This is a genomic window from Bordetella pertussis 18323, assembly GCF_000306945.1.
GTDB lineage: Bacteria > Pseudomonadota > Gammaproteobacteria > Burkholderiales > Burkholderiaceae_B > Bordetella > Bordetella pertussis.
In genome coordinates, this window is sequence record NC_018518.1 from 2,159,828 (window position 1) to 2,214,622 (window position 54,795).

Here is a 54,795-nt window from a genome sequence, read left to right on the forward strand (position 1 = left end):
CCGGCCCCTCGCCGCGCAATTGCCGCGCGCCCTCGATCAGGGCGAAAATGCCGCGCTTCCCAGGATGGTTGGAGGAAAGGCCGCCACCGTCCGTATTGCAGGGCAGCGCGCCGCCCAGCGTCAGTTGGCCGTCGGCGGCGAAAGCGCCGCTTTCGCCGCGCTTGCAGAATCCCAGGTCTTCCAGCGCCAGCAGCGGCGTAATGGTGAAAGCGTCGTAGAGCTGCGCGACATCGATGTCGGCCGGCGCCAGGCCCGCCATCGCGAAGGCCCGCAGCCCCGACAGCGTCGCCGGTGTCGAGAGGTCCGGCGCGATCTGCGAGAGCTGCGTGCGCGCCGTCGCCGCGCCGAAACCGGACAGCAGCACCGGCTTCTGGCGCAAGTCCTGCGCGCGCTCGGCACTGGTCATCACCACGGCGCCGCCGCCGTCGGTCACGACGCAGCAATCCAGCTTGTGCAGCGGCGAGGCGATCATGGGCGAAGCCAGCACGTCGTCCACCGTGATCGGCGTGCGCAGCCTGGCATGAGGATTGGCGGCCGCATGGGCCCGGAAGGTCACCGCCACGCTGGCCAGTTGTTCGGCCGTCGTGCCGTATCGCGCCATGTGGCGCTGCGCATACAGCCCGTAGGCCGAGATCAGGGTCGGGCCATAGGGAAGCTCGTACTGCCCCGGACCGGCCGGGAAGACAAAGGGGTCGAAGGACGGCGTGCTCAGCGGCCACCAACACGGCGTGGCCGCATAACTGATCACGACGACCTCGGCCAGGCCCGCCGCGATGGCCGCGGCGGCGTGGCCCGCATGCACGATGTACGAGCAGCCCCCCACGTCCGTGCTGTTGAACCAGGTGGGACGCAGGCCGGCGTATTCGGCAAACTCCGTCACGCTGTTGACCCCGCCTCCCTCGGCCCAGTCGCCGGCCGCCACGCACAGACCATCCACGTCCGCCAGGCTCAGCCCGGCGTCGACCAGGGCGCCCTGCACGCACTCCATCTGGATCTGGTACGGATGCACCTCGGGCGCATGGCGGCGCGGCGATTCGCACAGGCCGACGATGGCCGCACGATTGGAAATACTCATGACTTCCCCTTGTTCTGACCAGGCGCGGCATGGCCGCGCTGCTGAGGCAGAGAATGTCCGAATCCCCCAGGGCCAACAAGCAGTTTGCAAGACGTCTATCGGCAGCTTTTACGCACCTATTGCGCCTTGCCCGTCCAGACTCGGGATTACACCTATTGCGGCAACTCCTCCAAAAATGGCGCTATATCTGGTTTTCAAGGCAACCTTCAATCATCGTGATCTATCGCCGCCTTCCCCCCTTGATTGCCGTCCGTGCATTTGATGCGTTCAGCCGCAGCGGCAGCATCCGCGCCGCGGCCGACCTACTGGCGATTTCCCATACCGTCGTATCGCGCCATATCCAGAACCTGGAAGACGCCGTCGGCACGCGATTGGTGAAAAAGGACGGCCGAGGCCTGGCCCTTACGCGCGAAGGCCAGCGCTTCGCCGCCAAGACGCGGCGCGCGCTGGACCTCATCGCGGACGCTTGCGGCGAACTCGTCCATGGCCGGGGCGACGCCATCCATGTCTGCTGCATGGCTGGCCTCGCCTCTCGCCGGCTGTTGATGCGCCTGCCCGAGCTGGAGAGCCGGCTCGACGGCAAGGAGCTGATCCTCCAACCCACCACTGCCCGGCCCGACTTCAACACGGATGAGGCCGACGCCGAAATCATCTACCTGACCCAGCCGTTCATCGGCGACGGCCTGCGCGCGGAGATGTTCTCGCGCCCGCGCATCCTGGCCGTGTGCAACCCGGCATTCCGGGAGCGCTTTCCCGACATCGGCGAACCCGAACACCTGGTTCACTTGCCGCTGTTGCACGAGCAGTCCACGGATCAGTGGGAGCAATGGCTGGGCTCCGTGGGCGTGGCGCAGCTGCCCATCCTGCACGGCCCGCGCTTGTGGCACGGGCACTTGACGATGGAGGCCGCGCAACTGGGCCAGGGCATCGCGCTGGTCAGCGAGCTCCTGGCCAACGACCGGATCGCGCGTGGCGATCTCGTGGAGGTGCTGCCCAACGTCTCCGTACAGATGGGCGGGTACTACTTCGTCGCCCCGGAGCACAAATGGAACGACCCGGCCATTGCGACCGTCCGCCAGTGGCTGACCGAAGCCCTCTCCTAGGCCCGCGCGGGCCTGATTGCACAAGAAGTGCATCAAATGCACGGATGCGCGACAAACTAAGCGATTGTGCTGGAGCGAAGCAGGCTGCAACATCGTTGCATCTCAGCCCTCATGGCGCCCTGTCGCCCATCTCTCCATGCTTGCACAATCTGCACCGGCCAAGCCTCTGGCTGGCCTCAAAGTCCTCGACATCACCCATATGCTCGCCGGCCCCTACTGCACATGGCTGCTCGGGCTGCTCGGCGCCGAGGTCATCAAGGTCGAGCGGCCGGGCGAAGGAGACTTCGCCCGCGCCATCGCTCCCTTTCACGGCGGTGAAAGCCTGTATTTCATGAGCGTCAACCGCAACAAGCGCAGCATCGCAGTCAATCTGAAAACCGAGGAAGGCAAGCAGATCCTGCGCGACCTGATCGCTCGCAGCGACATCCTGGTCGAGAACAACCGGGCCGGCGTCATGGACCGGCTGGGCCTGGGGTATGACGATGCCAAGGCACTGAACCCGGGCCTGGTCTACGCCTCGATCTCCGGCTATGGCCAGACCGGCCCTTATCGCCACAAACCCGCCTTCGACGTGATTGCCCAGGCCATATCCGGCATGATGAGCATCACCGGCCAGGAAGGCGGCCCGCCGGCCCGCGTGGGCGTCTCGATCGGCGACATCGCTTCCGGCCTGTTCGCCACGGTGGCGATCCTGGCGGCGATCGAAGGCCGGCACGGCAGCGGCGAAGGCGCCTTCATCGACGTCTCGATGATGGATTGCCAGATGGCGCTGATGGAAAACGCGATTTCGCGCTACCTGAACGCGGGCGACGTTCCCGAGCGCCTGGGCAGCCGGCACCCCCTGATTGCGCCGTTCCAGTCTTTCGAGACCCAGGACTTTCCGATCGCGGTATGCGTCGATACCGAACCGCAATGGCAGCGCTTCTGCGCGGCGCTGGACCTGGAGCCCCTGCTGCACGACCCGCGGTTCCAGGACGGCCCGATGCGCGCGCTCAATCACAGCCAGCTCGAGCCGCTGCTCAATGCCTTGTTCGCCAGCGGCCGCCGCGATGACTTCATCGCGCGCCTGGAGGCGGCCGATGTGCCATGCAGCCCGATCAACAGCATTCCCGAAGTGGCCCGGGACCCGCAGGTGGCGCACCGCCAGATCCTGGTCGATAACGAGGGCGTCAAGTATGTGGGCGCGCCCTTTCACTACAACCGCGCGCCGGTGGGCGGCGAAACCAGCCCGCCCGCCCTGGGCGCCGACAGCGTGTCGATCCTGCGCGAACTGGGCCGCAGCGAAGCGCAGATCGCCGACCTGCAGCGCACCGGCGTACTGTAAGCCGGCCCGCGCTGCAGGCCCGACATCCAAAGCCAGGAGACGCCGTCCGATTCAGGACGCTGTCAGACCTCCAGGATTAGACTGATCGCTCAGATCACGGCCTTGCGCCAATCCATGGACAAACGATCCCCTGTCCGCGGATTGCAGGGCCAGTACTCTGACACCAATGCCGTGTTCCCCGCGAGCCTTATTGACGCGGCATTGCGTGCCCCGTACGGGCCCGACACGATGTGTCGGGCCTTTTTTTGCCTTGCGGCGCCTGCCCACCCCAATGATGAGCACGCCGACCACGATCGCGGCGATCCCGGCCCAGCTCGGTATGGCGACGTCTTTCTCCGTCTGCGCGGTGGCCTTGACGGACCCGACTTGCAGCACGGTCTCCTCCGACGTGTACGAGAACCCCTTGTAGACCAGGGCGGCAGCGCCCAGCACGATCAGAACGGCGCCTACGATGGTGGCTGGCTTCATCTTCTCTCCCCTTGCGGCAAGTGGTGGATGCGCCGGACGATACCCGAACGCCTGCACACTGTCAGTGACAGAAGGTGTCGTGTCAATGCCTGCGACGACGCGGGTGCATGAGTGGGCCCCAGTCGTATAGAATCAACCCTTTTGCCCGACGCCATGTGGTTCAAGAATCTCAAGATTTACCGGCTTTCCGCGCCCTGGGCCTTGAATGGCGACCAGCTGGAAGAATGCCTTGCCCGCTTTGCCTACCAGGGCGGCAATAACCTCGAAATGCAGAGCCTGGGATGGATATCCCCGCGCGAGAACGGCCTGCTTGCGCATACGCTCAACGGCCAGATCCTGCTGACGCTGCGCGCCGAGAAGAAGCTGCTGCCGACCACGGTCGTCAATCAGGTCGCCAAGGCCCGCGCGCAGGAAATCGAAGAGCAGCAAGGCTACAAGCCTGGCCGCAAGCAGATGAAGGAAATCAAGGAGCGCGTCACCGACGAGCTGCTGCCCAAGGCCTTCAGCATCTACCGCGACACGCGCGTCTGGATCGATACCGTCAACCACTGGCTGGTGATCGATGCGGCCGCGTCCGCGAAGGCCGACGAGGTCATCGGCCTGCTGGTCAAGACGATCGACCCGCTGCCGCTGGACAATCTCTATGTCGAGCAATCGCCCGCCGCGGCGATGACGGGGTGGCTGGCGGCCGACGAAGCGCCCGCCAACTTCTCGATCGACCAGGATACGGAGCTGCGCGCCTCCGGCGAAAGCCGCGCCGCGATCCGCTACGTCAAGCACTCGATCGACGTCGACGATGTGCGGCGCCATATCCAGTCCGGCAAGCAATGCACGCGCCTGGCGATGACCTGGGCCGACCGGGTGTCGTTCGTGCTGACCGAGTCGCTGGACGTCAAGCGCGTCGCGCCGCTGGACGTGCTCAAGGAGAACCCCGACGCCGCCACGCAGAACGACGACGAAAAGTTCGACTCGGACATGACGCTCATGACCGGCGAAGTGGCCAAGCTGCTGGCCGAACTGGTCGACTCGCTGGGCGGGGAAAAGCGCGTCTGACGCGGGCTCGCGTGGCGCTGGCGCGCCACGCGATACGGCTCAGTCCAGGCCGTGGAAGACGGAATCGTCGGGGCCGATGTGCGACGGATGCTGCCACGTCACGTCGCGCATCGAATGCTGCACCAGCCCTTCCACGCCCAGCAGCACCGCGAAGATCGCCATCCGGATCGGAATACCATTGTCGGTCTGGCGGAAAATCGCCAGGCGCGGGTCGTGGTTCAGATCCGTGCTCAGATCGTTGGACCCCGGCCGGCTGTCGCGCGGCAAGGGGTGCATGACGATGGTATCCGGACCGCAGTAGGCGTCGATGATGGCGCGGCTGACCTGGAAGTCCGCCGTGTAGCCTTCGCCCGCCTCTTCGTTGGCGAAGCGCTCTTTCTGCACGCGCGTGGCGTAAATGACGTCCGCGCCCGCCAGGCCCTCGGCCAGCGTGCTTTTCTGTTCGATCACATTGCCGTTGCGGCTGGCCTGCTCGACGATGTAGCCGGGCATCTCCAGGCCCTGCGGCGAAATCAGCGTGAACTTCACGCCCTTGTACAGCGCCAGCAGCTTGATCAGCGAGTGCACCGTGCGGCCGTACTTCAGGTCGCCGACCATGGCGATGTGCGCGCCGTCGAGCAGCTTGCCCAGGCGCGAGAACTCGGTAAGGATGGTGTACAGGTCCAGCAGGGCCTGGCTGGGATGTTCGCCCGGGCCATCGCCGCCATTGACCACCGGAATATTGGTCGCCTCGGCGAACTCCGCCACCGACCCCTGTTCGGGATGGCGGATGACCATGGCGTCGACGTAGCCGCTCATCACGCGGCTGGTATCGTAGATGGACTCGCCCTTGGCCATGGACGAGAACGTGAAGCCCGTGGTGTCGCAGACCGAACCGCCCAGGCGGCAGAACGCCGCGCCGAAGCTGACGCGAGTACGCGTGCTGGCCTCGAAGAACAGGTTGCCCAGCACCGCGCCTTCCAGCACCCGCGACACCTTCTGGCGGCGCGCAATGGGTTGCATCATATCCGCCACGCGGAACAGGTCTTCCACCGATTCGCGGGTGAATTGATCGACCGACAGCAGCTGATGGCGCCCTTCGACGGCAATGCGGTCGCGCAAGGGGCCTACCTGCCCGCTCTGCGTATATTTCTCCAGCAAGTCGCGGTTCTGCACGATTTCACTGACGAAGCGCTCCACCACTTCGGGCATCGCGCGAAACTCCTGCGACCCTTCGGGCAGCAGCCACGTATCCAGCGCGCGGCGCTTCACGCCGATGCGGCCGGCGAACACGTCGCGCGTCAGGTTGAGACGACGCATGGCGTCGCGCAGAAAGGCTTGTTGGGAAATGGACATGGGCGGCCCCAGGGAGGAATACGGAATATACGCAATGCGCATATTATTCGACCCCAAAAACGACGTCCATGATTTTTTGCGTATATAACCGGCACTGTGGCGCGGGTCAGACGCGTGCTGCGTATACCGTGGGCAGCTGGTCGTAGTCGGTATCGGCCGGAGCGACCGCCAGCCAGCAGCCCGCGCCAAACGCCGCCACGCTGGCAAGGTACAGGGCAACCGCCAGGACCACGGCGGGAAGGTGGCCACGGCCGCGCACGCCGGCGGCGGCCTGGCGGCGCTGCAGATAGCGGGCGGCGGTGCCGAACAGCATCGCGCCCATCGCGGCGGCCAGCCCGGCCAGGAACAGGGCCAGGGGCGCCTGCAAGGCGGGCGGCGCCACTTCGCCGCCGACGATGCCCAGCGAGAACGCGACCAGCATCAGCGCTGCCAGCCCATTGAGGCCAGCCAGCAGGCGCAGCGGGCCGGCCAGCAGGCCTTGCCCGTTGTCGCCCGGCCGGCAGTCCGCGCCCTCACCCATCTCAGTCGCCGCCCTGCCTGCACACCGGCGTGGCGGACTGAATCGAGGCCTTGGCCGCGGCGATCTCCGCCGCATCCCACTTGCCGTCGCCCAGCACCCGGACCGTGACCCGGGCCGTCGATGGCGTCTCGGTCTGCGACTGGATGATTTCGAGGATCTTGCTGGGCTCTTCCCGCTTGAACACATGCACCTCGTTGGGCGCGCCACGGTCGCCCAGGCGCCGCGACGACTGGTACACCACGCCGTACGGATGCGGCCGCTGCTCGTGGCAGACGCGCACGTATTCGCCGGCGCGGCGATATGCCGCCTGGAAATCCGCCGTGACGATGAAACTTTCGGACAGTCCGGGCGTATCGCCCGACAGCAGGCCCTGGCTGGCGCACCCGCTCAATACGCCAGCGGCCAGCAGCGCCCCGATCAACCCTACCCTGCGCATATCGACTCCTGCTCCAAGTAATGCAACGGACGGATTATGCATCAACACGCCCAATGAAAAAGCCGCCTTGGCGCCCTATCGCGGCAGGCGGCTGCGCACGGTGCGGCTGGCTACGCCGCCTTGCGCTACTTCTGGGCCGCGCCCTGAATTTTTTCGCCACCTCACTCGATATCCTTGCCCGCACCGGCAACCGTATTGCAACCCGCGGACAGCGCGGCCATGGCAAGCAGCACAGCAATGAGAGCTTTGTTCTTCATGACATCTCCTGGACTGGGAAGCGTCGAACGAGCGACGGAAAGGCCGGCGGGTCCGAGCCAGACCGGGTCAGAATAACGCAGCGGCGTGCTTTCTGCAGCAAGCACTCGCAATCAGTTGCATGCGTGCGCCATCCTCTGACGCATGGCGCATGCAATCCACCTACAATGCTGCGCCATGAAATATGCTGTTGTATTGGCTGCGCTGCTCAGCCTGCCGCTGGCCGCCCAGGCCGAGCTGGTCACCCGTCCGAACGCCGTCGGACACCGCGATTTCCGACACGCCAAGAAAGTGCTGCCACGCGTCTACCAGAACCTGGAGCGCGACTTCTATTGCGGCTGCCCCTACCAGGACAAGCGCATCGACCTGCAGGCCTGTGGCTACGAGCCGCGCAAACAGCTGCGACGCGCACAGCAACTGGAATGGGAGCATGTGGTGCCGGCCTGGACGCTGGGCCATCAGCGCCAGTGCTGGCAACAGCGCGTCAACGGCAAGCCGGGCGGGCGCAAGCATTGCAGCCGGACCGACCCCTCGTTCGCGCGCGCCGAAGGCGACCTGGTGAACCTGATGCCGTCGGTCGGCGAGGTCAACGGTGACCGGCAGAACTTCCGCTACGCCGTCTGGGCCGACCGGCCCGCCCCCATGTACGGCCAGTGCGAAACCATCGTGGACTTCAAGACCCGCCGCATACAGCCGCGCAAGTACGTGCGCGGCCGTATCGCGCGCATCCAGTTCTACATGGTCGAGCGCTACAGGCTGAAGCTGTCGCGCGAGGACCGGCGCGTACTGTGCGTATGGGCGCGCGCCTACCCGGTGGACGACTGGGAACGCGCGCGCGACCAGCGCATCCGGACGCTGCAAGGCAACGGCAATCACTACGTGACCGATCCCGCCGCGATCCAGCGCCAGTGCGGCTGAGCATGCCGGCGGGCGCCTGCCGGCCGCCTTGCTCAGCCCCTTTCTTGAGCACGTTGCGCAAGTCCTTGTTTTGGCGCGAGATTAGGCAGATGTGCGCACCCTATCCCAAGGGTTGTCCACATCGCCTGTGGGTAACCGCGCTCAGGCGGGCTGCGCCGCCGCCAACGGGCCGCTCCAGGGCTGGGCGTCCAGGCGCAGCCGGACCTCCTGGAAATCGCCTTCGCTCGCGGCCAGCAGGCCTTCGGCCAGCGCCTGCCCGAAAGCGCGCCGGCACAATGTTTCCATGTCGTCGGGCATGGACTGGAATACGCCGTCGGGTATGCGCAGCCGCAGGCGCGCATCGTCCTGGCTGCCGGCGCGGCCGATATGGACGTGGGCGGGATAACCGTGCGGGCACCAGACACCGACGTGATACGTACCGGCGGCGCCGGCGTTGGCCAGATAACCGGGATGATCGTACTTGGCAGTTCCCATGTCCCCTCCTTGGATGCGACAAGGTCGCTCGGGTGGCCCATGGTAGCGCATGAGCAGGGCTGGCAAGAAGCCCTGCCGCGCCAAGCGCGCAAAGCTGCGACTGCGAAAACGAAAAAGGCCTGGCGATGAATCGCCAAGCCTTTTTGATCTGGTTGCGGGGGCAGGATTTGAACCTACGACCTTCGGGTTATGAGCCCGACGAGCTGCCAGACTGCTCCACCCCGCGTCTGATGAACGTAATCATAACCCATTTTGAAAATCCTTGCAGCGCGACAGCCAGCATCGTGCGCAACCGCGACGCCGGCTCTACCCACACGACCAGCGCCGCCGCCTGCGCGCGCACCGTCACGGCGCCACCGAATTCCACGCGGTGGGCCTGCCCCGCCGCCAGCGGAACGTCGACCGGCACGCCCGCGCCGTCCTGGCCCGCGCGATGCTCCACCACCCGCACCCGCCCTTCCAGGCAGATCAATTGAGCGCCGCCTCGCGCATGGCGGCACAGCCCCGCCCCGGCAGCCAGTTGCAGGTGCGTGGCACGCGCAACAGCGCGGTCCGCGGGTTCCGTGGAATACAGCGAGCGATCCATGACAGCCTCATACGACATCGGTAGACAGGTCTTCAGGCTACCGGTCCGCGCCGCGCCGCAACAGGCACAGCAACAGGCTGTCTGTATCGATACAGATCTGGGATTCGAACTCTGTTATGGTTGTTTTTCACCGCAACTGTGCCTGTTGCGGCTAGCTGTGAACTGTCAATAGGTTGTATTCGTCCAGGTTGAGTCTGGAGATGGGTACAGCGCGCCCGATGCCTTGGTGGGGTCGATGCCAGTTGTAGTGGTGTAGCCAGGATTTCATGGCATCGGCTCGGTGTTGGGAGTTCTGGTAGGTGTGAGCGTAAGCCCACTCACGCAAGGCCGACTGGATGAAGCGTTCGGCCTTGCCATTGGTCTGTGGGCGGTAAGGTCGGGTAAAGCGGTGCTTGATGCCCAGCTCATGGCACAGCGCGGCGAAGGCGCGGCTGCGAAAGGCCGAGCCATTGTCGGTGAGCAAGCGCTGGATGGTCACGCCCAGGCGCTGGTAGTAGGCCACTGCGTCCTTGAGGAACTGGACGGCGCTGGGGAAGCGCTCGTCGGGGTGGATGTCGGTGAAGGCCACGCGGGCGTGGTCATCGATGGCCACGAAGACGAAGTCCCAGCCGGCCCCCTCAACGGTATCGCGTCGGTTGCCCGTGACCCGGTGGCCAGGGCGCTGGATACGTCCCAGCTTCTTGATGTCGATGTGCAGCAGATCGCCGGGGGCCTGATGCTCGTAGCGCACCACCGGCTCGGCCGGCTCCAGGTCGGCCAGGTGCGACAGACCGGCGCGGGCCAGGACGCGGCTGACGGTGCTGGCTGACACGCCCAGCGCCTGGGCGATGCGCGCTTGGGTCAGCCGCTTGCGGCGCAGCTCCACGATAGCCAGCGCCTTGGCCGGCGCAATCGCTCGGGGCGAGACCGTCGGGCGCGAGGACGCATCGGCCAAGCCCGCCTGGCCCTGAGCCAGGAAGCGGCCCAGCCATTTGCGCACAGTCGGCGCGGTGACCCCATAGGCGCGGGCCGCTTCAGACACACAAACTTGATGGGCGATCAATTGCTGGACCATTTCGAGTCGACGTAGGAAGGTCAATCGGGCATGCTTATGGGTGTTCATCCGGCCGGGCTCCTTGAGTGAACTGGGGGATCGGCGATTTCCAGTTTCTCAAATCCGGTTCGGATGAACCATGCATACAACCTATTGAATCTTCACAGCTAGCGCTCGGGGCGCTGCTCAGTTCTTCTCGGCGGGCGGCTGCGGCTTTTCGTCGCAATAGAAGGTGACCACGGCCTTCTTGGGCATCAGCCCGGTTGCGTGGTTGGACGTGATTTCCGGGCGCGCGAACTTGCGCCCCTGGGCTTCGCAGTACTGGCGCGCGCGTTCGCGCGCCTGGTTCTTGATCTCGACCCAGGTCGCCGCCTTCATGCCCGCGTTGTAGCTGACCGTGTACTGATTCTTGGCGACCGGCGTGACCTCGCTCATGCTGGAGCAGGCGGCCAGAAACAGGACGAGCATGGGGGCGAGCAGACGTAGCGGCATAGGTGCATCCGGACGGGCCGGGGACTGGGGGTTGGTGGCGGTTCCCACAGTGTAGCCTTGTCGCGTCAGCCCGGCGCGATGGCGCTGCGGCGGTCCAGCTTGCGGCTGAGCACGATGGATGTCTGCGTCTGTTTCACGCCGTCGATCAGGCCGATGTGGTCGAGCAGGTCGTCGAGCTGTTCATGGGTTTCGCAGCGCAGGAAAACCAGGTAGTCGAATGCGCCGCTGACCGAGGAAATCTCTTCGACCTCGGGAATCCTGGCCAGTTCGCGCATGACCGCCGCCGGCGTCTTCGGCAGCACGCTGAGGAAGCAATAGGCGCGCACCGCGGCTTCCTCCAGTCGCTGTCCGAGCCGCACCCCGTAGCCGGCGATCACGCCGTCGCGCTCCAGCCGCGCAATGCGTGCGACGACAGTGCTGCGCGCAAGATGCAGCTTGCGCGCCAGGATGGCGGCGGGTTCGCGCGCGTTGGCCTGCAGCAGGCTGAGCAATTGCCGGTCGATGGCGTCGAGTCTTGGATCCATGGCGGGCGCAGGGCGGTTGCGGTCTGGCGCACGGTACAGGGCGGCCGGCGGTGGCGTCAACCGCGCCGCCTCAATCGGGTTCGGTGGGCAGCCCGCCCTGGTAGATCCTGCCGCCGAACTCGAAGTGGCCGATCGCGCGCGCGGCGGCCTCGAAAAGACGGTCTTGCTGGCCGTCCACGGCGGGCGCGGCGTGCCGTGGCTCGAAGCGGCATATATCGTCGTCGCGCCCGAACCAGGCGCGGGCCACCAGGGTGTCGACGCCGGCCTCATGCGCGAAGTGGGCGAACTCGCGCAATTGCTCCATCTCGTGGAAGGCGCCGGACAGGCTGCTCAGGGTGATGCCGAATTTGACTTCGGTCACCGGCTCCGGCGCCACGGCGCCCGGTGCGGGCAATGGCTCGCCATCGTCGTAGTCGAACCGCGCGCCGATGTTGCGCATGCGTTCCAGGACCAGTCGCCATTGGGCTTCCGGCAAGGCCAGCCGGGCGGCCATGTAAAGCAGGCGCTGGCGGCCCAGCGCATGCGGTTCGGCTCCGTCGACATAGCGCGGCCAGGGCGTCTGGTCGTCGAGGCCTGCCAGCTGGTTCATCTGTGCGGTACTGTAGTGCAGGGTTTCCTGCAGCCGACGCAGCGCGGCCGGACTGGGCGGCGCATAGTTGCGTATCGTCTTCATGGTTGGCCTCCGCTTCCACCCGGCCTGGCCGGCTTGCCTGGCCGTCGATCCATGCTAGCGCCGCCATCGCGGCCTGCATAGCGGTAACGGGCTGCGTGCTAGCATGCGGCCCAGAAAATTCTGCGACATAGAGGGTGATATGGATATTCAAGAACAGATTGCGGTGATTGTGCATACGGTGTCGCATCAAGGCGGGCGTATCGATGCGCTTCATTCGACGCTGGCGTCGGTGTTGCACCTGGTCAAGGGGTCGCCTGGATTGCGCGAGGCGATCGAGGCGCACCTGGAGCAAAGCTACGCCAACCTGCTGGCACGCTCGGAGAACCCGCAGTACGTGGCCGGCTTCGAGAGCGTGCGCGATACCGTGGTGGCCGCGCTCAAGTAGCAAGTTGCCCACATCTTCTGTGGACAAGCCTTGGGATAGCCTGCGCGCAGATCGAAAATTCCTCGCTGGAACAAGGACTTGTCCAGGGCGGGCAATCCGGGAGCGGGCGGCGGGCTACAGGCCGGCGGCGACGATATCCGCCAGGCGCTGCATGGCCGCGGCGATATCGGCGGTGTAGGGGACGCCGCAGCTGATCCGCAGGAAATGATCGTAGCGGTTCGAGTTCGAGAACATCGGGCCCGGCGTGATGCGGATGCCGGCCCGCAGCGCCTGCTCGAACACGCGCATGGCGGGCATGCCCGCGGGCAATTCCACCCAGAGCAGCATCCCTCCCGTGGGCACGCTCAGCCGCGTGTCGTCCGGAAAGTGGCGCGCGACGGCGGCCGCCATGGCTTCACGCTGCACGCGCAGCGTCTGGCGCAGGCGCGCCAGGTGGCGGTCGTAGGCCTTGGTGCCCATATAGTCGGCGGCCGCGGCCTGGGGCAGCGGCGGGTTGGGCCGGCTTTGGGCGAATTTCAGCATGCCGATGCGTCGGCTCCAGCGTCTGCCCAGCATCCATCCCAGCCGCATGCCGGGAGCCAGCGTCTTGTGCAGCGATGCGCAATAGATCACGTTGCCGCTGTCGTCCCATGATTTGAGCGCCAGCGGCGTGCCATGGTCGCCCAGCGCGCCATAGGTGTCGTCCTCGATCAGGGCGATACCGGTGCGTTCGCACAGCGTGACCAGCCGGGCTTTGTCGCTATCGTCCATGACGCAACTCAGCGGGTTCTGGAAGTTGGGCACGACGACGGCGCGAACGTTCGCGTGCGTCTGCAGTGCCAGCTCCAGCGCCTCGATCGAAATGCCGCGCTGCGGGCTGGTGGGTATTTCCAGCGCGCGCAGGCCCAGGCTTTCGAGGATTTGCAGCAGGCCGAAGTAGGTCGGCGATTCGACCGCGATCGTATCGCCTGGCCGCGCCACCGCGCGCAGGGCCAGGTTGAGGGCTTCGATGCAGCCGTGCGTGACCAGCACTTCGTCCGGGGTCGCGCTGATGCCGCATTCCATCGCACGGCGCGCCAGCACGGCGCGGAACTCCGGATGGCCGTAGGGCGGCACCGGCGCTGTCAGCAGTTCCGGCGTGTGCCGCGCCGCGCGCGTGAGCGCCAGCTGCAGCGCCCGCATCGGATAGGCCTGCGGCGGGGCGGCGGCCAGCGCGAAGTCGGCGCTCAGCGGATGCTGCTGGCACGACGCAATGAAATCCGAGACCCGGTCGTGGATGCCGACGTATTGCGCGGGATCGAGCGCGCCCTTGATATCGGGCTCGGGCACCGGCGCAAGGGCCGGACGCCGCGGGCGCAGGACAAAATAGCCCGAGCGCGGGCGGGCCTCGATCAGGCCGTCGTCCTCGAGCTGGCGGCATGCCTGCAGGGCAGTGGACAGGCTGACGTGATGGGCGCGCACCAGATTGCGTACCGAAGGCATGCGTTGCGCCGGGGCCAGTACGCCCGTCTGGATGGCGCGGCGATAGTGGTCTGCTAGGTGTGAAGATTCAATAGGTTGTATGCATGGTTCATCCGAACCGGATTTGAGAAACTGGAAATCGCCGATCCCCCAGTTCACTCAAGGAGCCCGGCCGGATGAACACCCATAAGCATGCCCGATTGACCTTCCTACGTCGACTCGAAATGGTCCAGCAATTGATCGCCCATCAAGTTTGTGTGCCTGAAGCGGCCCGCGCCTATGGGGTCACCGCGCCGACTGTGCGCAAATGGCTGGGCCGCTTCCTGGCTCAGGGCCAGGCGGGCTTGGCCGATGCGTCCTCGCGCCCGACGGTCTCGCCCCGAGCGATTGCGCCGGCCAAGGCGCTGGCTATCGTGGAGCTGCGCCGCAAGCGGCTGACCCAAGCGCGCATCGCCCAGGCGCTGGGCGTGTCAGCCAGCACCGTCAGCCGCGTCCTGGCCCGCGCCGGTCTGTCGCACCTGGCCGACCTGGAGCCGGCCGAGCCGGTGGTGCGCTACGAGCATCAGGCCCCCGGCGATCTGCTGCACATCGACATCAAGAAGCTGGGACGTATCCAGCGCCCTGGCCACCGGGTCACGGGCAACCGACGCGATACCGTTGAGGGGGCCGGCTGGGACTTCGTCTTCGTGGCCATCGATGACCACGCCCGCGTGGCCTTCACCGACATCCACCCCGACGAGCGCTTCCCCAGCGCCGTCCAGTTCCTCAAGGACGCAGTGGCCTACTACCAGCGCCTGGGCGTGACCATCCAGCGCTTGCTCACCGACAATGGCTCGGCCTTTCGCAGCCGCGCCTTCGCCGCGCTGTGCCATGAGCTGGGCATCAAGCACCGCTTTACCCGACCTTACCGCCCACAGACCAATGGCAAGGCCGAACGCTTCATCCAGTCGGCCTTGCGTGAGTGGGCTTACGCTCACACCTACCAGAACTCCCAACACCGAGCCGATGCCATGAAATCCTGGTTACACCACTACAACTGGCATCGACCCCACCAAGGCATCGGGCGCGCTGTACCCATCTCCAGACTCAACCTGGACGAATACAACCTATTGACAGTTCACAACTAGCCGCGGCCGGTGCTGCCGAAGCCGCCCGCGCCGCGCTCGGAGGCGTCGAAGTCTTCCACGACGTTGAAGGCCACTTGCTGTACCGGCACGATCACCAGTTGCGCCAGGCGCTCCATGGGGTCGAGGGTGAACGGCTGCGTGCCGCGGTTCCACGTCGAGACCATCAACTGGCCCTGGTAGTCGGAGTCGATGAGGCCGACCAGGTTGCCCAGCACGATGCCGTGCTTGTGGCCCAGGCCCGAGCGCGGCAGGATCATGGCGGCGTAGCGGGGGTCGCCGATGTGGATCGCCAGCCCGGTAGGCACCAGCACCGTCTGGCCGGGCTCGATCACCAGGCTTGCTTCGGTGCATGCGCGCAGGTCCAGCCCCGCCGAGCCCGGGGTGGCATAGGCGGGCAGGTATTCGCGCATGCGCGCATCGAGGATCTTCAGGTCTACGGATTTCATTCGGAACCAGGCAACAGGAGTGAAGCCGGCGCCCAGGGGCGCCGGTATGGGACGGAAAAGCGCCAAGCGTACCAAATGCGGCCTGGCGCACGCTAGCTGTGAAGATTCAATAGGTTGTATGCATGGTTCATCCGAACCGGATTTGAGAAACTGGAAATCGCCAACCTCCCAGTTCACTCAAGGAGCCCGGCCGGATGAACACCCATAAGCATGCCCGATTGACCTTCCTACGTCGACTCGAAATGGTCCAGCAATTGATCGCCCATCAAGTTTGTGTGCCTGAAGCGGCCCGCGCCTAGAGCGATTGCGCCGGCCAAGGCGCTGGCTATCGTGGAGCTGCGCCGCAAGCGGCTGACCCAAGCGCGCATCGCCCAGGCGCTGGGCGTGTCAGCCAGCACCGTCAGCCGCGTCCTGGCCCGCGCCGGTCTGTCGCACCTGGCCGACCTGGAGCCGGCCGAGCCGGTGGTGCGCTACGAGCATCAGGCCCCCGGCGATCTGCTGCACATCGACATCAAGAAGCTGGGACGTATCCAGCGCCCTGGCCACCGGGTCACGGGCAACCGACGCGATACCGTTGAGGGGGCCGGCTGGGACTTCGTCTTCGTGGCCATCGATGACCACGCCCGCGTGGCCTTCACCGACATCCACCCCGACGAGCGCTTCCCCAGCGCCGTCCAGTTCCTCAAGGACGCAGTGGCCTACTACCAGCGCCTGGGCGTGACCATCCAGCGCTTGCTCACCGACAATGGCTCGGCCTTTCGCAGCCGCGCCTTCGCCGCGCTGTGCCATGAGCTGGGCATCAAGCACCGCTTTACCCGACCTTACCGCCCACAGACCAATGGCAAGGCCGAACGCTTCATCCAGTCGGCCTTGCGTGAGTGGGCTTACGCTCACACCTACCAGAACTCCCAACACCGAGCCGATGCCATGAAATCCTGGCTACACCACTACAACTGGCATCGACCCCACCAAGGCATCGGGCGCGCTGTACCCATCTCCAGACTCAACCTGGACGAATACAACCTATTGACAGTTCACAGGTAGCCTGCCAAGACGGACGGTATCTGTCCCCGCAGGGACAGCCAGCGCCGGCGACGGGCTACTTCCACGCCTCCTCGCGCTGCTTGACCAGCGCGGTAAGGGTCTGGTTGACCGGGGCCTGGATGCCGGCGCGGGCCGCCTGCCTGGGGATGGCGCCGTTGATGTAGTCGATTTCGCTGACGCGCCGCTGTTCGTGGTCCAGCATGACCGACGGCTTGGCGCCGCGGATGCGTTCGCCGAATGCGCGCACATGCGCAACCGGGTCTTCCACGGCGACCGGCACGCCCAGCGCGCGCGCGACGTTCCAGGCTTCGGTGGCGGCGGCCTGGCTGACCGCGCTGGCATGCGGAGCATCCAGCACTTCGCCGATGGTCAGGCCGGTCAGCGTGCACGGCGCGCTGTAGGCGACGTTGCAGATCAGCTTTTCCCATTGCATGGCCGGCAGGTTGTCGACCGCCTGCGCGTTGAAGCCCGCGCCGCGCCACACTTCGGCGATGCCATCCAGCTTCTCGGCGCCGAGGCCGGCGTAGGCGCCCATGCGCACCGCCGACATGCCGTTGTGGTGGACATGGGCCCGGACCGCTCAGCGAGGCGCCGAAGGCCGCCGCGATGCCCACGGCCAGGCGCTCGGCGCCGATGGCCTCGGCCACGCTGTCGGCGCTGCCCAGGCCGTTCTGGATGGTCAGCACCAGGGTGTCGGGACCGAGCATGGCGCGCGCCTGCGCCGCGGCGCTGCCGGCCTGGGCCGCCTTGACCGCGATGATGATCAGGTCCACGGGTTCGGCCGGGGCCTCCCGGTAGGCCCGCAGGCGCGCCACGCGGTCGCCGCTGGCGCCTTCGACGCGCAGGCCCTGTTCGGACATGGCCTGGACGTGTTCGGCCCAGCGGTCGACGGCGATGACCTCATGGCCGTTGGCCGCCAGCAGGCCGGCGTACACCGAGCCCATCGCACCGCATCCCATAATTGCAATCTTCATGATTTCTTCCTTACGCCTTGCCGTGCGCCAGTACGGAGATGTACGGCGCCAATTCTTGTTTCTGTTCCAGCCCGAAGCCCGGCGCGTCGGTCGGCCGCACCTGGCCTGCGCCCAATGCGCACGCCGCGGGGTAGCCGCCGAAGGGCTGGAACACGCCCGGATAGGCCTCGCAGCCGCCCAGCCCCAATCCGGCGGCGATGTGCAGGTTGATCAGGTGGCCGCCATGCGGGTGCAGGCAGGAGCGCCCGAAGCCGGCCGCCTCGACCGCCGCCATCATGCGCAGGTACTCGGTCAAGCCGTACGACAGCCCCGGGTCCATCTGCAGGATATCGCGGCCGGGCCGCACGCCGGCGAAATGCAGCAGGTTCCTGACGTCGGGCAGCGAGAACAGGTTCTCGCCGGTGGCGATGGTGCCCGCGTAGGCCTGCGCCACCAGGCTGTTCAGGTGGTAATCGAGCGGGTCGCCGATTTCCTCGTACCAGCGCAAGCCATAGGGCTCGAGCGCGCGCGCATAGGCCAGCGCGGTATCCAGGTCGAAGCGTCCGTTGGCGTCGACCGCCAGGTTGGCGCCCTCGCCCGCCACGCCGAGCGCGGCCTCGATGCGGGCCAGATCGTCGGCCAGCGAGGCGCCGCCGATCTTCATCTTGAACTTGACGAAGCCCTGGTCGAGATAGCCGCGGAACTCGTCGCGCAGCCGCTGCAGCGGATCGCCGCTGTCGTAGTAGTAGCCGCCGGCCGCATAGACCTGGGTGGCGCCGGCTTGCGCCGGCCGTCCGACGTGGCGCGCGATGGTGCAATAGGCGGGCTCGTCGCGCAGCTTGGCGTTCAGGTCCCAGAACGCCAGTTCCAGCGCGCCCACGGCCGCCGCCCGGTCGCCGTGCCCGCCCGGTTTCTCGTTGCGCAGCATGATGGCGCTGGCGCGCGCCGGGTCGAACGCCTGCCCGCCGTCATCGAGCAGCTCGTGCGGCGCGGCCTGCAGCAGGCGCGGGATGAAGCGCTCGCGCATCAGCCCGGGCTGGGCGTAGCGGCCGATCGAATCGAAGGCGTAGCCGATGAGCGGCCGGCCGTCGCGCACGACGTCGCTGACCAGGGCGACCAGCGAGACCGTGTGCTCGGCGAAACTGACCAGCGAGTTGGAGATGTTGCCCTGCAGGGGAACGGCGATTTCTCGTATGGCGGTGATGCGCATGGATACTGGATAGGAAGGGTTACTGGACGGTGATGCCGGCGGCCTGGATGATCTGCGACCAGCGCTGCGTATCGGCCTTGATGAGTTCGGCGAACGCCGCCTGGGTATCGACCACGGGCCAGGCGCCCAGCTCCACCATGCATTTCTTCATGTCTTCGGTCTGCAAGGCGCTGGCCAGGGCGGCGTGGATCTTCTCCAGCACAGGCGCGGGCGTGCCGGCCGGCGCCAGCAGGCCATACCAGCTGGGCGAATCGAAGTCCTTCACGCCGCCTTCGGCGATGGTGGGCACCTTGGGCGCGCCGGGAAAACGCTGTCCCGAGGTCACCGCGATGGCTTTCAGCTTGCCGTCGCGCAGGAACGGCTCGGCCACCGCCAGGCCGGTGATCAGCAGCGGGATCTGGCCGGACACCACATCGGAGATGGCCTGGGCGCCGCTCTTGTAGGGAATGTGCGTCATGCTCATGCCAGTGGCGCGGTTCAGGCGCTCGCCCACCAGGTGGCCCATGCTGCCCGCGCCGGCGCTGCCGAAGTCCAGGCGCGCGTCGGGCTTGCCGCCCAGCTTCACCAGTTCGGGCAGCGTGTCGGCCTTGACCGCGGGGTTGGCGACCAGCACCAGGGGCACGACCGCGATGCGCGAGATGGGCGCGAAGTCGCTTTCGGGCTTGAATGGCAACTGGCTGTACAGCGTGGGGTTGATGACCAGGGTGGCGTCGGCGGCGAACAGCAGCGTATAGCCGTCGGGCGCGGCCTTGGCCACGGCGTCGCTGCCGATGTTGCCGTTGGCGCCGGGGCGGTTCTCCACGATGACGGTCTGCTTGAGGGCCTCGCCCAGTTGCTGGCCCAGCACGCGGCCCAGGATGTCGGTGGTGCCACCCGCGCCGAACGGCACGATGAGCCGGATCGGGCGCTCGGGATACGGGGTCGCCGCGCCTGCCGCGGGCACGGCCGCGGCCCACAGGCCCAGCGCCGCGAACAAGGCGGCGGTCTTGCCGCGTACTCGCTTGATGCTATTCATGGTTGTCTCCTCGCTGTGTCGGCGCTACGATGTTTTTCTTAGTGCATACGTTTGCACTGGTCGAACTATAATTAGCCAGAGTTAGGGCGTCAATACAGTAGAACATACTGGTTTACTCGATACATACTGCCACGATGAAAATTTCATACGTGTGCACCAAGGAGGCAGAATGACCCCGTCCACCCCGTCCACCCCGTCCGGCGCCGCCAGTGCGCCGCCGCGCACCCTGTTCGACCGCCTGTGGGACAGCCACCACGTGGCCGACCTGCCCGACGGCCGCAGCCTGATCCACATCGACCGGCACCTGCTGCACGATCTTTCCAGCCCGCAGGCCTTCTCTGCGCTGCGCGCAGGGCCGCACCGTGCACAGTCCGGCGCGCAACGTGGCGATCGCCGACCACATCGTCTCCACCGCGCCCGGGCGGCGCGGCGAACACGTGGACGGCAGCCAGGCGATGATCGATGCGCTGGCCGCCAACGCCGCGCGCACCGGCATCCGCCACTACGGCCCGGACGACCCCGACCAGGGCATCGTGCACGTGATCGCGCCCGAACTGGGCCTGGTGCTGCCGGGCATGACGGTGGCCTGTGGCGACAGCCACACCTCGACGCTGGGGGCGCTGGGCGCCTGGGCCTGGGGCATCGGCACCTCGGAGGCCGAGCATGTGCTGGCGACCCAGACCCTGGCCATGCGCCGCCCGCGCGCGATGCGCCTGACGCTGCAAGGCGCCCTGCCCGCCGGCCTGAGCGCCAAGGACCTGACCCTGCATGTCCTGCGCCAGCTCGGCGTGCGCGGCGCGGCCGTGGGGTTCCTGGAGCTGGCCGGCGAGCCGGTGGCGGCGCTCTCGATGGAAGAACGCCTGACCTTGTGCAACATGGCCATCGAGGCCGGCGCGCGCGCCGCGCTGATCGCGCCCGACGACGTGACCCTGGACTACCTGCGCCGCCATGCCCCCGCGGTGCGCGGCGACGAGGCGGCGCTGGCGGCGTTTCGCGCGCTGCGCAGCGACGCCGGCGCGCGCTACGAGTCCGAGCGCGCGATCACCCTGGAACTGCAGGCGCCGCAGATGACCTGGGGCGTGAACCCGGCCCAGGTCGTGGACGTGCACGAACCGCTGCCTGATCCGGCCGCCGCCGACGCCGGCGAGCGCGCCGCCATGCAGCAGGCCTATGACTACATGGGCCTGCGGGCGTGCCGGTGCAGTGGGCGTTCATCGGTTCATGCACCAACGGCAGGCTGTCCGACCTGCAAGCCGCCGCGGCGGTGGCGCGCGGCCGGCGCGTGGCCGCCGGCGTGCGCGCGCTGGTGGTGCCGGGCTCGCAGCGGGTCAAGCGCGCCGCCGAAGAGCTGGGGCTGGACCGCGTGTTCCTCGACGCCGGCTTCGAATGGCGCGAACCGGGCTGCTCGATGTGCGTGGGCATGAACGCCGACAAGGTGCCGGCCGGCCAGCGCTGCGTCTCCACCTCCAACCGCAACTTCGAAGGCCGCCAGGGGCCGGGCGCGCGCACTCACCTGGCCAGCCCGGCCAGCGCCGCGGCCGCCGCCATCGCGGGCGCCATCGTCGATCACAGGGATCTGGTCTAATATGCAAGCCTTCATTCGAGCCCACGGCATCATCCTGCCCATGAACCAGGACCACGTCGACACCGACGCGATCATCCCGCAGCGCTGGCTGGTAACCGTCGAACGCGACGGGCTGGCCGACGGCTTCATGGGCGCCTGGCGCTATGACGAACATGGCCAGCCCCGCCCCGAGTGCGTGCTCAACCAGCCCGCCTACCAGGGCGCGGCCATCGTGCTGGCGCGCGAGAACTACGGTTGCGGCTCGTCGCGCGAACACGCGGTCTGGGCGCACCAGGGATACGGCATACGCGCCATCGTCGCGGCCAGCTATGGCCCCATCTTCCACGAGAACTGCCTCAAGAACGGCCTGCTGCCGGTCACCCTGCCCGCGGCCGACGTCGCGACGCTGATGGCCCAGGCGCTGGCCGACCCGGGCTGCGCCTGCGAGGTGGACCTGGTCAGCCAGCGCGTCATCGGCCCGGACGGCCGCGCCTATCCGTTCGAGATCGACGCGGGCCGGCGCCAGTTGCTGCTCGAAGGCGTCGACGACATCGACCTGGCGCTGGCGCGCGCGGCCGACATCGCGGCGTTCCAGCGGCGCCAGCAACAGGATCAGCCATGGCTGGCATAGCGGCGCGCACCAACGTCACCATCAAGGACATCGCGACCCGCCTGAAGCTGTCGCATGCCACGGTGTCGCGCGCGCTGGCCGACCATCCCAAGATCAGCGCCGCCACCAAGGCCAGCGTGCGCGAGGCGGCGCAGGCCATGGGCTACGTGCCCAACGGCACGGCGCAGAACATGCGCACGGCGCACAGCCCGGTGATCGGGCTGATCGTGCCCGACATCCAGAACGATTTCTACGCGGCCGTGGCCAAGATCGTGGCCGACGCGGCGGTGGCGCGCGGCTTCCAGCTGGCGCTGAGCATCACCGAGGACAACCCCGAGCGCGAGTTCAACGACTTGCGCGCGTTCGTGGTGTCGCGCGCGGCCGGCGTGATCATCACGCCCACCATCAAGCCCAAGCCCGAGACCATCGCCCTGCTCAAGGGCGTGCGCGCCATCCAGCTGATCCGCCAGCACGCGGCGGTGGCCGCCGAAGCGGTGGTGATCGACGAACGGGCCGCCACGCGCGCCGCCGCCGAGCACCTGATCCACTACGGCCACCGGCGCATCGCCTATGTCGGCACCACCACGGACCTGAGCCTGGGCGAAGACCGCCTGTCCGGTTTCAGCAGCGCCATGAGCAAGGCCGGGCTGGACGCCAGCCTGACCGCCGTCGGCCCGCCGCGGGTCGAGTTCGCCCATCGCGCCGTGCACGGCCTGATGAGCGGCCCCAAGCCGCCCACCGCGCTGATCATCGGCAGCTCGCGCCTGACCGTCGGCGCGCTCAAGGCGCTGCGCGGCCTGGGCCTGTCTTGCCCGGCCGATGTGTCGGTGGTCGGCTATGGCGACCCCGACTGGTTCGAACTGGTGGGCGATGGCCTGACCACGGTGTCGCCGCCGGTCTATCCCCTGGGCGCCTACGCCATCAATCTGCTGCTGGCGCGCATCCAGGGCGAGGCCGTGCCGGCCGCCGCCGACCCGGCGCACGCGACCGCCTCGCGCTTTCCCGCCACGCTGGCCATCCGCGGCTCGACGCGCCCGCTGGCGCGCTGAGCCGCCCTGCCCCTTCCCTACTGCGCGCGGATGCCCGCCGCGCCTATCATCTCTCGCCATTGCAGCGTGTCGCGCTGCAGGAACTGCTCGAACGCCTTGCGATCCATCACGGTCGGCACATAGCCCAGGTCGCTGAACTGGCGGCGCAGCGCCGCATCGTCCATGACCCGCGCCAGCGCCGCGTTGAGGCGGTCCAGGATGGCTGGCGGCACCCCGGCCGGCGCGATCAGGCCATACCAGATCTGCACGTCATAGCCGGGCGCGGCCTGGGCCACCGGCGGCAGCGTCGGCATGGGCGGAAAGGCCTGCGCGGTGGAGATCGCCAGCGCCCTCACCTTGCCGGCATCGAGCATCGGCCGGCTCGCGCCCAGCCCGGCGAAGGTGAAATCCACCTCGCCCGTGGACAGCGCCACCAGCGCCGGCGCCGCGCCCTTGTAGGCCACCGCGGTGAGGTCGGCGCCCGACAGGTGCTTGAGCCATTCGGTGGACATGGCCTGCAGGCTGTTGGGGCCCAGCGACGCGTAGTTCATGCGTCCTGGCGCTTGCCTGCTGGCGGCCACCAGGCCGGCCATGTCCTGGACCGGCGAGCCGGCCGGCACCAGCGCCAGCATGGGCACGCCGACCAGCGGCGCCACCGCGGCGAACTGCGCCGGTTTGTACGGCAGACTGGCGTCCAGAACCCAGTTGATCGAATACGTGCTGGTCACCAGGCCTATGGTGTAGCCGTCCGGCGCGGCCCGCGCCACGCTGCCGGTGCCGATGATCTCGCTGGCACCCGGCTTGCTTTCGACCACCACCGGCTGTCCCAGCTCGGCCTGCAGCCGCTGGGCCACCGCGCGCGCCACGACGTCGGTGCCGCCGCCCGGAGGGTACGGCACGATCAGGTGCACCGGCCGCGCCGGGTAGTCCTGCGCCGTCGAGGCAGCGGCCACGCAGGCGAAGGCGGCGCCCAGCGCCCATTGCAGGATGTTCGGTTTCATGCGTGGGCTCCGTGTCCGGTCGCGGCGATGGCGCCGCAGGCGTGCAGGCGTTCGATGTCCTCGGCGCCGAAGCCCGCCTGGACCAGGACTTCCAGTGTGTGCTCGCCGAATGCCGGCGGCGGCGCGAAGGCGCTGTGATTGTCGCCATCGAAACGGATGGCGCGGTTGGCGGCCGTCACCGGCCCATGCCGCGGATGCCGCAGTTGCTGGAACACCTCCAGGTGGCGAACCTGGGCGTCGTCGGCCAGTTCGTCGAGCAGGCGCTCCGGGGCGGCCGGCACGTCGTGCGCTTCGAGCACGCGCATCCAGTCGGCGCGCTCGCGCTGCGCGAACACCGCGGCCAGTTCGCGCGCCAGCGCCTCGTAGCCGTCGACGCGGCTGGCGCGGTCGGGAAAGCGCGCCAGCAGGTCCGGCCGTTCGATCGCCTCGACCAGCGAGCGCCAGAACTTCTCGGGACTGGACAAGTGCAGGCCGATGCGCAGGCCGTCGGCGCAGGTCAGGATGTACGACTGCGACAGCGAGGCGCGGCCGTAGTGCGCCGGCCGCGCGCCCTTGGCCGACAACTGGCCCAGCGGCTCGTTGGAAAAGGCGATCAGCGATTCCAGCATGGAGACTTCCACCTTGCGTCCCTGCCCGCTGCGGGCGCGTTCGAGCAAGGCGGCCAGCACGCCCATGGCGGCGTACAGGCCGGTCAGCGAGTCGGACACCGGCGGGCCGGGCACGCGCGGGTCGCTGCCCTGGTGGAACATCGACAGCCAGCCCGACAAGGCCTGGCCGACGTTGTCGAAGGCCGGCCGGTGCGCATAGGGACCGCTGGCGCCGAAGCCGGTGATCGAGCAGTACACCAGGCCCGGATTGAGCGCGCGCAGGCTTTCGTAGTCCAGGCCCAGCTTGTGCTCGGCGCCCGGGCGCATGTTGAGCAGCACCACGTCGGCCCCGGCGATCAGACGGCGCAGCGCCGCCTGCCCCTCGGGCGTGGCGAACTCCAGCGCCAGGCTGCGCTTGTTGCGGTTGTGCGACTGGAAGTGCGGGCCGTACAGCCCGCCCTCGAAGGCGCGAAACGGATCGATGGCGTCGCGCGACTCCACCTTGACCACGTCAGCGCCCAGCTCGCCCAGCAACTGGCCGGCCAGCGGCGCGGTGATGAAGCGGCCCAGGTCGAGCACGCGGATATGCGACAGCAGCTTCATGGACGCGGCTCCTGCGGGGCTGGCTTCAGGTGCGCCGATACCTCGGCGTCGGTGCGCACCCACAGGCGCTCGGCAATGGGGTTGCGCAGCTCTTCGGCGATATGGCCCACCAGGCCGACCGCGCGGCCGATCACGGCGATGCCGCGGCACAGCTGCCAGGCAATGCCCAGCTCGCTGGCCAGCGCCGCCAGTGCGCCGGTGGCGTTGACCGGCAGCACGCCCGGCTTGCCCAGCGCCTTTTCGGCCTGCGCCGAGAGGGCCTGCATCAGCGCCACATAGCGCCCATGGAAGCCGGTGCGCTCGGCCAGCGCGAACAGCGCCGTGGTGCGCGGATCCACCGGCTTGTGCACCGGGTGGCCGATGCCGGGCAGCATCTGGCGCGCCGCGCGCTGCTCGGCCACGATGCGCTGCGCGGTGGCGTCGATGTCCAGCGCCTGCTCGCTGCCCAGCGGCAGGGCCTCCTGCAGCAGGCGCGCGGCGCCCTCGGCCGTGCCGACGAACTTGGTGCCCATGCCGCACAGCCCGGCAGCGATGGCGGCCTGCATGGATTCTGGCGCGCCCAGGTAGGTCAGGCGCGCCACCATGGCGGTGGGCGTCATGCCGTGCTCGACCAGCATGGCCAGCAAGGCGTTGAACAGCGTGGACTCCTGCGGATCGGGCTTGCGGCCGGTGATCTCGAGGAAGGCGAAGTCGCCCAGGTTGAGGTGGCCGATGATCTCGTGGTTCAGGTCGTGCCCGCGCACGACGATGGTGCGGGCGTCGCTCCAGCCCATGTCTGAAGTCAGTGCATTCATGGTGAGAGTCCTTGTGTGGGGAAAATCAGGGTTGGTCCAGCTTGACGCCGGCCGCCTGCACGCGTTGGGCCGCGACGCCGCGGTCCAGCTCGAGGAAGGCGGCGAACGCCTGCGGGGTTTCGCGCACCGGTTCGAAGCCGATGGCGGTCAGGTTGCGAGCCACGAAGTCGGCGTTGCTGACCACCGCGCCCACGTCGTCGGCCACCTTGCGGCGCACATCCTCGGGAGTGCCGGCCGGCGCCGCCAGCGCGAAGTAGACCGACGCGTCGAATTCGGGATAGCCGGCTTGCGCGAACGTGGGCACATCGGGCGCGATCGCCACGCGGTGCGGCCCGGCCAGCGCGGTCGCCTTCAGCTTGCCGGTGGCCACGTGCGGCATGGGGCCGCCGGCAATGGCGAACAGCATGTCCACCCGCCCGGCCATGACGTCCTGCATGGCCAGCGGCAGGCCCTTGTACGGCACCTCGCTGGTCTGCACCCCATAGAGCTGGTTGAACCACGCTCCGGCCAGGTGCAGCACGCCGCCGATGCCGGTGATGCCATAGGTGTACTTGCCCGGGTTGGCCTTCAGGTGCTTGATGAGCCCGGCCACGTCGTCGGCCGGGAAATCAGGGCGCGTCACCAGCATCAACTGCGCCGTGACCAGCCGGCTGACCGGCGCCAGGTCGGCCGGCTTGTACGACAGCTTGGCGTACAGCTGCGGGTTGAGCGAGAACGCGGCCTCGGAGCCCAGCAGCAGCGTGTATCCGTCGGGGGCGGCCTTGATCACGGTATCGGCGCCGATGATCTCGTTGGCGCCCGGGCGGTTCTCCACGATGACGGGCTGGCCCCACTTGTCGCTCAGCTTCTGCCCCACCGCGCGCATCAGCGCGTCGGCCGGGCCGCCTGGCGAATAAGGCACCACCACGCGCACCGGCTTGCTGGGAAAGTCGGCGGCCTGCGCCCACATCGGCGCGATCGCCCCGGCCAACGCCAGCACGCGCAACAGGGTCGTGATTCTTTTCATGGTCATCTCCTCGGTTGATTCGCGCTAAGCGCGCAGGTAGACGGCGGCATCGACCGCCACCGCGCCGTGACGGCCCACCGTCACTGGGTTGAGTTCGATCTGCGCCACTTGCGGGCCGGCCCGCACGGCCGCCTCGGCCAGGGCCGCCAGCAGCCCGACCGCCTCGTCATAGCCCGCCGCGCCGCGAAAGCGCGCGTGCAGCGCGCGCCCGACCAGCGTGCCGGCCAGGGCGTCGGCCAGTTCGTCGCGGCTGGCCGGCAGCGCGGCGAAGCGCACATCCTTGAGCAGTTCCACCCACTGCCCGCCCGAACCCACCATCAGCACCTGGCCCAGTTGCGGATGCGCCAGCACGCCGGCCACCAGCTCCTGCCCGGGCAAATAGCGCATGGCCAGCACGCGCTCGTCCGGCCAGCCGGCCACGCGCTCGAGCGCCTGCGCCAGCTCGCCGTCATTGCGGATATTCAGGATCACGCTGTCCTGGTCGGAAATATGGGTGTCGGCCGAATCGGCCTTGATGACCAGCGGGTAGCCCACCTCGCGCGCCGCCTCGGCCAGGCCGGCGCGGGCACAGGCGCGCAGCGGTGGTACCGCCACGCCATGCCCGGCCAGCCATTGCATGGCCTCGCTCTCGCGCAGGGCGCGCAGCGCGCCGTCGGCCACCGGCGCGGCGGACGCGGCCTGCATAGGCGCGCGCCGGCCGGCGGCGCGGCGCAGCCGCTGCAGGCAGGCTGCCAGCAAGGCGGCCGAATGGAACACCGGTATGGCGGCCTCGCGCAGGATTTCGCGCGAACGAGTCTCGTACGAGCCGCCGTTCCACAAGGCGATCATGGCGCAGCGCGTCCTGGCGCGCACGTCGGCCAGCAGGCGGCAGACTTCCGTGTAATCGTCCACCGTGGTCAGGATGGGCACGACGGTGCGCACCGCCGCGTCGGTCAGCAGCACGTCCAGCACGTCGGCATGCAACGCCGGATTCTCGTAGCCCAGCGCGGTGATGTCGATCGGGTTGTGCACCGAGATATAGTCCGGCAGCACCGCCGTCAGGCGCGCCTCGGTGGCGGCGTCCAGCTCGGCAAATCCCAGTCCATGGGCATCGGCCTGGTCGGCGAACAAGGTGATGTTGCCGCCCGATATGCACAGCGAGGCGATACCCTCGGCATGCTCGGCGCCGAAGCCGTGGCGCAACAGCTCGCACAGGCCCAGCGCCTGGTCCACGTCGTCGGCGCAGGCAATGCCGTGCTGCTCGGCCACGTCGCGCACCAGGCGGTAGTCGCCGGCCAGCGAGCCGGTGTGCGACAAGGCCATGCGCGTGCCCGTCTGCCCGCGCCCCAGCTTGAGCAGGACCACCGGTTTGCGCAGGCCCAGCCGGTGCACCGCGTCGATCACCTCGCAGGCGGCGCGCTCGGCTTCGGCCACGGCCAGCACCACGCGCGTGGCCGGATCCTGGAACATGTATTCGATCAGGTCGCTGTACGAGACGCCAGCCGAATTGCCGGTATTGACGATATGGCTGAAGCCCAGCCCGTCGCGCTGGGCGTAGTACGCCATCGTTGCATAGGCCAGCCCGCCGCTTTGCGACACCAGCGCCACGTCGCCCACGCCCTCGGCCCGCTTGAGCACGGCCGAGGGCGCGGCCATGACGCGCGCCGTCAGGTTGGAAAAGCCCATGCAGTTGGGGCCGATGAAGGTCAGCGCGCTGGCCGCCTCCTCGAGCGCGCGCTGCGCCTCGCGCCCGTCGCCGCTGGCCTCGGCGTAGCCCGAGATGTAAATGCTGGCGCCGGGTACCTGCTTGGCGCAGCAATCGCGCAAGACCTGCGGCACCCGCTCCTTGCCGACCACGATCACGCAGTGGTCGACCTCGTCCGGAATATCGCCGACCGAGGCGAAGCAGCGCAGGCCGGCCACTTCCTGGTAGCGCGGGTTGACAGGATAGATGGCGCCTTCGTAGCCGCCTTCGCGCAGCGCCGGGATCAGCTGGCCGGCCAGCTTGTTGGGCGCCGGCGAGGCGCCGACGATTGCGATGCTGCTCGGATTGAGCAGCTTGCCTATGCGCTGGACGGCGTTCATGGACGCGCTCTCCTTAGTGTCTGGAACAGGAATGGCGGCAGCGCGGGATCGCGCGTCGCGCCGGATACGGCCGGGTTTTGCATGGTTCTCCCCTTCAGGGCGCCGCCATGTCTGGCGGAATATTGATGCACGTTTTTGTAGGACAATAACGTTCGGCAACTTGTCGTACAATCAGGGTTATCGCCTATCCGAATGGACGCCATGACAGGAACCAGCAAGCCCAACGCAACTTCCGGCAGCACGCTCGAGTACGTGGTCGATACGCTGCGCCAGGGCATACTCAGCGGGCGCCTCGTGCCCGGCCAGCGCCTGGTCGAGGCGGACCTGACGCGCCAGCTGGGCGTCAGCCGCGGCCCGGTGCGCGAGTCGTTCCGCCGCCTGTCGGCCGAGGGGCTGGTCGAGAGCATTCCCAACCAGACCACCATGGTGCGCCGCTATTCGAAGGCGGAAATGCTGGAGCTGTTCGAGATCCGCGCCGAGCTGGAGGCGCTGGCGGCCCGCCGCGCCGCCGAGTGCATGGATGACCCCGCCGCCAAGGCGCGTTTCCTGCAGGCCATCGGGCCGATCTGGGACGAGCACTCGCTGGCCGCCGGGCCTTCCTACTTCGACGAGAACCGGCGCTTCCACCAGGCCATTGCCGATCTCAGCGCCAATACCCAGCTGGCCGAGCTGATCCGCAAGCTGCAGCTACCGCTGATCATGTTCCAGCTGGGCGGTGCGATCACGCCGCAGGCCATCCAGGCCTCGATCGACGAGCATCGCCGCATCGCCCAGGCTATCGTCGACGGCAACCGCCGCAAGGCCGCCGCCGAGGTCAAGGCGCACCTGAAGCGCGCCTGCGAAATGGTCGAGCGCATGCCGCCGGATATCTTCCGGCCCTGAGCGCGCGAGGGATTCAGTCCGCGGCGATGGCCTGGGCCAGCGCCAGCACGCGCTGCGCGTCCTCGACGTGCAGCGCTTCCACCAGCATGCCGTCGACCACGGTCACGCCCGCGCCGCGCGCCTGCGCGTCCTGCCAGGCCGCCATGATGGCGTGCGCGCGCACGACCTCGGCTTCCGACGGTCCGAAGGCGGCGTTGGCGCTGTCGATCTGGCGCGGATGGATCAGCGTCTTGCCGTCGAAGCCCAGGTCGCGGCCTTGCCGGCAGGCGTGGCGCAGGCCTTCGGCGTCGGCCAGGTCCAGGTGCACGCCGTCGAGCGCCAGCAGTCCATGCGCGCGCGCGGCCAGCACCGTCATCGACAGCGCCGCCTGGACTTCGGCGCGCGCCGGCGTGTGGCGCGCATGCAGCGCCTTGACCAGGTCCGACGTGCCGGCCACCAGGGCCCGCAGCGGCGCGCCCGCGGCGGCGATGGCGCCGATATTGAGGATGGCCAGCGGCGTTTCGATCATGGCCCACCATGCCAGGCCCGGCGCGCCGGCCTCGGCCGCCAGCGCGGCGGCGCGCGCCAGCTGCGCGGGATGTTCGACCTTGGGCAGCAGCATCGCATGCGGACCCAGCGGCGCCAGCGCCCGCACATCGTCCTCGCCCCAGGGCGTGTCCAGGCCATTGACGCGCACGATGACGCTGCGTCGTCCGAAGCCGCCCTCGCGCAAGGCGTGCGTCACCTGCACGCGCGCCTCTTCCTTGGCCGACACCGCGACCGCGTCTTCCAGGTCGAGAATCAGCGCATCGGCGTCGAGTTCGCGGGCGCGCGCCAGCGCGCGCGCGTTGGCGCCGGGGGTATAAAGCACCGAGCGGAAGGGGCGCATGGGGTTCGTGGTTTGCGTAGGGTTCATGGAGGGGGCCGTGGCGGGGTCCGGAATCATGGCGTGGAGGCCGGTTCGCGCAACACCTGCAAGGCGTCGCTGAACCGGCGCAGTTCGGTCAGCAGGCCCTGGGCCATGCTGTCGTGAATGGGTTGGGGCTGGAAGCGGCCGGCCGCGTCCAGGCGCTCGGCCACCATCGGGATGGCCACGTATTCGAAGATGGGCACCATGCGCAAGGTCGTCAGGGTCTGCTTCTCGGCCTGCACGGCGCGCATGCCGCCGGAGACGCCGCCATAGCTGACGAAAGCCGCCGGCTTGTAGTTCCACTCTTTGTAGACATAGTTCAGGGCATTGACCAGCGCCGGTGGCGGCCCGTAGTTGTATTCCGGCGTGACGAACACGAACGCGTCGGCGCTGGCCACGCTGCGGCTCCAGGCGCGCGTGTGCGCATGTTCGTATTGCTGCAGCATGGGGTGGCGCGGCTCGTCGTAGAGCGGCAGCCCGACCTGCGCCAGATCCACCAGCGCCACCTCGAAGCCGCCATGCGCCAGGGCCTGGGCATGGAACCAGTCGGCCACGGCCTGCCCGACCCGCCCGGGCCGCGTGCTGCAGATGATGATGTGGAGTCTGGCCATGTTCGAATCCTCGCGTGTCGCTGCCCCGGTTGGCAGCATAGCAGCAGGCACTCGCCAGCATGCTGCCGAAGCGAAAATGCGGGTAGACTGCGATTCCGGGCCGCGCTGTCCTATTTTCAGAACTATCGAGGGGCGTCCATGCAGGATCTCAACGACCTCTATTATTTCGTACAGACGGTCGATCACCGGGGCTTCGCGCCGGCCGGCCGCGCCCTGGGGATGCCGAAATCCAAGCTGAGCCGGCGCATCGCCGTGCTCGAAGAGCGGCTGGGCGTGCGCCTGATCCAGCGCTCGACGCGCCACTTCTCCGTCACCGACATCGGCCAGACCTATTACGAACACTGCAAGGCCATGCTGGTGGAGGCCGAGGCCGCCCAGGAGGCGATCGACGCGGCCCAGGTCGAGCCGCGCGGCGTGGTGCGGCTGTCCTGTCCCGTGGCCCTGCTGCATACCCATGTCGGCGCCATGCTGGGCGAATTCATGCTGCGCTATCCGCGCGTCACCCTGCACCTGGACGCCAGCAACCGCCGCGTCGACGTGCTGGGCGAAGGCGTGGACGTGGCGATCCGTGTGCGTCCGCCGCCGCTGGAGAACAGCGACCTGGTCATGCGCCCGTTCGCCGACCGCGGCCAATGCCTGGTGGCCAGTCCCGCCCTGCTCGCGCGCCATGGCGCGCCCGCCCTGCCCGCGGACCTGGCCGCCTGGCCCAGACTGGCGCTGGGCCTGTCGAACCAGCCCCACAGCTGGCTGCTGACCGGCCCGCAAGGCGTGCAGGCCACGGTGCCCCTGGCCCCGCGCATGGTCACCACCGACATGCTGGCGCTGCGCAGCGCGGCGGTGGCCGGCGTGGGCGTGGTGCAGCTGCCCTCGATGATGGTGCGCGGCCAGCTGGCCGACGGCACCCTGGTGCGCCTGTTGCCCGAATGGGCGCCGTGCCGCGAATTGATCCACGCGGTATTTCCGTCGCGGCGCGGCCTGCTGTCGTCGGTGCGCACGCTGGTCGATTTCCTGGCCGAGCGCTTCGCGGCCCTGCAGGAAGGCTGAACCCGCCATGCAGCAGCTCGGCGCAACGCGGCGCTACGCCGCCTCGGACCTGGTGGGTTTCCTGGCCTGCGAACACCTCACCCAACTGGACCTGCGCGCGCTCGACGCGGGCCAGGCGCCGGCGGCGGCCGACGACGAACAGATGGCGCTGGTGCAGGCCAAGGGCCAGGCGCACGAGCAGGCCTGGCTGGAGCGCCTGCGCGCCCGCCACCCCGACCTGGCCGACGTCACGCGCGCCGGTCCGGACCTGGCGGCGCGGCTGGCCGCCACGCGCGCGGCGATGGCCGCGGGCGCCCCGGTCATCTACCAGGCCGCGCTCTGTCACGGCCCCTACGTGGGGCATGCAGATTTCCTGTTGCGCACCGAGTGCCCGTCGGCGCTGGGCGACTACGGCTACGAGGCGCTGGACACGAAGCTGGCGCGCAGCCCGCGCGCCAGCTTCGTGCTGCAGCTGTCGTTCTACGCCTGGTTGCTGGAGCACGCGCAAGGCGTCGCGCCGCGCAGCATGCATGTGGTGCTGGGCAGCGGCCGCGAGCTGGCGCTGCGCGTGGCCGACTACGCCCATTACCTGCGGCAGGTCCTGAGGCGCTTCGAGGCTGCGATCGCCGCCGAGCCGGCGCCGCCGACCTATCCCGAGCCCTGCGAGCATTGCCCGCAGTGCCGCTGGCGCGTGGCCTGCGAAGCGCGCCGCGTCGCCGACGACCATCTTTCGCTGGTGGCCGGCATGTCGCGCCAGCAGGCCCGGCGCCTGAACGCCCAGGGCGTGGCCACGCTGGCGCAGCTCGGCGCCCTGCCCGAGCACGCGCAGGTGGCCGGCATCGAAGCCGGCACGCTGCAGCGGCTGCGCGCGCAGGCCGCCCTGCAATGGCGCGCCCGCGTCGATGGCGCGCGCCACTACGAGCTGCTGGCGGCGCAGGACGAGGGACCGCGGGGCCTGGCGCGCCTGCCCCGCCCGGACCCCGGCGACATGTTCTTCGACATGGAGGGCGATCCGCTCGAGGACGGCGGCCTCGAGTACCTGTTCGGCCTGTATGTCATCGACGACGGCGCCGAACGCTTCGTGCCGTTCTGGGCCCACGACCGGCGCCAGGAGAAGCAGGCGTTCGAAGCCTTCATGGATTTCGTGGCCGAACGGCTGCGGCGCCATCCCGATGCGCACATCTATCACTATGCGCCCTACGAGGCCACGGCCTTGAAGAAGCTGATGTCGCTGCACGGCACCCGGGAAGCGGAGGTCGACCACCTGCTGCGCGCCGGCAAGCTGGTTGACCTGTACCGTGTCGTGCGCGAAGGGCTGCGCATCTCCGAGCCCAGCTATTCCATCAAGTACGTCGAGCGCTTCTACCTGCCGCGGCGCGCGGGCGAGGTCACCAATGCCGGCGCCAGCATCGTGTACTACGAGCGCTGGAAAGCCACCGACGAGCCGCGCCTGCTGCAGGACATCGCCGACTACAACCGCGACGACGTGATCTCCACCTGGCGCTTGCGCGACTGGCTGTGCGGCATCCGCCCCGCCGCCCTGCCGTGGCACAACGAGGCCGGCCAGCAGGACCTCGACGCCGCGCGGGCTGTCATCGGCGAGATGACCGAGGCCGAGCGCCGCCTGCTGCCCTACCGGGCCGCGCTGGCCGACGATCTGCCGGCCGACGAAGCCGCCTGGTCGCCGCGCGACGCGTTCCGGGCGCTGGCGTGGCACCTGCTGGACTTCCACCGGCGCGAACAGAAGCCCGCCTGGTGGGCCTGGTTCGCGCGCGCCGAAGCCACCGACGGCGAGCTGATCGAGGACGCCGAATGCCTGGGCGGGCTGGCGCGCGACGACGCGGCGCCGCCCGTACGGCAGGCGCAGTCGTTGCGCTATACCTACCGCTATCCCGCGCAGGAAACCAAGCTGCGCACCGGCGCGCGCTGCACCGACGTGCGCACCGGCGCCAGCCTGGCCAATCTGGTGGTCGACCCGCACGCGCGCCTGGCCAGCTTCACCTGCAGCGCGCGCAAACCCGCGCCGCCGCCGCGCATGGCGCTGGGGCCCGCGGCGCCGGTCAACAACAAGGAGCTGGTCAACGCGGTGTTCCGCTACGGCGACGCGGTGTGCCGGGCGCCGGACGGCATGTCCACGCCGATGCGCGCCGTGGACGCGCTGCTGCGCCGCGAGCCCCCGCGCATCCGCGGCCTGGCGCGCGGCGCGCCGCTGGTCGCGCCGCACGCCGAGCTGTTGCCCCAGGTGCTGGATGTCGTGGCGCGCATGGACGAAACCACCTTGTTCCTGCAAGGGCCGCCCGGCGCCGGCAAGACCTACACCGGTTCGCGGGTGCTGCTGCAGCTGCTGCGCGCCGGCCGGCGCGTGGCCGTATCGTCCAACAGCCACCACGCCATCAACAATCTGCTGCGCGGCCTGGAGCGGCTGGCCGAGCGGGAAGGCTTTGCCTTGCGCGGCGCCAAGAAATCCACCAGCGCCGGCGACGACAGCTGCCTGGGCGGCGCGCAGATCGAGGATGTGTTCGACAACAAGGACGTCGATCCGGCGCGCCATCAACTGGTGGCCGGCACCGCGTGGCTGTTCGCCCGCCCCGAGTTCGAGCAGGCGTTCGACTATCTGTTCGTCGACGAGGCGGGCCAGGTCAGCCTGGCCAACCTCGTCGCCATGGGCCAGTGCGCGCGCAACATCGTGCTGCTGGGCGACCAGATGCAGCTCGGCCAGCCCAGCCAGGGCACGCATCCGGGCCGTTCGGGCGAATCGGCGCTGGACTACCTGCTCGACGGCCAGGCCACCATCGCGGCGTCGCAGGGCGTTTTCCTGGACACCTCGTACCGCATGCATCCGGAGATCTGCGGTTTCATTTCCGAAGCCATCTACGACGGCAGGCTGCGCGCGGCGCCGGCCACCGCGGCCCACCGCCTGCTGCTCGACGAGGCGGCCGGCCGCGAACTGCCCGCGCACGGCATCCGCTACGTACCCGTGCCGCACGACGGCAATACGCAATCCAGCCGCGAGGAAGCCGCGCGCGTGGCCGAACTGTGCGCGCTCCTGCTGCGCCAGCGCCATGTGGACGAAGCCGGCGCGCCCGCGCCGCTGACGCTGGATGACATCCTGTTCGTCGCGCCGTACAACGTGCAGGTCAATACCCTGCGCGCCGCCCTGCCCGACGGCGCGCGCGTGGGCACGGTCGACAAGTTCCAGGGCCAGGAGGCCCAGGTCGTGATCGTCTCCATGGCGACCTCCAGCGGCGATTACCTGCCGCGCGACCTGGAGTTCCTGTTCAGCCGCAATCGCCTCAATGTGGCGATATCGCGCGCCCGCACGCTGGCCATCCTGGTCGCCAGCCCGGCGCTGACGGCGGTGCGCTGCCGCAGCGCCGAGCAGATGGCCCTGGTCAACACCTTGTGCTGGGTGGCCGAGACGGGCAGCGCGTCGCCTTACCAGGTGTAGCGCATCCCCAGCTGCGCCGAAGCGCCGCGCAGATACTGGCTGTCGATGCTGGTGGCATAGGCCAGCCTGCCGTAGAGGGCCAGGCTGCGGGCCAGCGTCACGCTGGCGCCGGCCGCCAGTTCGAGCGAGGTCGCGCCGCGCCGGGTATCGATGCTGTCTTCGCCCAGCACGACGGTGTTCTCGCCGCTGAAGGTGCGCCAGAAATTCAGCGCCGCGTAGGGGCGCCACACCTGCGCGGCGGCCGCGTACTCGCCCTGCAGCCGGGCGCCCAGGCGGACGGTCAGCGCGTTGTCGTCGCGGATGCGCACCTCGGACACGGCGTCCGAGAAACCGTCGACGCGCGTGTGCTGGTAGATGAGCTGCGCCTGCGGCTCCAGCGTCCAGCGCTCGGACAGCGCCAGCGGGTAGCCACTTTCCAGCGAAGCCGTGAACGCCTGGCCGCGCGTATCGGCGTCGCGCCCGGCCTTGGAGTCGGTGTCGATGTCCATCCAGGTGTTGGCCAGCACGGCATCCACGTACCACCCGCGCGGGCCGACATAGGTCCAGTAGCCGCCGACGCTGTAGCCGTCGATGGTCAGCCGGCCGGTAGCGGCGTCGCGCTCGCCGCCGGCCGAGCCGTGGGTGTCGCCGCGCGCCTGGCCATAGCCGCCGAACAGCCCGAAGCGGTGCTGTCCGCCGTCCGGGCGCACGCTGCTGTAGAGGTCCTGCCCCAGTTGCACGCCGGCCAGGCGGGCGTCGATGCCGGGTTGCGCATCGCCGTCGAGCGCCTGCTTGCTGTTGCCGCCATAGGCGCGCGCCCAGGCCGCGACGCGTTCGCCGTCGCGCGCCAGCAGCGCCTGGTTGCCCTGCCGTTCGTGGAAGGTGCCCAGCTGGGCCAGGCCCATGCGCCGCGCCAGCATGGGAATGCTGCTGTACAGCGCCACCTCGGGCCGGTACAGCGGCGTGTCCTCGATGCTCGGCCGCTCGCCGGTGCGCCGGCCGATGTCGTCGGCGATCGCCTCGGCTTCGGCAAGGCTGCCGGCCAGTTGGTCCTCGACCAGATAGGCCCGCGAGCGCAGGTACCAGCTGTCCGGCGCGGCGCCCGTGGCGCCGCCGCGGTACAGCCTGTACTCGTATGCGCCGGCGTTGAGGGGGGCGGCCAGCGAGAAGGCGCCGGCGTCCGAGCTTGCGCCATTGATGGCCTGGACCACCAGGATGCCGTCGGCCGCGGTCAGCGCGCCCTGCCCGCCCCGGTTGACCACCGTGACCGGGGTGCTGCCGCCGGCGTGCCCGCCATCGATGACCAGCCTGTCCGAGGCGGCCCCGTCGCCGGCCAGCACCGTGTTGACGCGCAGCGCGCCGCCCGCGCCGGTGTAATCGCCGCGCACCGTCAGCGCGCCGTAGCCGCTGCCGTCGTTCGGGCCGGGCCGGATTTCGCCGGCGTTGCGCAATGCGCCGGCCAGCGTGCCGGTGCCGGCCAGCACCGCGCCGGCGGCCAGGCGGTTGGCCGGGCTGGCGAGCGTGCCGGCAAGAAAGAATGTGCCGGTGCGCAGGTCCACGCTTTCGGTGAACGCGGCGTCCGAGGTCCAGCGCCAGTCGGCGCCGCGCATGGTCAGGGTGCGGAAGTTGGCGAACCGGTTGTCCACCGTGCCGCTGCCCTCCAGATACGCATGGCTGGCCGCCCCGCCGCCGTCGGCCAGGCCGGCGATGGCCGAGCCGGTGCGCAGGATCAGCGTGCCCGTGCCCTGGGGGCCCATGTAGACGGCCGTGTCGCGGCCGGCCCCGCCGTGCCCTTGCAGGTAGCCGGCGTTGATGAAGGTATCGTTGCCGTTCTGCCCGCGCAGCGCATACGAGTGATCGCTGAGGATGCGCCCGCCGGGCAGGTTCTCGACGCGGGCATGAAAGCCGTTGGCGTTGGTGGTGTTCACATGCACGCCGTCGGGGCCGAATATGCCGTTGCTGCTGGCGCCGCGCGCATGGATGGTGCCGCCGTTGACCAGTACGTTGGCCGCGGGGCTGCCGCCTTGCAGATACACGCCCTTGGCGTCGGTGCCGTTGACGGTGATGGCGCCGCTGTTCTGGACGCGGTTGCCCGGGCCGTTGATGGCGATGCCGTGCGCGCTGGCGCCCTGGGTGCGGATGCTGCCGCTGTTGTCGACCAGCGTCCCGGTACTGCCGACGTTGGGCACCGAGATGCCGCGCACGCCGCTGCCCGATGTCGTGATCGATCCGCGGTTGATCAACTGGTTGTTGTCGCCGAAACCCACCATGGCGCCGCGCGAGGCGCCGGCGCCGCCGGCCATCTGGATCGTGCCCTCGTTGACGATACGGCTGCGGTCATCGACCGACAGCGCCCGCGTCGCGTTGGTCGAGAACAGCGCGCCGGGCGCCACCGTGATGGTTACGTTCTGGCTGCCGGCCGCCGCCTCGACCGACTGGTTGACCACGGCGCCGTCGCATTGCACGCTCTGCCCGCTGGCTGGCGCCAGCGTGGGCGCACAGGCCGCGGCCGCGGGCGTCGCGCCCAAGGATTGCAGCAGGCCGGCGGCGGCCAGCATGGCCGGCAACGGGGCAAGTCGTGCTGGGGTACGGCGGCGGGCGCTACGCATCGGGGCTCCAGTTCGCAACATCTTGCATAGTTTGTGCGAGAGTAGCGGCTGGATACGCGAGAGATGTGTGCAATTTGTAAAAATTACGCCATTTTCTGTCGCTTTTGCAAGGGCGCGCGCCCGGCGCCCCGTTGCGTCGATGTCACAAGGCCGGCGTCGGCTCAATCATGCGTTTCGTGCACGGCCGCCTCGCCGCGCTTCCAGTAGCTGGCGGCGCGGATGCGGCTTTTGTCCAGCCCGTGCGTGTCGACCAGCGCCTGCCGCACCGCGCGCGCAACGGCCGCCTCGGCCGCGGCCCAGGCGTAGCCTTCGCCCGGCGGCAGGCGCAGCGCGCGCACGGCCTCGGGCAGACGGCTGCCGGCCGGCTCGCGCAGCAGCCATTGCACGCTGGCCTGCGCGCGGGTCGACAGCGCCAGCCGGGCCGCGGGGTCGGCGACCTCGATCAGGGCGATGACGGGCTTGCCGGGCGGCAATTCCTCGAGGCGGCGCGCGATCGCCGGCAAGGCGCTTTCGTCGCCCACCAGCAAATGCCAGTCGTATTCGAGCGGCACCACGAACGAGCCGCGCGGCCCGGGCCGCCCAGCTGGCGGCCGGCCCTTCGCCATGCAGCACGAACTCCAGGTCGAGCTCGCCGGCGCGCGCGTCGTGGCGGCGCGGCGTGTAATCGCGCATGGGCGGGCGGGGTTCGCCCTCGGCGAACACCAGGCCGTCCGGCCCCAGTTCGGGCAGGACCGGCCGCGCCGCGCCAGGCGGCGGGAAGAACACCTTGACGTGGTCGTCGAACGATGCCGAGACGAAGTCGCGCAGAGCGTCGCCGGCCAGGGTGATGCGCGCCAGATGCGGCGTGGGCCGCGTCACGCGCTTGACTTCGAGCAGGCGCATTTTCAGCGGATGGCGTACCCGCTGCACGTTCAGTTCGGTTGGGGGCATTACAGGTTTTCCAGGGAAATTTGTGTCAGGACGACAGGTCGTCCAGTTCGGCGGCCGCGCGCGCCAGGATGGCGGCCAATTGCCGCTGCCGCGCGGGCGTGGCGTCGGCGTGGCGCGCCAGCGCCTGTTTCAGCGCCATGCGCGCCTGCACGTACTCGGGCAGCCAGCCGGTGGCCAGGTCCTCGCCTTCGGAGCCGGTTTCGATGGGCTGCCCGGCCCAGGCGCGCCGCATCCACTCCATCTTGCGCCCGACATGGGCCAGTTGCGCCATCAGCAGCGTGACGCGCTCGCGGTTGGCCTGCAGATGCGCGCGGCCCGGTTCGGCCAGGTGGTAGTGCTTGCGCGCGCCGTCCTGGCTGACCGTGGCGTGGCCGGCCTCTTCCAGCCAGGTCAGGGTCGGATAGACCATGCCCGGGCTGGGCGTATAGAAGCCGCGGCTGCGCGCGCCCAGCGCCTTGATGAGCTCGTAGCCATGGCTGGGGCCTTCGTCGAGCAGCGCCAGGATCATCAACTGCAGGTCGTCGGCCGAAAACTTGCGGCCGCGCCGCCAGTCGGGGCCGTCGCCGCCGGCGCCGTGGCCGCCGCCGTGCCGTCCCCCGGCATGGCCGCCGCCGCGGCCGCCGTGCGCGGACATGGCAAAGACGTGAAATGGATGCATAGGGTCACCTATATCGTAAGATATATGTCTTACGATATATCGACCGCCGCGGAACTGTCAAGCAGCGTGTAGAAAGCGCCGCCCCGGCAAGCCGCACGCAGGCGCCGTCAGGAGAGCAGGAAGCGAACCGAGGCCGCCAGGCGCGTCGGGCGGCGGCAGGTCGATATCGGGATCGTCGGTATCCGGGTCGACCGGCAGGTCCCCGGGCGGCGAATCGGGCGGGATGGGATCGGGTTTGGGGGGTACGTGACAGCGCAGCGTGGCGGACATCGTCGTCTCCTTGGGGCGGGCGCGAACCATCGGGAACCAGCGTAGCGCAAGCGTCGTGCCCGCGCCATCGTGTGGCGGGCACGCGGTTTGCTGGGCTGCGGCATCTCGCCGTCCGGAGTGCTCATGCCGCCAGAACCGATCCGGCTCAGGATCCTGACCGTCAATGCACACAAAGGCTTCACCAGCTTCAACCGCCGTTTCATCCTGCACGAACTGCGCGAGGCCCTGCGCGAGGCACGGCCGGATCTCGTGTTCCTGCAGGAAGTGCTGGGCGAACACCAGCGGCACGCGGCGCGCCACGCGCGCTGGCCGGCGGTCTCGCAATACGAGTTCCTGGCCGACACCCTGTGGAGCGCCTATGCCTATGGCCGCAACGCCGTCTACCCCGATGGCCACCATGGCAACGCCGTATTGTCCAAGTATCCGATCGTCTCGCACCGCAACGAGGACCTGAGCGTGGGCGCGGCGCACGAGCCGCGCGGCATGCTGCACTGCGTGCTGGACGTGCGCGACGCGCCCGCGCCCCTGCATGCGCTGTGCGTGCACCTGGGCCTGCGCGAGGCGCATCGCCAGGAGCAGCTGCGGCGCCTGTGCCAGTACCTGCGCCAGCACGTGCCGGCGCAGGCCGCGGCCCTGCTGGCGGGGGACTTCAACGACTGGCGCCAGCGGGCCGACGCAACGCTGGCGCGCTGCGGGCTGGCCGACGTCCACCGGCTGGCGCTGGGGCACGCGGCGCGTACCTTTCCGGCCGCCTGCCCGCTGCTGCGGCTGGACCGCATCTACGTGCGCAACGTCGCCGGATCCGAGCCGCGCCGCCTGAGCCGGCGTCCATGGTCGCGGCTGTCCGACCATGTGCCGCTGGCCGCCGAGGTGACGTTGTGAGCACGCCCTGGCGCGACGGCAACCGCTTCGCCATTCTCGAGAATGGCGCCAGCTATTTCCCGCGGGTCTACACAGCCATCGGCAAGGCCCGCGAGGAAATCCTCATCGAGACCTTCATCCTGTTCGACGACGCGGTCGGGCGCGAACTGCGCGAGGCGCTGATGGCGGCGGCGCGGCGCGGCGTGCGCATCGACGTCACGGTCGACGGCTATGGCTCGGACAGCCTGCCGCCGGACTTCATCGCCGGCCTGGTCGAACTGGGCGTGGGGTTCCATGTATTCGATCCGCGCCCGCGCCTGCTGGGCATGCGCACCAATCTGTTTCGCCGCCTGCACCGCAAGATCGTCGCCATCGATGGCACGCTGGCCTACGTCGGCGGCCTGAATTTCTCGGCCGATCATCTCGACGACTACGGCCCCCAGTCCAAGCAGGACTACGCCATCGAAATCGCCGGCCCGCTGGCGGCCGACATCCGCGATTTCGCGCGCGCCGCGCTGGCCGCCGTGCCGCGGCGGCGCTGGCGCCGCGCGCGGCCGGCCGCGCCGCCGCAGGCCGCCGGCCCGGCGCGCGCGCGCCTGGTGGTGCGCGACAACGACCAGCACACCAACGATATCGAGCAAAGCTACCGCGTGGCGATTCGGGCCGCGCGCCGCGACATCGTGATCGCCAACGCGTATTTCTTTCCCGGCTACCGCTTGCTGCGCGACCTGCGCGCGGCGGCCGCGCGCGGGGTGCGCGTGCGCCTGATCCTGCAGGGCGAGCCCGACATGCCCATCGCGCAGCTGGGCGCGCGCCTGCTGTACGACGCCCTGGCCGAGGCCGGCGTGGAAATCCTCGAATACTGCGAGCGTCCGTTGCACGGCAAGGTCGCCAGCATCGACGACGAGTGGGCCACGGTCGGGTCGAGCAACCTCGATCCGTTCAGCCTGGCGCTGAACCTGGAGGCCAATGTCGAGGTGCGCGACAGCGCCTTCGCCAGCGGCCTGCGAGAGCGGCTGGAACGGTTGGCGATCGACCATTGCCGCCCGGCGCCGCAAAGCGATGGCGCAGGGCGCCAGCTGCGGCGGCTGTTCGCCGGCGCGCTGGTCTACCACTTCCTGCGGCGCTTTCCCGCCTGGGCCGGCAGCCTGCCCGCCCACAAGCCCCGCATCCAGACCCTGCGGCCCGATGGCCAGGGCCAACCGGACGAGGCGACATGAGGCACGCGCACCATCATGGACACCGCCGGCGCCGCCTGGGCGCCTGGCTGGCCGGCATCGTCGGCCTGGCCGTCGTCGGGGTATTGCTGTACCAGGCGCGCCGCATCGACTGGCACGCGGTGGCGCGCGCCGCCCACGATATCCCCGGCCCGGCCGTGGCGCTGGCCGCCGCGCTGGCGCTGGCCGGCTACCTGGCCTACGCCGGCTTCGACATCCTGGCGCGCCGCTATGCCGGCCACCGCCTGCCCGCCTGGCAGGTGGCGGCCATCGCCATGACCAGCTATGCGCTCAACCTGAACCTGGGCGTCCTGCTGGGTGGGGTCGCCGTGCGCCTGCGGCTGTACGGGCGCCACGGCTTGCGCACCGCCTGCGGACTGCGCGTGGTGGCGTTCGCCACCGCCACCAACTGGGTGGGCTACGCCTGGCTGGCCGGCGCCCTTCTACTGGCCGGCCAGATGCCCACGCCCGCCGGCTGGCACCTGGGCGCCGGCCTGCTGCGCACCGTGGGCGCGGCGCTGCTGGCCGGCGCGCTGGCCTACCTGTACCTGTGCCGGTACGCGCGGCGGCGCGCCTATACCTTGCGCGGCCACCGCTGGGTGCTGCCCGACCTGCCGACCGCGCTGCGGCAGATGGGCCTGGCCGGCGTGTCGTGGGCCATCATGGGCGGCATCATCTACGTCCTGCTGCAGGGCCGCGCGCCGTATCCGGAAGTCCTGGCCATCCTGTTGTTCAGCAGCATCGCCGCGCTGCTGGCCCACATTCCGGGCGGGCTGGGCGTGATCGAGGCCCTGTTCGCCGCCGCGTTGGCCACCCGCATGCCGGCCAGCGAAAGCCTGGGCGCGGTGCTGATGTACCGCTTGCTGTATGCGTGGATACCGCTGTGCGTGGCGCTGCCGGCCTACCTGGGCGCCGAATGGCGCCACCGGCGCGCGGCGGCCGGTTGAGCCCGGGCACGGCGCTTGCTGCTGCGGCGCTGTTCCCGCTTCCGGATCCGCCCATGAACCCTGCCGCCGCCGTACCGCGCCGTCCCGTCGATCTGGTGGTCGCCCATCCCGGCCGGCGCGACGCGCCGCGCCACGAGCGCGCCAGCCTGCGCGCGCTGGGCCTGGACATCGCCGAGCTGCTGGGCTGCGAGTACGCCGACGCGCTGCCTGCGGCGGCGCGCGACCCGCGCTTGCGCGTGTATTACGTACCCGCGCGCACCCTGCTGGACGGCCGCGCGCTGGCCTTGGGCATCCAGGGCCCGGACGACCTGTTCGGCGGCGTCGCGCCGCATGGCTTCGTCGCCACCAAGGCGATCACCCATGCGTTGCCGCATGACGGCTGCGCCGCCCCTGCGGCCTGGTCGCGCGAACTGGACGCGCGGCTGTCCGACTGCGTGCTGCCCGGCTGCACGGTCTTCGCGCTGGACGAGGCGCGCCAGGCCGGCGCGCGGATGCTGCGCACCAGTGCGCTGCGCGTCAAGCCGGTGCGCGCCACCGCCGGCCGCGGCCAGCGCAAGGTCGCCGACGCGGCGGCGCTGGACCAGGCGCTGGCCGAACAGGATGCTGGCGAGGTGCGCCGCTATGGCCTGGTGCTGGAGGAACACCTGGAAGACATCTCGACCTACAGCGTCGGCGTGGCGCAGGTGGGCGTCCATCTGGCCAGCTATATCGGCACGCAGTCGCTGACGCTGGACCACGCGGGCCTGGAAGTCTACGGCGGCTCGGACCTGTGGTTCGTGTCGGGTCCCCTGCCCGCCCTGCTGCAGCTGGAACTGGACGCGCCGCGGCGCGCCGCGCTGGAGCATGCCATGCGTTACGACGAACAGGCGTTCGCCTGCTATCCGCGCCTGTACGCGTCGCGCCGCAACTATGACGTGGCGCGCGGCCGCGATGCGCAGGGCCGCTGGCGCACCGGCGTGCTGGAACAATCGTGGCGGGCCGGCGGGGCCAGCCTGGCCGAGATCGCCGCGCTGCGCGCGTTCGCGCAGGATGGCGGCCTGCGGCGCGCGCACGCCGCCACCAGCGAACACTACGGTCCGGACCCGGCGCACCCGCCCGGCACGCGCATCGTATTCCACGCCCACGACGCCGAGGTCGGCTTCATTTCCAAGGCCGGCGGCATGACGCAAGACAACGGCACGGACGATGACGACACATAGCGAAACCATCACGATCCCCGTGTTCGACACGCAGGTGGCCGGCACCCTGCTCACGCCGCGCGCCAAGCTGCCCGGCGTGCTGTTCGTCCATGGCTGGGGCGGCAACCAGCGCTTCGACCTGAGCCGCGCGCGCGACATCGCCGGGCTGGGCTGCATCTGCCTGACCTTCGACCTGCGCGGCCATGCCGCCACCGAGGCGCAGCGGCGCCAGGTCACGCGCGAGGACAGCCTGCGCGACATCATGGCCGCCTATGACGCGCTGATCGCCCACCCAGCCGTCGATACGTCCGCCATCGCGGTGGTGGGCAGCAGCTATGGCGGCTATCTGGCCGCCATCCTGACCACGCTGCGCGCGGTGCGCTGGCTGGCGCTGCACGTGCCGGCGCTGTACCGCGATGACGAATGGGCCCAGCCCAAGCTGCAGCTCGACCGCGCCGCCATCTCCGCCTACCGGCACGCCACCGTGGCGCCGGAGGGCAACCGCGCCTTGAGCGCCTGCTCGTCGTTTCGCGGCGACGTGCTGATCGTGGAGGCCGAGCACGACGACTACATTCCGCACTCGACCATCATGAGCTACCGCGGCGCGTTCCTGCATTCCCACTCGCTGACCCATCGCATCGTCGACGGCGCCGATCACGCGCTGAGCGACAAGCGCTGCCAGCAGGCCTATTCGTCCATCCTGCTGAACTGGGCCACCGAAATGGTGGTGGGCGCGCGGGTGGGCGCGGGCCGGCCCGCCTGAGCGCGCGGGCACGCCGCTTGCCGCCCACTGGCCACGCAGACGCCATGAACCCATTGCAACGCCTGCCGCATTGTCACGCCCTGCGGCGCGCGGCGGGCAACCCGGAGCCCTAGACCATGAAACCCACCCCCACGTCCCAGGACCGCAAGCAGGATGACGACACCCAACGCGAAGCGCAGCGCAGCCACGGCAGCCAGCAGGCACGCACTAAGAAGGACGGCCATGTATCGCAGATAGGCAGCAACCAGGATCAGTCCAGCCAACGCAACCGGGGCCAGGGCGCGCGCCGCTCGTGAGCCCCGCGGCGCCCGCCGCGCTGCGCTATGTGGACGACAGCCGTCCCGGCCTGGCGCGCCGCCGGCTACCTGTGAACTGTCAATAGGTTGTATTCGTCCAGGTTGAGTCTGGAGATGGGTACAGCGCGCCCGATGCCTTGGTGGGGTCGATGCCAGTTGTAGTGGTGTAGCCAGGATTTCATGGCATCGGCTCGGTGTTGGGAGTTCTGGTAGGTGTGAGCGTAAGCCCACTCACGCAAGGCCGACTGGATGAAGCGTTCGGCCTTGCCATTGGTCTGTGGGCGGTAAGGTCGGGTAAAGCGGTGCTTGATGCCCAGCTCATGGCACAGCGCGGCGAAGGCGCGGCTGCGAAAGGCCGAGCCATTGTCGGTGAGCAAGCGCTGGATGGTCACGCCCAGGCGCTGGTAGTAGGCCACTGCGTCCTTGAGGAACTGGACGGCGCTGGGGAAGCGCTCGTCGGGGTGGATGTCGGTGAAGGCCAAGCGGGCGTGGTCATCGATGGCCACGAAGACGAAGTCCCAGCCGGCCCCCTCAACGGTATCGCGTCGGTTGCCCGTGACCCGGTGGCCAGGGCGCTGGATACGTCCCAGCTTCTTGATGTCGATGTGCAGCAGATCGCCGGGGGCCTGATGCTCGTAGCGCACCACCGGCTCGGCCGGCTCCAGGTCGGCCAGGTGCGACAGACCGGCGCGGGCCAGGACGCGGCTGACGGTGCTGGCTGACACGCCCAGCGCCTGGGCGATGCGCGCTTGGGTCAGCCGCTTGCGGCGCAGCTCCACGATAGCCAGCGCCTTGGCCGGCGCAATCGCTCGGGGCGAGACCGTCGGGCGCGAGGACGCATCGGCCAAGCCCGCCTGGCCCTGAGCCAGGAAGCGGCCCAGCCATTTGCGCACAGTCGGCGCGGTGACCCCATAGGCGCGGGCCGCTTCAGGCACACAAACTTGATGGGCGATCAATTGCTGGACCATTTCGAGTCGACGTAGGAAGGTCAATCGGGCATGCTTATGGGTGTTCATCCGGCCGGGCTCCTTGAGTGAACTGGGAGGTTGGCGATTTCCAGTTTCTCAAATCCGGTTCGGATGAACCATGCATACAACCTATTGAATCTTCACAACTAGCCGGCTGCGGCTGGAACACGCCACCCGGGCCCGGCCGGTATACCTGGCCGGTCTGACCCTGCTGGGCGGCGGGGCGTTCTTCCTGCTGGCCTGGCTGAGCCGGCGGCGTCCGCCAGGCGATTGAGGGCGCGGCGCTACGAGCCGCCCAGCCCGGCGGCCAGCCGGAACGCGACGGGGATCAGCAGCGAGGCCAGGATGACTTGCAGCCCCAGCGCCAGGCCGGCATAGGCGCCGGCGTCGGCGTTGACCTGGATGGCGCGCGCCGCGCCGATGCCGTGCGACACCGTGCCCAGCGCGAACCCCCGGTCGGCCCAGTCCTGCCGGCCGCGCACCGGGCCAAGAAGATCGAACAGGTATTTGCCGGTCAGCGCGCCCACCAGCCCGGTCAGCGCGGCGAACACGGCCGACAGCGCGGGGATGCCGCCCAGGGTTTCGGAAAGGCCCATGGCCACGGGCGCGGTGACCGACTTGGGGGCCAGCGACAGGATGATGTCGCGCGGCAGGCCGACGGCCCAGCCCAGCAGCACCGCGCTGGCGCAGGCCACCGCGCCGCCGAACAGGGCCGCCCACAGCAGCCGGGCCCAGCGGCGGCGCAGCTCGGCGCGCCGCATCCACAAGGGCCAGGCCAGCGCCACCACCGCCGGGCCGAGCAGGAAGTGGATGAACTGGGCGCCGCCGAAATAGGTGGGGTAGGGCACGCCGAAGGCCAGCAGGCCGGCGGCCAGCACCACCATGCTCCATAGCACCGGATTGGCCAGCGGCACCTGGCCCAGGCGCAGGTACATCGCGTGCGCCGAGAGATAGACCGTGAGGGTGGCGGTCAGGCCGAACAGCGGGGTGGACGAGAGGTAGATCTAGAGGTTGACGAAATCAGGCATCGTCGGCCTCCGGCGTTGCGCTCCTGCCCACGCGCAGCGCCCAGTACGTGGCCGCCATGCCGGCCAGCGTCGACAGCACGATCACGGCCGCCATGCGCAGGCCGTACTCGGCGAGCAGCGCGATATGGGTCATGACGCCCACGCCGACCGGCACGAACAGCAGCGACAGGTGCGACAGCAGGAACTGCGCCGCCAGCGCCACCGGCTCGCGCACCGGCGGCCAGCGCAGCGCCACCAGCAGCAGCAACATGCCGGTCACCGGGCCGGGAATGGGAAAGTGCAGCAGGCGCGAGCAGGCTTCGCCCAGCGCCTGCAGGGCCAGCAGCCAGGTGAATCCGGTCAGGGCCTGCATGCCGGTGTCTCCTGGGGATCGGGCCAGCGGCGCGCCAGGCAGTCGGCCAGCGGCGGGATGCGCGCCGCCCAGGCCTCGACCGCCTCGGCGTCGACGCGCGCCAGGCGCGGGATCTGCGCCAGCACCGGCACGCCGCCGAAATGCTCGATGGCATGGCGGTTGCCTGCGGAGGGTTCGCCCAGCATGATCACGCCCAGCACGGGCAGCCTGCGCTCGCGCAGGGCGTGCAGGCTGAGCAGGGTGTGGTTGATGGTGCCCAGCCCGCTGCGCGCGGCCAGCACCACGGGCATGCCCAGGCGGGCGATGAGGTCGATCATCATGTGGCGCTCGTCGATGGGCACGTACAGGCCGCCGGCGCCTTCGATCACCAAGGGGCCGTCGACCTGCGGCGGCGCGATGGCCGCCGCATCGAGCGTGACGCCCTCGAGCGGCGCGGCCGCCCAGGGCGACAGCGGCGCCTGCAGGACATGGGCCGGCGGGTGCAGGCGGGCCGGCTCCAGCCCGGCCAGCGCGGCCACGGTTTCGGTATCGCCCGGTTCTTCGGCCACGCCCGTCTGCAGCGGCTTCCAGTAATGGGCTCGCCAAGCGCGCGCGAGGATGGCCGAGGCCAGGGTCTTGCCGACGCCGGTATCGGTGCCGGTGACGAACACGCCCGGGGCCTGCTTGCGCCACAGGCCGTAGGCCAGGTCGTAGGTCACGTGGTTTCCTTGTCGATCGAATTGGGCCAGCACGCGCCGGAAGGCGGCGGGCGACAGCGGCGCGTGGCCGGCGGCCGGCGCGGTCGCGCCGATGGCCTTGAGGCTGCGCACGAAGTGCAGCGCATCGGGGTGGCGCTGGCGGTAAGCCTCCCGCGTTATCCCGCCGCGCAGGCCGGCCAGGGTGCGGCCGATGCGCTCGGCCGGCGGATAGGCGGGAGTGGCCGCATGCAGGCCGTGGGCCTGGTGGGCGGCGCGCCATTCGCTGAAAGTGTGTTCGGCCAGCGTCGCGATGGCGAGCAGGCCGCCGGGCGCCAGCAGCCCGGCCAGCCGCGCCAGGCCCGCGTCCAGGTCGCCGAACCATTGGACGGCCAGGCTGGAGCAGATCAGGTCGTAGCCGCCGGGCAGGCCGGCCGGGTGCTCGCCGTCGACCAGCTGGTGGCGCACCCGCCCGGCCGGCGGCGGCCCCGCCTGCTGCGCGGCCAGCATGGCCGGCGCGATATCGGTGATGGTCCAGTCGGCGCGCCCCAGCCGGCGCGCCAGCGCGCGCGTCAGCAGCCCGGTGCCGCAGCCGATTTCCAGGATGCGGGGTTCGGCGGGCAGGGGCAGGGCGGCGATACGCTCGGCCAGTTGCTCGGCGGCGTGGCGCTGTACCTCGGCATGGGTTTCGTAGCGGACCGCGGCGCGGTCGAAGCGCTGGCCTATCGTGGGTGTGGAACGCGTGTTCATGCGGGCAGTCCGGCGAGAAAGGCGCGTATCCGGCCGGCGCACCAGTCGGGGTCCGAGGCGGGCAGCAGGTGGCCGCCGCCGTCGCGCCAGTGCAGTCCGGCGCATGCGCCGAACTGCGCCCGGGTCAGGGCGGGCGGGACGATGGGGTCGGCGGTGCCGGCCAGGGCCAGCAGGGGCAGCCGGCTGGCGGCCAGCGCCTGGCGCTCGTCGGCCTCGCGCAGGCGGCGCAGGTCGTGCCGCAAGGGTTCGGGCCGGGGCGTGCCCGCGTGCGGCGCGCTGCCGGCGCGGCGCCGGAAGTCATCCACCACGGCGGCGGGGTCGAGCTCCAGGCGCGCCAGCATGCGCTCGAGCAGCCGGGGCGCCACCCCGGGCGGGTAATCGGCGCCGCCGGCAAAGCGCGCGAAGCCGTTGATGGCGATGTAGGCGATGCAGCCCGGCGCAGGAGACTGCAGGATTTTCAGAAAGCCGAGCGAATGGCCGATCGCTACCACGGGCGCGCCGTCCGCGGGCGGTTCGACGGCGGGGCCGAAATAGCCGGCGTCGGCGGCCTGCTGGGGCCAGTCGGCCAGCGCGGCGCGCAACGGCGCCCAGACGCCGGCGTCGTGGGCCCAGCCATGTTCGAAGCGCAGCAGCGGGCGGGGCGCGCTCATGCCGCCTGCCGCACGGCGCGCCAGCCGGCGGCCAGGGCCTCGATCAACTGGTCCAGCTCGGCCTCGCCGTGCGCGGCGCTCAGGGCGATGCGCAAGCGGCTGGTGCCGGCCGGCACCGTGGGCGGGCGGATCGCCACCGCCAGCAGGCCGCGCCGCTCCAGCTCGGCGGCCAGGGCCAGCGCATGGCCGGCGTCGCCGATGATGGCCGGCACGATCTGGGTCGAGGATGCGCCGCAATCGATGCCCTGCGCGGCCAGGCTGGCGCGCAGGCGTTCGCCGTGGCCCTGCAGGGTGGCGCGCGCCTGGTCCAGCCGGGGCACCAGGTCCAGCGCCGCGTCGATGGCGCCCAGCACGGCCGGCGGCAGCGCGGTGGTGTAGATGAAACCGGAGCAGGCATTGACCAGGTAGTCGCACAGCGCCCGCGAGCCGGCCACGTAGGCGCCGAAGCTGCCCAGGCCCTTGCTGAAGGTGCCCATGGCCAGGTCGACGCCGCCGGGCGCCAGGCCCGCCAGCCCCATGCCGCGCGGCCCCAGCACGCCGGTCGCGTGCGCTTCGTCCAGGTACAGGAAGGCATGGTGGCGGGCCGCCAGCGCGGCCAGCGCCGGCACGTCGGCGCGGTCGCCATCCATGCTGAAGACGCTCTCGGTCACGATGAAGCGCGCGCCCGGGGCGCCGGCCCGTTCGGCCAGCAGGTGTTCCAGGTGCGCCAGGTCGTTATGGCGGAAGCGGATCTGGCGCACGCCGGCGGCCTGGCAGCCATGGTGCAGGCTGGCGTGGTTGAGCCGGTCGGTGTAGACCTGCGGCTCGCCCTGCGCGGCCGCGGCCTTGAACAGGGCCGGCAGCACCGCGGCGTTGGCCTGCCAGCCGCTGGCCAGCAGCAAGGCGGCCTCGGTGCCTTTCAGGCGCGCCAGCTTGGCTTCGACCTGTTCGTGCAGGTCCAGGTTGCCGCATACCAGCCGCGAGGCCTGCGCGCCGGCGCCGTGCCGGGTGGCCCACAGGCTGGCGCGCTCGGCCAGCAGCGGGTGGCGCGCCAGCCCCAGGTAGTCGTTGCTGGAGAAATTGACCAGGGTGCGGCCATCGAGGGCCAGCCGGCCGGGGGGCGTCGCGGCGGCGTGGCGCAGGCGGCGGCGCACCTGGCGCTGCGCGGCCTGCTCCAGCGCGGCGGTGAACAGGGAATCCAGCTTGGACATAGACACGACCCGGCTTGTCGGACAGGGCCAGGCGCGCCTGGCCGTAGAATGCCGAGCATTGTAGTGGAGCGGCCGGCGCCGCTCCCGGTTTCCGGAAACGAGCATGTCTAACACCACGCCTGCCTGGATGGCCCAGGGCTATCCCCATATCTGGCTGCCCTATGCGCAGATGAAGACCGCCGCGCCGCCGCTGCCGGTGGTGCGCAGCCACGGCAGCCTGCTGGAGCTGGCCGACGGACGCACGCTGATCGACGGCGTGGCCGCGTGGTGGACGGCCTGCCATGGCTACAACCACCCTCATATCGCCCAGGCGGTGCGCGAGCAGCTGGACCGCATGCCGCATGTGATGTTCGGCGGCCTGGCGCACGAGCCGGCGCTGAACCTGGCCAGCCGCCTGAGCGCGCTGCTGGGGCCGGGGCTGGAACGCGTGTTCTACACCGATTCGGGTTCGGTGGCGGTGGAGGTGGCCATGAAAATGGCCGTGCAGTTCTGGCTCAACCAGGGCGAGCGCGGCCGCACGCGCTTCGTGGCGTTTCGCGGCGGCTACCATGGCGACACCTTCGGCACCATGGCGGTGTGCGACCCGGACGAGGGGATGCACGCCATGTTCCGCGGCCTGCTGCCCGAGCACGACGTGCTGGCGCTGCCGCGCGACGAGGCCGCGCTGGCGGCCCTGCAGGCGCACCTGGAGCGCCATGCCGGGCGGATCGCCGGCATGCTGGTCGAGCCCCTGGTGCAGGGCGCCGGCGGCATGCTGCTGCATGACCCGCAGGTGCTCGCGCGGTTGCGCGAACTGGCCGACCGATACGGCATCCTGTTGATTTTCGACGAGATCTTCACCGGTTTCGGACGCACGGGCACGATGTTCGCCTTCGAGCAGGCCGGGGTGCGGCCCGACATCGTCACCCTGTCCAAGGCGCTGACCGGCGGGACGCTGCCGCTGGCGGCCACGGTGGCCAGCGCGCGCGTCTTCGAGGGGTTCTGGTCCGACGACCCCGGCCATGCGCTGATGCACGGCCCGACCTTCATGGGCTGCGCGCTGGCCTGCGCGGCGGCCAACGCCTCGCTCGACCTGTTCGAGCGCGAACCGCGGCTGCGGCAGGTCGCGGCGCTGGAGCAGGCGCTGCGCGCCGGGCTGGAGCCCTGCCGCGACCTGCCCTGGGTGCGCGATGTGCGGGTGCTGGGCGCCATCGGCGTGATCGAGCTCGACGGCATCGGCGCGCGCGACGACCTCAGGCGCCGCCTGGTCGAAGCCGGGGTGTGGGTGCGGCCTTTCGGCAACATCGTGTACCTGACGCCGGCCTTCACCATTGCCGAGGACGAATTGCAGGCGCTGCTGGAGGCGGTGCGGCAGGTCGTGGCCGAACGCCGCCCCTAGCCAGGCGCGCCGGCTTGATCTGCATCAAGGGCGGCCAGGAGCAGGGCGGGCTACCATCCCTCCCATGCGACCAACCTCTATTCTCGCCGTGCCCGCGGACCTGCCGGGCGCCGACCGGCAGGCGCGCCGCCATGCGCTGGTGCGCCTGGGCGTGGCGTGGCTGGCGATGATGCAGGTCATGATGTTCGCCTGGCCGGGCTATGTGCGCAACGACGGCATCCCCGCCGACGCGCTGGCCACGCTGGACTGGGCCATCGTGCTGATGAACTGGGCCGCCTTGCTGATGACGGTGCCGGTGGTGCTGTATTGCGCCTGGCCGATCTGGCGCGGCGCCGCCGGCGGGCTGCGGCGCGGCCGCGCCGGCATGGACGCGCCGGTGGCGCTGGGCATCGTGGCGGCCTTCGTGCCCAGCGTGCATGCCACCTGGACGGGCCGTGGCGAGGTGTATTTCGATTCGGTCACCATGTTCGTGGCCTTCCTGCTGACCGCGCGCTACCTGGAGCTGTGCGCCCGCCAGGCCTGCGGCGCTAGCTGTGAACTGTCAATAGGTTGTATTCGTCCAGGTTGAGTCTGGAGATGGGTACAGCGCGCCCGATGCCTTGGTGGGGTCGATGCCAGTTGTAGTGGTGTAGCCAGGATTTCATGGCATCGGCTCGGTGTTGGGAGTTCTGGTAGGTGTGAGCGTAAGCCCACTCACGCAAGGCCGACTGGATGAAGCGTTCGGCCTTGCCATTGGTCTGTGGGCGGTAAGGTCGGGTAAAGCGGTGCTTGATGCCCAGCTCATGGCACAGCGCGGCGAAGGCGCGGCTGCGAAAGGCCGAGCCATTGTCGGTGAGCAAGCGCTGGATGGTCACGCCCAGGCGCTGGTAGTAGGCCACTGCGTCCTTGAGGAACTGGACGGCGCTGGGGAAGCGCTCGTCGGGGTGGATGTCGGTGAAGGCCACGCGGGCGTGGTCATCGATGGCCACGAAGACGAAGTCCCAGCCGGCCCCCTCAACGGTATCGCGTCGGTTGCCCGTGACCCGGTGGCCAGGGCGCTGGATACGTCCCAGCTTCTTGATGTCGATGTGCAGCAGATCGCCGGGGGCCTGATGCTCGTAGCGCACCACCGGCTCGGCCGGCTCCAGGTCGGCCAGGTGCGACAGACCGGCGCGGGCCAGGACGCGGCTGACGGTGCTGGCTGACACGCCCAGCGCCTGGGCGATGCGCGCTTGGGTCAGCCGCTTGCGGCGCAGCTCCACGATAGCCAGCGCCTTGGCCGGCGCAATCGCTCGGGGCGAGACCGTCGGGCGCGAGGACGCATCGGCCAAGCCCGCCTGGCCCTGAGCCAGGAAGCGGCCCAGCCATTTGCGCACAGTCGGCGCGGTGACCCCATAGGCGCGGGCCGCTTCAGGCACACAAACTTGATGGGCGATCAATTGCTGGACCATTTCGAGTCGACGTAGGAAGGTCAATCGGGCATGCTTATGGGTGTTCATCCGGCCGGGCTCCTTGAGTGAACTGGGGAGTTGGCGATTTCCAGTTTCTCAAATCCGGTTCGGATGAACCATGCATACAACCTATTGAATCTTCACAGCTAGCGCGCTGGCCACGCCGCTGGTGCGGCGCCTGCACCAGGCCGGCGGCGAACTGGGCGCGGCGGCCGACCGCCTGGCCACGCGCTTCGTGTTCGTCCAGGTGGCGCTGGCGCTGGCCGCCGGGGAGGCCTGGACGCAGATCGATGCCGCGCACGCGGTGCCGGTCATGGTGGCGCTGCTGGTCATGAGCTGTCCGTGCGCCATGTCGATGGCCGTGCCTTCGGCCATGGCATGCGCGCATTCGGCGCTGCTGGCGCGGCCCGAGGCCACCACGGCGCAAGGCGACGCCCTGCTGGCCGCGGCCGCGCGGGTGGCGCGCCAGAACCTGTACGGGTCGCTGGCCTGGCACCTGCTCATGACCCCGCTGGCGCTGGCCGGCTGGGTGGCGCCATGGCTGGCGGCCATCACCATGCTGCTGTCTTCGCTGGCGGTGGCCGGCAATGCATGGCGCCTGCGGCGCCATCGATGGGACGCCGCGCCCGCCGCCGCCGTGGCGCAACCCGCGCCATGAGCATTCTCTA

General features: G+C 69.6%; 51 protein-coding genes, 1 tRNA gene and 7 pseudogenes (2 of these 59 only partly in view). 24 read left to right on the top strand and 35 right to left on the bottom strand.

Features of this window, described 5'->3' with window-relative positions:
* On the bottom strand, nucleotides 1–1,075 hold the 5' portion of the coding sequence (locus BN118_RS10160) for a thiolase C-terminal domain-containing protein (RefSeq protein WP_014905791.1). The gene continues 89 nt to the left of window position 1, outside the view; the window shows 1,075 of its 1,164 coding nt (coding positions 1–1,075); its start codon is at nucleotides 1,073–1,075; its stop codon lies beyond the left edge, outside the window.
* 215 nt (nucleotides 1,076–1,290) lie between these two features.
* On the opposite strand from BN118_RS10160, the gene BN118_RS10165 reads away from it, so the two are divergent.
* Together BN118_RS10165 and BN118_RS10170 are read left to right on the top strand one after the other, a co-directional pair.
* Nucleotides 1,291–2,178, top strand: coding sequence for a LysR substrate-binding domain-containing protein (locus tag BN118_RS10165; RefSeq protein WP_010930998.1), 888 nt, complete (start codon nucleotides 1,291–1,293; stop codon nucleotides 2,176–2,178).
* Between the two features lie 16 nt (nucleotides 2,179–2,194).
* Nucleotides 2,195–3,502, top strand: a complete 1,308-nt coding sequence (locus BN118_RS10170; protein WP_023994674.1) for a CaiB/BaiF CoA transferase family protein — start codon at nucleotides 2,195–2,197, stop codon at nucleotides 3,500–3,502.
* 252 nt (nucleotides 3,503–3,754) lie between these two features.
* Here BN118_RS10170 and BN118_RS21215 read toward each other — a convergent pair.
* Nucleotides 3,755–3,970, bottom strand: a pseudogene (locus tag BN118_RS21215) (hypothetical protein); the annotation flags it as partial.
* A 153-nt stretch (nucleotides 3,971–4,123) separates the two neighbouring features.
* On the opposite strand from BN118_RS21215, the gene BN118_RS10180 reads away from it, so the two are divergent.
* Nucleotides 4,124–5,023: a recombination-associated protein RdgC gene (locus BN118_RS10180; protein ID WP_003812788.1), complete on the top strand. Its 900-nt coding sequence runs from the start codon at nucleotides 4,124–4,126 to the stop codon at nucleotides 5,021–5,023.
* A gap of 39 nt (nucleotides 5,024–5,062) precedes the next feature.
* On the opposite strand, the gene BN118_RS10185 is transcribed toward BN118_RS10180, so the two are convergent.
* The 4 genes from BN118_RS10185 to BN118_RS10200 form a co-directional block, all read right to left on the bottom strand.
* Nucleotides 5,063–6,358, bottom strand: a complete 1,296-nt coding sequence (locus BN118_RS10185) for an aspartate carbamoyltransferase (protein ID WP_010926366.1) — start codon at nucleotides 6,356–6,358, stop codon at nucleotides 5,063–5,065.
* A gap of 106 nt (nucleotides 6,359–6,464) precedes the next feature.
* On the bottom strand, nucleotides 6,465–6,878 hold the full coding sequence (locus tag BN118_RS10190) for a membrane protein (protein ID WP_003820436.1): 414 nt from the start codon (nucleotides 6,876–6,878) through the stop codon (nucleotides 6,465–6,467).
* 1 nt (nucleotide 6,879) lies between these two features.
* Nucleotides 6,880–7,314: a BPTD_2524 family lipoprotein gene (locus BN118_RS10195; protein WP_010931001.1), complete on the bottom strand. Its 435-nt coding sequence runs from the start codon at nucleotides 7,312–7,314 to the stop codon at nucleotides 6,880–6,882.
* 161 nt (nucleotides 7,315–7,475) lie between these two features.
* Nucleotides 7,476–7,571, bottom strand: coding sequence for an entericidin (locus BN118_RS10200; protein ID WP_041166178.1), 96 nt, complete (start codon nucleotides 7,569–7,571; stop codon nucleotides 7,476–7,478).
* A 175-nt stretch (nucleotides 7,572–7,746) separates the two neighbouring features.
* Between BN118_RS10200 and BN118_RS10205 the strand changes: the two genes are divergently transcribed.
* The gene (locus BN118_RS10205) at nucleotides 7,747–8,487 is read left to right on the top strand and encodes an endonuclease (RefSeq protein ID WP_023853497.1); all 741 of its coding nucleotides are present in this window, start codon (nucleotides 7,747–7,749) and stop codon (nucleotides 8,485–8,487) included.
* A 141-nt stretch (nucleotides 8,488–8,628) separates the two neighbouring features.
* On the opposite strand, the gene BN118_RS10210 is transcribed toward BN118_RS10205, so the two are convergent.
* The 6 genes from BN118_RS10210 to BN118_RS10240 all read right to left on the bottom strand — a co-directional run bounded on the left by BN118_RS10210 (nucleotide 8,629) and on the right by BN118_RS10240 (nucleotide 12,269).
* Nucleotides 8,629–8,961, bottom strand: a complete 333-nt coding sequence (locus tag BN118_RS10210) for a hypothetical protein (protein ID WP_023853503.1) — start codon at nucleotides 8,959–8,961, stop codon at nucleotides 8,629–8,631.
* A 149-nt stretch (nucleotides 8,962–9,110) separates the two neighbouring features.
* Nucleotides 9,111–9,187 (bottom strand) — tRNA-Met (locus BN118_RS10215).
* A 511-nt stretch (nucleotides 9,188–9,698) separates the two neighbouring features.
* Nucleotides 9,699–10,649: an IS481-like element IS481 family transposase gene (locus tag BN118_RS10225; protein WP_010930048.1), complete on the bottom strand. Its 951-nt coding sequence runs from the start codon at nucleotides 10,647–10,649 to the stop codon at nucleotides 9,699–9,701.
* A gap of 117 nt (nucleotides 10,650–10,766) precedes the next feature.
* Nucleotides 10,767–11,120 (bottom strand): hypothetical protein, encoded by a 354-nt coding sequence (locus tag BN118_RS10230; RefSeq protein ID WP_003812810.1) that lies wholly within the window; start codon nucleotides 11,118–11,120, stop codon nucleotides 10,767–10,769.
* 17 nt (nucleotides 11,121–11,137) lie between these two features.
* Nucleotides 11,138–11,596: an Lrp/AsnC family transcriptional regulator gene (locus BN118_RS10235; protein WP_033447231.1), complete on the bottom strand. Its 459-nt coding sequence runs from the start codon at nucleotides 11,594–11,596 to the stop codon at nucleotides 11,138–11,140.
* Nucleotides 11,597–11,666: 70 nt separating this feature from the next.
* On the bottom strand, nucleotides 11,667–12,269 hold the full coding sequence (locus tag BN118_RS10240; RefSeq protein WP_003820427.1) for a hypothetical protein: 603 nt from the start codon (nucleotides 12,267–12,269) through the stop codon (nucleotides 11,667–11,669).
* Nucleotides 12,270–12,372: 103 nt separating this feature from the next.
* Here BN118_RS10240 and BN118_RS10245 point away from each other — a divergent pair, with 103 nt between their 5' ends.
* Nucleotides 12,373–12,654, top strand: coding sequence for a hypothetical protein (locus BN118_RS10245; RefSeq protein WP_003812804.1), 282 nt, complete (start codon nucleotides 12,373–12,375; stop codon nucleotides 12,652–12,654).
* A 114-nt stretch (nucleotides 12,655–12,768) separates the two neighbouring features.
* On the opposite strand, the gene BN118_RS10250 is transcribed toward BN118_RS10245, so the two are convergent.
* Nucleotides 12,769–14,196, bottom strand: coding sequence for an aminotransferase-like domain-containing protein (locus BN118_RS10250; RefSeq protein WP_041166268.1), 1,428 nt, complete (start codon nucleotides 14,194–14,196; stop codon nucleotides 12,769–12,771).
* Nucleotides 14,197–14,270: 74 nt separating this feature from the next.
* Here BN118_RS10250 and BN118_RS10255 point away from each other — a divergent pair, with 74 nt between their 5' ends.
* Entirely contained in the window at nucleotides 14,271–15,221 is a 951-nt protein-coding gene (locus BN118_RS10255; RefSeq protein ID WP_005012808.1) for an IS481-like element IS481 family transposase, read from the top strand.
* Here BN118_RS10255 and dut read toward each other — a convergent pair.
* A complete protein-coding gene (dut, locus tag BN118_RS10260; RefSeq protein ID WP_003816756.1) occupies nucleotides 15,218–15,667 on the bottom strand; it encodes a dUTP diphosphatase in 450 nt (149 codons plus the stop codon). The genes BN118_RS10255 and dut overlap by 4 nt on opposite strands.
* Before the next feature lie 194 nt (nucleotides 15,668–15,861).
* Between dut and BN118_RS10265 the strand changes: the two are divergent.
* Nucleotides 15,862–16,711 (top strand): annotated as a pseudogene (locus BN118_RS10265) (IS481 family transposase).
* Nucleotides 16,712–16,766: 55 nt separating this feature from the next.
* Here the strand turns inward: BN118_RS10265 and BN118_RS21220 are convergent.
* From BN118_RS21220 to BN118_RS10280, 3 genes and pseudogenes are all read right to left on the bottom strand, one after another.
* Nucleotides 16,767–17,685, bottom strand: a pseudogene (locus tag BN118_RS21220) (ketopantoate reductase family protein).
* Between the two features lie 10 nt (nucleotides 17,686–17,695).
* Nucleotides 17,696–18,874 carry a mandelate racemase/muconate lactonizing enzyme family protein gene (locus BN118_RS10275; protein ID WP_003811400.1) on the bottom strand — a complete coding sequence of 393 codons (1,179 nt, stop codon included), beginning with the start codon at nucleotides 18,872–18,874 and terminating at the stop codon, nucleotides 17,696–17,698.
* A 19-nt stretch (nucleotides 18,875–18,893) separates the two neighbouring features.
* Complete coding sequence (locus BN118_RS10280; protein ID WP_010930318.1) at nucleotides 18,894–19,889, bottom strand: Bug family tripartite tricarboxylate transporter substrate binding protein; 996 nt, start codon at nucleotides 19,887–19,889, stop codon at nucleotides 18,894–18,896.
* Between the two features lie 169 nt (nucleotides 19,890–20,058).
* Here BN118_RS10280 and BN118_RS10285 point away from each other — a divergent pair.
* The 3 genes and pseudogenes from BN118_RS10285 (at nucleotide 20,059) to BN118_RS10295 (ending at nucleotide 23,112) form a co-directional block, all read left to right on the top strand.
* Nucleotides 20,059–21,474: pseudogene (locus tag BN118_RS10285) on the top strand (3-isopropylmalate dehydratase large subunit).
* A gap of 1 nt (nucleotide 21,475) precedes the next feature.
* Entirely contained in the window at nucleotides 21,476–22,084 is a 609-nt protein-coding gene (gene leuD / locus BN118_RS10290) for a 3-isopropylmalate dehydratase small subunit (protein WP_003811396.1), read from the top strand.
* On the top strand, nucleotides 22,072–23,112 hold the full coding sequence (locus BN118_RS10295) for a LacI family DNA-binding transcriptional regulator (RefSeq protein WP_003811393.1): 1,041 nt from the start codon (nucleotides 22,072–22,074) through the stop codon (nucleotides 23,110–23,112). Before leuD ends, BN118_RS10295 begins: the two co-directional genes overlap by 13 nt.
* A gap of 17 nt (nucleotides 23,113–23,129) precedes the next feature.
* Here BN118_RS10295 and BN118_RS10300 read toward each other — a convergent pair whose 3' ends face one another.
* The 5 genes from BN118_RS10300 to BN118_RS10320 are packed head-to-tail and all read right to left on the bottom strand — an operon-like array spanning nucleotide 23,130 to nucleotide 29,146.
* Complete coding sequence (locus BN118_RS10300) at nucleotides 23,130–24,092, bottom strand: Bug family tripartite tricarboxylate transporter substrate binding protein (RefSeq protein ID WP_003811391.1); 963 nt, start codon at nucleotides 24,090–24,092, stop codon at nucleotides 23,130–23,132.
* A complete protein-coding gene (locus tag BN118_RS10305; protein WP_003811389.1) occupies nucleotides 24,089–25,282 on the bottom strand; it encodes a CaiB/BaiF CoA transferase family protein in 1,194 nt (397 codons plus the stop codon). The genes BN118_RS10300 and BN118_RS10305 overlap by 4 nt, the downstream gene beginning before the upstream one ends.
* Complete coding sequence (locus BN118_RS10310) at nucleotides 25,279–26,076, bottom strand: citryl-CoA lyase (protein WP_010930317.1); 798 nt, start codon at nucleotides 26,074–26,076, stop codon at nucleotides 25,279–25,281. Before BN118_RS10310 ends, BN118_RS10305 begins: the two co-directional genes overlap by 4 nt.
* A 25-nt stretch (nucleotides 26,077–26,101) precedes the next feature.
* Nucleotides 26,102–27,088, bottom strand: a complete 987-nt coding sequence (locus BN118_RS10315; protein WP_014486069.1) for a Bug family tripartite tricarboxylate transporter substrate binding protein — start codon at nucleotides 27,086–27,088, stop codon at nucleotides 26,102–26,104.
* Nucleotides 27,089–27,106: 18 nt separating this feature from the next.
* The gene (locus BN118_RS10320) at nucleotides 27,107–29,146 is read right to left on the bottom strand and encodes an acetate--CoA ligase family protein (protein WP_014905792.1); all 2,040 of its coding nucleotides are present in this window, start codon (nucleotides 29,144–29,146) and stop codon (nucleotides 27,107–27,109) included.
* Between the two features lie 201 nt (nucleotides 29,147–29,347).
* Between BN118_RS10320 and BN118_RS10325 the strand changes: the two genes are divergently transcribed.
* Nucleotides 29,348–30,028, top strand: coding sequence for a GntR family transcriptional regulator (locus BN118_RS10325; RefSeq protein WP_010930315.1), 681 nt, complete (start codon nucleotides 29,348–29,350; stop codon nucleotides 30,026–30,028).
* A gap of 13 nt (nucleotides 30,029–30,041) precedes the next feature.
* Here the strand turns inward: BN118_RS10325 and BN118_RS10330 are convergent, their stop codons facing one another.
* Both BN118_RS10330 and BN118_RS10335 read right to left on the bottom strand, forming a co-directional pair.
* Nucleotides 30,042–30,953: an HpcH/HpaI aldolase/citrate lyase family protein gene (locus tag BN118_RS10330; protein WP_003811382.1), complete on the bottom strand. Its 912-nt coding sequence runs from the start codon at nucleotides 30,951–30,953 to the stop codon at nucleotides 30,042–30,044.
* The gene (locus BN118_RS10335) at nucleotides 30,950–31,528 is read right to left on the bottom strand and encodes an NADPH-dependent FMN reductase (protein ID WP_014905793.1); all 579 of its coding nucleotides are present in this window, start codon (nucleotides 31,526–31,528) and stop codon (nucleotides 30,950–30,952) included. Before BN118_RS10335 ends, BN118_RS10330 begins: the two co-directional genes overlap by 4 nt.
* Nucleotides 31,529–31,666: 138 nt before the next feature.
* Between BN118_RS10335 and BN118_RS10340 the strand changes: the two genes are divergently transcribed.
* Nucleotides 31,667–32,572 carry a LysR family transcriptional regulator gene (locus BN118_RS10340; protein WP_014905794.1) on the top strand — a complete coding sequence of 302 codons (906 nt, stop codon included), beginning with the start codon at nucleotides 31,667–31,669 and terminating at the stop codon, nucleotides 32,570–32,572.
* A gap of 7 nt (nucleotides 32,573–32,579) precedes the next feature.
* On the top strand, nucleotides 32,580–35,999 hold the full coding sequence (locus BN118_RS10345) for a TM0106 family RecB-like putative nuclease (protein ID WP_014905795.1): 3,420 nt from the start codon (nucleotides 32,580–32,582) through the stop codon (nucleotides 35,997–35,999).
* Here BN118_RS10345 and BN118_RS10350 read toward each other — a convergent pair.
* The 4 genes and pseudogenes from BN118_RS10350 to BN118_RS19520 form a co-directional block, all read right to left on the bottom strand.
* Nucleotides 35,987–38,587: a BP1344/BB2830 family autotransporter gene (locus BN118_RS10350; RefSeq protein ID WP_014905796.1), complete on the bottom strand. Its 2,601-nt coding sequence runs from the start codon at nucleotides 38,585–38,587 to the stop codon at nucleotides 35,987–35,989. The genes BN118_RS10345 and BN118_RS10350 overlap by 13 nt on opposite strands.
* A gap of 161 nt (nucleotides 38,588–38,748) precedes the next feature.
* Nucleotides 38,749–39,517 (bottom strand): annotated as a pseudogene (locus BN118_RS10355) (siderophore-interacting protein).
* Nucleotides 39,518–39,542: 25 nt separating this feature from the next.
* Complete coding sequence (locus BN118_RS10360; protein ID WP_003811375.1) at nucleotides 39,543–40,175, bottom strand: PadR family transcriptional regulator; 633 nt, start codon at nucleotides 40,173–40,175, stop codon at nucleotides 39,543–39,545.
* A gap of 57 nt (nucleotides 40,176–40,232) precedes the next feature.
* Complete coding sequence (locus BN118_RS19520; protein WP_023994767.1) at nucleotides 40,233–40,445, bottom strand: hypothetical protein; 213 nt, start codon at nucleotides 40,443–40,445, stop codon at nucleotides 40,233–40,235.
* Nucleotides 40,446–40,568: 123 nt separating this feature from the next.
* Here BN118_RS19520 and BN118_RS10365 point away from each other — a divergent pair, with 123 nt between their 5' ends.
* From BN118_RS10365 to BN118_RS10390, 6 genes are all read left to right on the top strand, one after another.
* On the top strand, nucleotides 40,569–41,327 hold the full coding sequence (locus BN118_RS10365) for an endonuclease/exonuclease/phosphatase family protein (protein ID WP_003811372.1): 759 nt from the start codon (nucleotides 40,569–40,571) through the stop codon (nucleotides 41,325–41,327).
* Entirely contained in the window at nucleotides 41,324–42,526 is a 1,203-nt protein-coding gene (gene clsB / locus BN118_RS10370) for a cardiolipin synthase ClsB (protein ID WP_003811370.1), read from the top strand. The genes BN118_RS10365 and clsB overlap by 4 nt, the downstream gene beginning before the upstream one ends.
* On the top strand, nucleotides 42,523–43,470 hold the full coding sequence (locus BN118_RS10375; protein WP_003811366.1) for a lysylphosphatidylglycerol synthase domain-containing protein: 948 nt from the start codon (nucleotides 42,523–42,525) through the stop codon (nucleotides 43,468–43,470). Before clsB ends, BN118_RS10375 begins: the two co-directional genes overlap by 4 nt.
* Before the next feature lie 53 nt (nucleotides 43,471–43,523).
* Nucleotides 43,524–44,669, top strand: a complete 1,146-nt coding sequence (locus BN118_RS10380) for a DUF3182 family protein (RefSeq protein WP_014905797.1) — start codon at nucleotides 43,524–43,526, stop codon at nucleotides 44,667–44,669.
* Nucleotides 44,656–45,411 carry an alpha/beta hydrolase family protein gene (locus tag BN118_RS10385; RefSeq protein WP_019247449.1) on the top strand — a complete coding sequence of 252 codons (756 nt, stop codon included), beginning with the start codon at nucleotides 44,656–44,658 and terminating at the stop codon, nucleotides 45,409–45,411. The genes BN118_RS10380 and BN118_RS10385 overlap by 14 nt, the downstream gene beginning before the upstream one ends.
* A gap of 116 nt (nucleotides 45,412–45,527) precedes the next feature.
* Nucleotides 45,528–45,707, top strand: a complete 180-nt coding sequence (locus BN118_RS10390) for a hypothetical protein (protein WP_003811361.1) — start codon at nucleotides 45,528–45,530, stop codon at nucleotides 45,705–45,707.
* A gap of 65 nt (nucleotides 45,708–45,772) precedes the next feature.
* Here the strand turns inward: BN118_RS10390 and BN118_RS10395 are convergent, their stop codons facing one another.
* Nucleotides 45,773–46,723, bottom strand: coding sequence for an IS481-like element IS481 family transposase (locus BN118_RS10395; protein WP_014905798.1), 951 nt, complete (start codon nucleotides 46,721–46,723; stop codon nucleotides 45,773–45,775).
* Between the two features lie 17 nt (nucleotides 46,724–46,740).
* Between BN118_RS10395 and BN118_RS19525 the strand changes: the two genes are divergently transcribed.
* On the top strand, nucleotides 46,741–46,881 hold the full coding sequence (locus BN118_RS19525) for a hypothetical protein (protein ID WP_162272313.1): 141 nt from the start codon (nucleotides 46,741–46,743) through the stop codon (nucleotides 46,879–46,881).
* A 78-nt stretch (nucleotides 46,882–46,959) separates the two neighbouring features.
* On the opposite strand, the gene BN118_RS10400 is transcribed toward BN118_RS19525, so the two are convergent.
* Genes BN118_RS10400 through bioF form a run of 5 tightly spaced genes read right to left on the bottom strand, consistent with a single transcriptional unit; the run spans nucleotide 46,960 to nucleotide 51,319 of the window.
* Nucleotides 46,960–47,679 (bottom strand): LrgB family protein, encoded by a 720-nt coding sequence (locus tag BN118_RS10400; RefSeq protein WP_224019500.1) that lies wholly within the window; start codon nucleotides 47,677–47,679, stop codon nucleotides 46,960–46,962.
* A 16-nt stretch (nucleotides 47,680–47,695) separates the two neighbouring features.
* Entirely contained in the window at nucleotides 47,696–48,055 is a 360-nt protein-coding gene (locus BN118_RS10405) for a CidA/LrgA family protein (RefSeq protein ID WP_010930769.1), read from the bottom strand.
* Nucleotides 48,043–49,479, bottom strand: a complete 1,437-nt coding sequence (bioD, locus tag BN118_RS10410; RefSeq protein ID WP_014905799.1) for a dethiobiotin synthase — start codon at nucleotides 49,477–49,479, stop codon at nucleotides 48,043–48,045. Before bioD ends, BN118_RS10405 begins: the two co-directional genes overlap by 13 nt.
* Nucleotides 49,476–50,129 (bottom strand): alpha/beta fold hydrolase, encoded by a 654-nt coding sequence (locus BN118_RS10415; RefSeq protein WP_010930771.1) that lies wholly within the window; start codon nucleotides 50,127–50,129, stop codon nucleotides 49,476–49,478. The genes bioD and BN118_RS10415 overlap by 4 nt, the downstream gene beginning before the upstream one ends.
* Entirely contained in the window at nucleotides 50,126–51,319 is a 1,194-nt protein-coding gene (gene bioF / locus BN118_RS10420) for an 8-amino-7-oxononanoate synthase (protein ID WP_010930772.1), read from the bottom strand. Before bioF ends, BN118_RS10415 begins: the two co-directional genes overlap by 4 nt.
* Before the next feature lie 103 nt (nucleotides 51,320–51,422).
* Between bioF and BN118_RS10425 the strand changes: the two genes are divergently transcribed.
* Nucleotides 51,423–52,697: an adenosylmethionine--8-amino-7-oxononanoate transaminase gene (locus tag BN118_RS10425; protein WP_010930773.1), complete on the top strand. Its 1,275-nt coding sequence runs from the start codon at nucleotides 51,423–51,425 to the stop codon at nucleotides 52,695–52,697.
* 64 nt (nucleotides 52,698–52,761) lie between these two features.
* A pseudogene (locus tag BN118_RS10430) lies at nucleotides 52,762–53,229 on the top strand (hypothetical protein); the annotation flags it as partial.
* On the opposite strand, the gene BN118_RS10435 reads toward BN118_RS10430, so the two are convergent.
* Complete coding sequence (locus tag BN118_RS10435) at nucleotides 53,225–54,175, bottom strand: IS481-like element IS481 family transposase (RefSeq protein ID WP_005012067.1); 951 nt, start codon at nucleotides 54,173–54,175, stop codon at nucleotides 53,225–53,227. The pseudogene BN118_RS10430 and the gene BN118_RS10435 overlap by 5 nt on opposite strands.
* Before the next feature lie 97 nt (nucleotides 54,176–54,272).
* Here BN118_RS10435 and BN118_RS10440 point away from each other — a divergent pair.
* Nucleotides 54,273–54,785 (top strand): annotated as a pseudogene (locus BN118_RS10440) (P-type ATPase actuator domain-containing protein); the annotation flags it as partial.
* A protein-coding gene (ccoS, locus tag BN118_RS10445; protein ID WP_003810379.1) for a cbb3-type cytochrome oxidase assembly protein CcoS crosses the window boundary here: on the top strand, nucleotides 54,782–54,795 show its start. Its footprint extends 130 nt past the window's final position; the window shows 14 of its 144 coding nt (coding positions 1–14); its start codon is at nucleotides 54,782–54,784; the stop codon falls past the right edge of the window. The pseudogene BN118_RS10440 and the gene ccoS, both read left to right, overlap by 4 nt.

What these genes read in the sequence shown, in the direction of transcription:
- BN118_RS10425 (WP_010930773.1), top strand. Translation starts at nt 51,423, where the DNA reads ATGTCTAACACCACGCCTGCCTGGATGGCCCAGGGCTATCCCCATATC.
- BN118_RS10180 (WP_003812788.1), top strand. Translation starts at nt 4,124, where the DNA reads ATGTGGTTCAAGAATCTCAAGATTTACCGGCTTTCCGCGCCCTGGGCC.
- BN118_RS10190 (WP_003820436.1), bottom strand. Translation starts at nt 6,878, where the DNA reads ATGGGTGAGGGCGCGGACTGCCGGCCGGGCGACAACGGGCAAGGCCTG.
- BN118_RS10395 (WP_014905798.1), bottom strand. Translation starts at nt 46,723, where the DNA reads ATGAACACCCATAAGCATGCCCGATTGACCTTCCTACGTCGACTCGAA.
- BN118_RS10305 (WP_003811389.1), bottom strand. Translation starts at nt 25,282, where the DNA reads ATGAAGCTGCTGTCGCATATCCGCGTGCTCGACCTGGGCCGCTTCATC.
- BN118_RS10435 (WP_005012067.1), bottom strand. Translation starts at nt 54,175, where the DNA reads ATGAACACCCATAAGCATGCCCGATTGACCTTCCTACGTCGACTCGAA.
- BN118_RS10240 (WP_003820427.1), bottom strand. Translation starts at nt 12,269, where the DNA reads ATGAAGACGATACGCAACTATGCGCCGCCCAGTCCGGCCGCGCTGCGT.
- leuD (WP_003811396.1), top strand. Translation starts at nt 21,476, where the DNA reads ATGCAAGCCTTCATTCGAGCCCACGGCATCATCCTGCCCATGAACCAG.
- dut (WP_003816756.1), bottom strand. Translation starts at nt 15,667, where the DNA reads ATGAAATCCGTAGACCTGAAGATCCTCGATGCGCGCATGCGCGAATAC.
- BN118_RS10255 (WP_005012808.1), top strand. Translation starts at nt 14,271, where the DNA reads ATGAACACCCATAAGCATGCCCGATTGACCTTCCTACGTCGACTCGAA.
- BN118_RS10315 (WP_014486069.1), bottom strand. Translation starts at nt 27,088, where the DNA reads ATGACCATGAAAAGAATCACGACCCTGTTGCGCGTGCTGGCGTTGGCC.
- BN118_RS10360 (WP_003811375.1), bottom strand. Translation starts at nt 40,175, where the DNA reads ATGCATCCATTTCACGTCTTTGCCATGTCCGCGCACGGCGGCCGCGGC.
- BN118_RS10210 (WP_023853503.1), bottom strand. Translation starts at nt 8,961, where the DNA reads ATGGGAACTGCCAAGTACGATCATCCCGGTTATCTGGCCAACGCCGGC.
- BN118_RS10295 (WP_003811393.1), top strand. Translation starts at nt 22,072, where the DNA reads ATGGCTGGCATAGCGGCGCGCACCAACGTCACCATCAAGGACATCGCG.
- BN118_RS10310 (WP_010930317.1), bottom strand. Translation starts at nt 26,076, where the DNA reads ATGAATGCACTGACTTCAGACATGGGCTGGAGCGACGCCCGCACCATC.
- BN118_RS10385 (WP_019247449.1), top strand. Translation starts at nt 44,656, where the DNA reads ATGACGACACATAGCGAAACCATCACGATCCCCGTGTTCGACACGCAG.
- BN118_RS10185 (WP_010926366.1), bottom strand. Translation starts at nt 6,358, where the DNA reads ATGTCCATTTCCCAACAAGCCTTTCTGCGCGACGCCATGCGTCGTCTC.
- BN118_RS10205 (WP_023853497.1), top strand. Translation starts at nt 7,747, where the DNA reads ATGAAATATGCTGTTGTATTGGCTGCGCTGCTCAGCCTGCCGCTGGCC.
- BN118_RS10415 (WP_010930771.1), bottom strand. Translation starts at nt 50,129, where the DNA reads ATGAGCGCGCCCCGCCCGCTGCTGCGCTTCGAACATGGCTGGGCCCAC.
- BN118_RS10380 (WP_014905797.1), top strand. Translation starts at nt 43,524, where the DNA reads ATGAACCCTGCCGCCGCCGTACCGCGCCGTCCCGTCGATCTGGTGGTC.
- BN118_RS10405 (WP_010930769.1), bottom strand. Translation starts at nt 48,055, where the DNA reads ATGCAGGCCCTGACCGGATTCACCTGGCTGCTGGCCCTGCAGGCGCTG.
- BN118_RS10275 (WP_003811400.1), bottom strand. Translation starts at nt 18,874, where the DNA reads ATGCGCATCACCGCCATACGAGAAATCGCCGTTCCCCTGCAGGGCAAC.
- BN118_RS10280 (WP_010930318.1), bottom strand. Translation starts at nt 19,889, where the DNA reads ATGAATAGCATCAAGCGAGTACGCGGCAAGACCGCCGCCTTGTTCGCG.
- BN118_RS10245 (WP_003812804.1), top strand. Translation starts at nt 12,373, where the DNA reads ATGCGGCCCAGAAAATTCTGCGACATAGAGGGTGATATGGATATTCAA.
- BN118_RS10390 (WP_003811361.1), top strand. Translation starts at nt 45,528, where the DNA reads ATGAAACCCACCCCCACGTCCCAGGACCGCAAGCAGGATGACGACACC.
- BN118_RS10320 (WP_014905792.1), bottom strand. Translation starts at nt 29,146, where the DNA reads ATGAACGCCGTCCAGCGCATAGGCAAGCTGCTCAATCCGAGCAGCATC.
- BN118_RS10325 (WP_010930315.1), top strand. Translation starts at nt 29,348, where the DNA reads ATGACAGGAACCAGCAAGCCCAACGCAACTTCCGGCAGCACGCTCGAG.
- BN118_RS10365 (WP_003811372.1), top strand. Translation starts at nt 40,569, where the DNA reads ATGCCGCCAGAACCGATCCGGCTCAGGATCCTGACCGTCAATGCACAC.
- BN118_RS10330 (WP_003811382.1), bottom strand. Translation starts at nt 30,953, where the DNA reads ATGATTCCGGACCCCGCCACGGCCCCCTCCATGAACCCTACGCAAACC.
- BN118_RS10350 (WP_014905796.1), bottom strand. Translation starts at nt 38,587, where the DNA reads ATGCGTAGCGCCCGCCGCCGTACCCCAGCACGACTTGCCCCGTTGCCG.
- BN118_RS10335 (WP_014905793.1), bottom strand. Translation starts at nt 31,528, where the DNA reads ATGGCCAGACTCCACATCATCATCTGCAGCACGCGGCCCGGGCGGGTC.
- BN118_RS10195 (WP_010931001.1), bottom strand. Translation starts at nt 7,314, where the DNA reads ATGCGCAGGGTAGGGTTGATCGGGGCGCTGCTGGCCGCTGGCGTATTG.
- bioF (WP_010930772.1), bottom strand. Translation starts at nt 51,319, where the DNA reads ATGTCCAAGCTGGATTCCCTGTTCACCGCCGCGCTGGAGCAGGCCGCG.
- BN118_RS10225 (WP_010930048.1), bottom strand. Translation starts at nt 10,649, where the DNA reads ATGAACACCCATAAGCATGCCCGATTGACCTTCCTACGTCGACTCGAA.
- BN118_RS10375 (WP_003811366.1), top strand. Translation starts at nt 42,523, where the DNA reads ATGAGGCACGCGCACCATCATGGACACCGCCGGCGCCGCCTGGGCGCC.
- BN118_RS10300 (WP_003811391.1), bottom strand. Translation starts at nt 24,092, where the DNA reads ATGAAACCGAACATCCTGCAATGGGCGCTGGGCGCCGCCTTCGCCTGC.
- BN118_RS19520 (WP_023994767.1), bottom strand. Translation starts at nt 40,445, where the DNA reads ATGTCCGCCACGCTGCGCTGTCACGTACCCCCCAAACCCGATCCCATC.
- BN118_RS10340 (WP_014905794.1), top strand. Translation starts at nt 31,667, where the DNA reads ATGCAGGATCTCAACGACCTCTATTATTTCGTACAGACGGTCGATCAC.
- BN118_RS10235 (WP_033447231.1), bottom strand. Translation starts at nt 11,596, where the DNA reads ATGGATCCAAGACTCGACGCCATCGACCGGCAATTGCTCAGCCTGCTG.
- BN118_RS10345 (WP_014905795.1), top strand. Translation starts at nt 32,580, where the DNA reads ATGCAGCAGCTCGGCGCAACGCGGCGCTACGCCGCCTCGGACCTGGTG.
- bioD (WP_014905799.1), bottom strand. Translation starts at nt 49,479, where the DNA reads ATGAACACGCGTTCCACACCCACGATAGGCCAGCGCTTCGACCGCGCC.
- BN118_RS10200 (WP_041166178.1), bottom strand. Translation starts at nt 7,571, where the DNA reads ATGAAGAACAAAGCTCTCATTGCTGTGCTGCTTGCCATGGCCGCGCTG.